46 protein-coding genes (2 of these 46 cut by a window edge) are annotated in these 57671 nt (G+C 44.6%); 15 read left to right on the top strand and 31 right to left on the bottom strand.

Going from position 1 to position 57671, the window contains the following annotated elements:
* The 4 genes from ACPEGP_RS11160 to ACPEGP_RS11145 form a co-directional block, all read right to left on the bottom strand.
* Positions 1-41, bottom strand: the start of a protein-coding gene (locus ACPEGP_RS11160) for a hypothetical protein (protein WP_423813463.1). The gene continues 1495 nt to the left of window position 1, outside the view; only the first 41 of its 1536 coding nucleotides appear in the window; the start codon lies at positions 39-41; its stop codon lies beyond the left edge, outside the window.
* Positions 41-1537 (bottom strand): restriction endonuclease subunit S, encoded by a 1497-nt coding sequence (locus ACPEGP_RS11155; RefSeq protein ID WP_423813462.1) that lies wholly within the window; start codon positions 1535-1537, stop codon positions 41-43. The genes ACPEGP_RS11160 and ACPEGP_RS11155 overlap by 1 nt, the downstream gene beginning before the upstream one ends.
* A complete protein-coding gene (locus ACPEGP_RS11150) occupies positions 1530-3707 on the bottom strand; it encodes a restriction endonuclease subunit M (protein ID WP_423813461.1) in 2178 nt (725 codons plus the stop codon). The genes ACPEGP_RS11155 and ACPEGP_RS11150 overlap by 8 nt, the downstream gene beginning before the upstream one ends.
* A gap of 104 nt (positions 3708-3811) precedes the next feature.
* Positions 3812-4618, bottom strand: a complete 807-nt coding sequence (locus ACPEGP_RS11145) for a sulfite exporter TauE/SafE family protein (protein WP_423813460.1) — start codon at positions 4616-4618, stop codon at positions 3812-3814.
* A 204-nt stretch (positions 4619-4822) separates the two neighbouring features.
* Here ACPEGP_RS11145 and ACPEGP_RS11140 point away from each other — a divergent pair, with 204 nt between their 5' ends.
* Together ACPEGP_RS11140 and ACPEGP_RS11135 are read left to right on the top strand one after the other, a co-directional pair.
* Positions 4823-5851 (top strand): biotin--[acetyl-CoA-carboxylase] ligase, encoded by a 1029-nt coding sequence (locus ACPEGP_RS11140; protein ID WP_423813459.1) that lies wholly within the window; start codon positions 4823-4825, stop codon positions 5849-5851.
* 59 nt (positions 5852-5910) lie between these two features.
* On the top strand, positions 5911-6639 hold the full coding sequence (locus ACPEGP_RS11135) for a pantothenate kinase (RefSeq protein ID WP_191691494.1): 729 nt from the start codon (positions 5911-5913) through the stop codon (positions 6637-6639).
* Positions 6640-6840: 201 nt separating this feature from the next.
* Here the strand turns inward: ACPEGP_RS11135 and ACPEGP_RS11130 are convergent, their stop codons facing one another.
* The 11 genes from ACPEGP_RS11130 to ACPEGP_RS11080 all read right to left on the bottom strand — a co-directional run bounded on the left by ACPEGP_RS11130 (position 6841) and on the right by ACPEGP_RS11080 (position 20915).
* Positions 6841-8028 carry an isovaleryl-CoA dehydrogenase gene (locus ACPEGP_RS11130; protein ID WP_423813458.1) on the bottom strand — a complete coding sequence of 396 codons (1188 nt, stop codon included), beginning with the start codon at positions 8026-8028 and terminating at the stop codon, positions 6841-6843.
* Between the two features lie 203 nt (positions 8029-8231).
* Positions 8232-9152, bottom strand: coding sequence for a hydroxymethylglutaryl-CoA lyase (locus tag ACPEGP_RS11125; RefSeq protein ID WP_423813457.1), 921 nt, complete (start codon positions 9150-9152; stop codon positions 8232-8234).
* A 194-nt stretch (positions 9153-9346) separates the two neighbouring features.
* Entirely contained in the window at positions 9347-11461 is a 2115-nt protein-coding gene (locus ACPEGP_RS11120) for an acetyl/propionyl/methylcrotonyl-CoA carboxylase subunit alpha (protein ID WP_423813456.1), read from the bottom strand.
* Between the two features lie 56 nt (positions 11462-11517).
* Positions 11518-12324: an enoyl-CoA hydratase/isomerase family protein gene (locus ACPEGP_RS11115; RefSeq protein ID WP_423813455.1), complete on the bottom strand. Its 807-nt coding sequence runs from the start codon at positions 12322-12324 to the stop codon at positions 11518-11520.
* A 53-nt stretch (positions 12325-12377) separates the two neighbouring features.
* Positions 12378-13988, bottom strand: a complete 1611-nt coding sequence (locus tag ACPEGP_RS11110; RefSeq protein ID WP_423813454.1) for a carboxyl transferase domain-containing protein — start codon at positions 13986-13988, stop codon at positions 12378-12380.
* Positions 13989-14053: 65 nt separating this feature from the next.
* Entirely contained in the window at positions 14054-15811 is a 1758-nt protein-coding gene (locus ACPEGP_RS11105; RefSeq protein WP_423813453.1) for an AMP-binding protein, read from the bottom strand.
* Between the two features lie 321 nt (positions 15812-16132).
* Positions 16133-17341, bottom strand: a complete 1209-nt coding sequence (locus ACPEGP_RS11100) for an FAD-dependent oxidoreductase (RefSeq protein WP_423813452.1) — start codon at positions 17339-17341, stop codon at positions 16133-16135.
* Between the two features lie 186 nt (positions 17342-17527).
* A complete protein-coding gene (locus ACPEGP_RS11095; protein WP_190295528.1) occupies positions 17528-18247 on the bottom strand; it encodes an amino acid ABC transporter ATP-binding protein in 720 nt (239 codons plus the stop codon).
* 173 nt (positions 18248-18420) lie between these two features.
* On the bottom strand, positions 18421-19092 hold the full coding sequence (locus tag ACPEGP_RS11090) for an ABC transporter permease subunit (RefSeq protein ID WP_068405974.1): 672 nt from the start codon (positions 19090-19092) through the stop codon (positions 18421-18423).
* Positions 19089-19835: an amino acid ABC transporter permease gene (locus tag ACPEGP_RS11085; RefSeq protein ID WP_193031106.1), complete on the bottom strand. Its 747-nt coding sequence runs from the start codon at positions 19833-19835 to the stop codon at positions 19089-19091. The genes ACPEGP_RS11090 and ACPEGP_RS11085 overlap by 4 nt, the downstream gene beginning before the upstream one ends.
* 93 nt (positions 19836-19928) lie before the next feature.
* Positions 19929-20915: a glutamate/aspartate ABC transporter substrate-binding protein gene (locus tag ACPEGP_RS11080; protein ID WP_423813451.1), complete on the bottom strand. Its 987-nt coding sequence runs from the start codon at positions 20913-20915 to the stop codon at positions 19929-19931.
* A 316-nt stretch (positions 20916-21231) separates the two neighbouring features.
* On the opposite strand from ACPEGP_RS11080, the gene ACPEGP_RS11075 reads away from it, so the two are divergent.
* Entirely contained in the window at positions 21232-22209 is a 978-nt protein-coding gene (locus ACPEGP_RS11075; protein ID WP_423813450.1) for an Hsp33 family molecular chaperone HslO, read from the top strand.
* Between the two features lie 120 nt (positions 22210-22329).
* Here the strand turns inward: ACPEGP_RS11075 and ACPEGP_RS11070 are convergent, their stop codons facing one another.
* The 10 genes from ACPEGP_RS11070 to ACPEGP_RS11025 all read right to left on the bottom strand — a co-directional run bounded on the left by ACPEGP_RS11070 (position 22330) and on the right by ACPEGP_RS11025 (position 34151).
* Positions 22330-23799, bottom strand: a complete 1470-nt coding sequence (locus ACPEGP_RS11070) for an esterase/lipase family protein (RefSeq protein ID WP_423813449.1) — start codon at positions 23797-23799, stop codon at positions 22330-22332.
* Between the two features lie 230 nt (positions 23800-24029).
* Positions 24030-26231: a PhoX family protein gene (locus tag ACPEGP_RS11065; RefSeq protein WP_423813448.1), complete on the bottom strand. Its 2202-nt coding sequence runs from the start codon at positions 26229-26231 to the stop codon at positions 24030-24032.
* Between the two features lie 280 nt (positions 26232-26511).
* Complete coding sequence (locus ACPEGP_RS11060) at positions 26512-27141, bottom strand: fumarylacetoacetate hydrolase family protein (protein WP_369811286.1); 630 nt, start codon at positions 27139-27141, stop codon at positions 26512-26514.
* Between the two features lie 179 nt (positions 27142-27320).
* The gene (locus ACPEGP_RS11055) at positions 27321-28046 is read right to left on the bottom strand and encodes an ABC transporter permease (protein WP_193031118.1); all 726 of its coding nucleotides are present in this window, start codon (positions 28044-28046) and stop codon (positions 27321-27323) included.
* 12 nt (positions 28047-28058) lie between these two features.
* Entirely contained in the window at positions 28059-28805 is a 747-nt protein-coding gene (locus tag ACPEGP_RS11050) for an ABC transporter permease (RefSeq protein WP_068405995.1), read from the bottom strand.
* Between the two features lie 603 nt (positions 28806-29408).
* Positions 29409-30368 (bottom strand): ABC transporter substrate-binding protein, encoded by a 960-nt coding sequence (locus ACPEGP_RS11045; protein WP_423813447.1) that lies wholly within the window; start codon positions 30366-30368, stop codon positions 29409-29411.
* Between the two features lie 143 nt (positions 30369-30511).
* On the bottom strand, positions 30512-31450 hold the full coding sequence (locus tag ACPEGP_RS11040; protein WP_423813446.1) for a transporter substrate-binding domain-containing protein: 939 nt from the start codon (positions 31448-31450) through the stop codon (positions 30512-30514).
* Between the two features lie 137 nt (positions 31451-31587).
* Positions 31588-32388, bottom strand: coding sequence for a transporter substrate-binding domain-containing protein (locus ACPEGP_RS11035; RefSeq protein WP_180952506.1), 801 nt, complete (start codon positions 32386-32388; stop codon positions 31588-31590).
* 306 nt (positions 32389-32694) lie between these two features.
* On the bottom strand, positions 32695-33492 hold the full coding sequence (locus tag ACPEGP_RS11030; protein ID WP_313205858.1) for an ABC transporter ATP-binding protein: 798 nt from the start codon (positions 33490-33492) through the stop codon (positions 32695-32697).
* A 344-nt stretch (positions 33493-33836) separates the two neighbouring features.
* Positions 33837-34151, bottom strand: coding sequence for a hypothetical protein (locus tag ACPEGP_RS11025; protein WP_423813445.1), 315 nt, complete (start codon positions 34149-34151; stop codon positions 33837-33839).
* A 416-nt stretch (positions 34152-34567) separates the two neighbouring features.
* Between ACPEGP_RS11025 and ACPEGP_RS11020 the strand changes: the two genes are divergently transcribed.
* From ACPEGP_RS11020 to ACPEGP_RS11000, 5 genes are all read left to right on the top strand, one after another.
* Positions 34568-35869, top strand: coding sequence for a glutamate-5-semialdehyde dehydrogenase (locus ACPEGP_RS11020; protein ID WP_423813444.1), 1302 nt, complete (start codon positions 34568-34570; stop codon positions 35867-35869).
* A gap of 152 nt (positions 35870-36021) precedes the next feature.
* Positions 36022-36801, top strand: a complete 780-nt coding sequence (locus ACPEGP_RS11015) for a ribonuclease domain-containing protein (protein ID WP_423813443.1) — start codon at positions 36022-36024, stop codon at positions 36799-36801.
* Between the two features lies 1 nt (position 36802).
* Positions 36803-37180 (top strand): barstar family protein, encoded by a 378-nt coding sequence (locus tag ACPEGP_RS11010; protein ID WP_423813442.1) that lies wholly within the window; start codon positions 36803-36805, stop codon positions 37178-37180.
* Between the two features lie 84 nt (positions 37181-37264).
* Positions 37265-38536 carry a sodium/glutamate symporter gene (gene gltS / locus ACPEGP_RS11005; RefSeq protein ID WP_191691449.1) on the top strand — a complete coding sequence of 424 codons (1272 nt, stop codon included), beginning with the start codon at positions 37265-37267 and terminating at the stop codon, positions 38534-38536.
* A 200-nt stretch (positions 38537-38736) separates the two neighbouring features.
* Positions 38737-39435, top strand: a complete 699-nt coding sequence (locus ACPEGP_RS11000) for a ZIP family metal transporter (protein ID WP_423813441.1) — start codon at positions 38737-38739, stop codon at positions 39433-39435.
* A 207-nt stretch (positions 39436-39642) separates the two neighbouring features.
* Here the strand turns inward: ACPEGP_RS11000 and glyA are convergent, their stop codons facing one another.
* The 3 genes from glyA to ACPEGP_RS10985 all read right to left on the bottom strand — a co-directional run bounded on the left by glyA (position 39643) and on the right by ACPEGP_RS10985 (position 43140).
* Complete coding sequence (gene glyA, locus ACPEGP_RS10995; RefSeq protein ID WP_423813440.1) at positions 39643-40899, bottom strand: serine hydroxymethyltransferase; 1257 nt, start codon at positions 40897-40899, stop codon at positions 39643-39645.
* Between the two features lie 310 nt (positions 40900-41209).
* The gene (locus ACPEGP_RS10990) at positions 41210-41710 is read right to left on the bottom strand and encodes a chorismate--pyruvate lyase family protein (RefSeq protein ID WP_423813439.1); all 501 of its coding nucleotides are present in this window, start codon (positions 41708-41710) and stop codon (positions 41210-41212) included.
* A gap of 71 nt (positions 41711-41781) precedes the next feature.
* Positions 41782-43140, bottom strand: coding sequence for a GNAT family N-acetyltransferase (locus tag ACPEGP_RS10985; protein WP_423814280.1), 1359 nt, complete (start codon positions 43138-43140; stop codon positions 41782-41784).
* An 863-nt stretch (positions 43141-44003) separates the two neighbouring features.
* Here ACPEGP_RS10985 and ACPEGP_RS10980 point away from each other — a divergent pair.
* Positions 44004-46226: an NADP-dependent isocitrate dehydrogenase gene (locus tag ACPEGP_RS10980; protein WP_423813438.1), complete on the top strand. Its 2223-nt coding sequence runs from the start codon at positions 44004-44006 to the stop codon at positions 46224-46226.
* Between the two features lie 414 nt (positions 46227-46640).
* Positions 46641-47021: a potassium channel family protein gene (locus ACPEGP_RS10975; protein ID WP_219621713.1), complete on the top strand. Its 381-nt coding sequence runs from the start codon at positions 46641-46643 to the stop codon at positions 47019-47021.
* Positions 47022-47134: 113 nt separating this feature from the next.
* Here the strand turns inward: ACPEGP_RS10975 and icd are convergent, their stop codons facing one another.
* The gene (gene icd, locus ACPEGP_RS10970; protein ID WP_289048493.1) at positions 47135-48394 is read right to left on the bottom strand and encodes an NADP-dependent isocitrate dehydrogenase; all 1260 of its coding nucleotides are present in this window, start codon (positions 48392-48394) and stop codon (positions 47135-47137) included.
* Positions 48395-48865: 471 nt separating this feature from the next.
* Between icd and ACPEGP_RS10965 the strand changes: the two genes are divergently transcribed.
* Positions 48866-49492 (top strand): pseudouridine synthase, encoded by a 627-nt coding sequence (locus tag ACPEGP_RS10965; RefSeq protein ID WP_423813437.1) that lies wholly within the window; start codon positions 48866-48868, stop codon positions 49490-49492.
* A gap of 251 nt (positions 49493-49743) precedes the next feature.
* Positions 49744-50586, top strand: coding sequence for a CopM family metallochaperone (gene copM, locus ACPEGP_RS10960; RefSeq protein ID WP_423813436.1), 843 nt, complete (start codon positions 49744-49746; stop codon positions 50584-50586).
* A gap of 114 nt (positions 50587-50700) precedes the next feature.
* On the opposite strand, the gene ACPEGP_RS10955 is transcribed toward copM, so the two are convergent.
* Complete coding sequence (locus ACPEGP_RS10955) at positions 50701-52671, bottom strand: M61 family metallopeptidase (RefSeq protein WP_423813435.1); 1971 nt, start codon at positions 52669-52671, stop codon at positions 50701-50703.
* 33 nt (positions 52672-52704) lie between these two features.
* Between ACPEGP_RS10955 and ACPEGP_RS10950 the strand changes: the two genes are divergently transcribed.
* Positions 52705-52860 carry a hypothetical protein gene (locus tag ACPEGP_RS10950; RefSeq protein ID WP_201590376.1) on the top strand — a complete coding sequence of 52 codons (156 nt, stop codon included), beginning with the start codon at positions 52705-52707 and terminating at the stop codon, positions 52858-52860.
* Positions 52861-52997: 137 nt separating this feature from the next.
* Positions 52998-53483 (top strand): FKBP-type peptidyl-prolyl cis-trans isomerase, encoded by a 486-nt coding sequence (locus tag ACPEGP_RS10945; protein ID WP_068407618.1) that lies wholly within the window; start codon positions 52998-53000, stop codon positions 53481-53483.
* A gap of 483 nt (positions 53484-53966) precedes the next feature.
* Here ACPEGP_RS10945 and ACPEGP_RS10940 read toward each other — a convergent pair whose 3' ends face one another.
* Positions 53967-56177, bottom strand: a complete 2211-nt coding sequence (locus tag ACPEGP_RS10940; RefSeq protein WP_423813434.1) for a carboxy terminal-processing peptidase — start codon at positions 56175-56177, stop codon at positions 53967-53969.
* Positions 56178-56732: 555 nt separating this feature from the next.
* Here ACPEGP_RS10940 and nagZ point away from each other — a divergent pair.
* A protein-coding gene (gene nagZ, locus ACPEGP_RS10935; protein ID WP_423813433.1) for a beta-N-acetylhexosaminidase crosses the window boundary here: on the top strand, positions 56733-57671 show its 5' portion. 132 nt of this gene lie beyond the right edge of the window; 939 of the gene's 1071 nt are visible here — the first part of the coding sequence; it begins with the start codon at positions 56733-56735; its stop codon lies off the right edge, out of view.

Raw genomic sequence — 57671 nt, 5'->3', positions numbered from 1 at the left:
TTTCCTAATACGTTTTCTAATAATCCTCGCAAAACTATCATTAATTTTCCTCCCCCAAAATCATACGTTCTATCTTTTGTTTCGCTTGAGCCAATATCTCATTGGCTTCTTGCTGTAACTGAGCAGCAGTAGCTCTAATTTGATCAATATGCTGTACTATCTCATGTTGCTTTTGACAATCGACATTTATGATTGGAGTATCAAGATATTCCGAAGTTATTAAGTTTCTAATGCCGTTAGTTTGACTCTGCATTTTTTCCGTGAATTTAATATTGTGAAGAGTTTTTAGATAATAAAACAAGAATACAGGACTGATAGCAGTTGAATTTACTGTAATCTTTTGAACAAAGTTTGAATAAGCAATATTGCCATAGTCATTTAAAATATTTTTCGTAAGGATTGCAATACGACCAACAGGTTGATTTTCACTACCTCCTGATTTTTCAATCAGCAAATCATGTTCTAAAATATTCATCTTTTTGAATTTATTGTTCTCTATCAGACGATACTTAATTCTGTTTTCGTCAAACGATAAATTACCATTGTTATCAAATTCAGTAGCACGAATCACTAGACACTTGGTATAGATATCACGATCGTATCCGTCTTCCTCATCTACTCCCCATTGTCCTGACGCCATATTTTTCGTATATTTTTTTAAAGGTACAGAACCATTGGTATGATTTTCTAAAACTTTTTGCAATTCTTGAAAATACACCTTATTTCTATAAGCATCAAACCGCCCGCCAGATAGTTCACTCGCTTGAACGGTAAACATACGATTAGATAGACTGTTGTCAATATCGGGAACTTTGATATCCAGCTCGGTTAATAGATAATCGTCAATACTATTCAACAGATTCTGTGCTTCAGTTTTTTTCTCAATTGATAGTTGTTTAGCTTTTTCCAAATCTTCAAAATCAATGTTTTCTATAATTGGAATTGAACGCAAAGCTGAATAGTCTAGTGCAGGTCTCGTACCACCAGTTGCACGTCTACTTGCTAATTTTTCAACTACATCTAAATTAAGATAATTTGCTAAATAACGACTTTTTTCTCTATCGTTTGTACGAAGTACGACCATATGCTGGTTAGTGTTGCCGATAAAGCCTTTTGGTGGTACAGAAGCTACTGCCATTCTTCCTACACCAGTTATTTTTATCAATAGATCGCTGTCTGATACTTGGCTACGTTTTATTTGATTCTCATGAACATGATGAGAAATAAACTTTACGTTTTCCAAATTTAATGTACCGTTGATTGTTAGGTTTTGAACTCTTAAAAACGGAATACCTGTTTCTTTATCAGCATAATAACTCGATTCAGAAACACTAGGAGTGGCACCGCTTGCCATGGTATTAGCGAAATCCTGTAACTTTTTAGTAGCTTTTGCACTTACTCTCTTTTCTATAGTTAATAACTCAGGACGATAATAATCTGTATCTAAACGCTTATCTATATCACTTAAATTTATCAAGAATACTTTATCTTGATCGATATTATCCGCAAGCTGAAACGATGCTTGAAAGTTACTCATAATGTTCGCCCTCCACCACATCACGAATAAAACGCTCAAGCTCTTTGGTTATCACTTCCAGCTCATTATTACCTGTGGGCTTACCCGTAGCGTCATAGCCGATATCCTCTGCTATCGCCATAAAGATAGGATAGTCTGGCATAGCGACTTGCTTTTGCTCAATATATAGATATTCCATATCCTGCTTGAGCTGGCTTAAATGCTCAGAATATTCAGCCGTTTTATCAGTCTTCCAAGCCTTATAGTCATCAGTCTTTTTAAATTCCTTTATATCGCCTGTATAGGGGATATCAGGATTATCTAGAGTGCGTTTTTTATTTGTATCGATTGCTTTTAATTGAGCTTTATAACGTTGCTCTTGAATCAGTTTGGTTTGTAATGCCAGCTTATTATCCGTAAGCTTTTGCGTATAAGCATCAGGATATTTGCGCAAAAACAATACACTGCTTTTGACTCCTGCTCCCGTAGCGGTAAATGCTGTCTGCGGCAAGCTCACCACTGCCACAATGCGATACCAGTCTTCTATCTGATCGCGCACATACTGTAATGAGCTATTCGTTAACACGCCATCAGGCAATACCACAGCCAGATAACCATACGGCTTTAGAAACTGGTAGCACTGCTCAATAAATAATACTTCTGTACTTTGTGAACCTCTATCCTTAACACCGCTGTTTTTTAAATCTAACCAAGAAGTGTCTTTTTGACCAAAGCTATACGTGTCAAGGTATGCTTTTTCAGTTTGCTTGACGCTACTACCAAATGGTGGATTGGTCAGAATAAAGTCAAAACTGTTATATTTGAAATCTTTATTACCCGAAACCCTTTGTAGTTCGGTGTCTCTAAGTAGACCGTCAGCGGTAATGACATTAGTGTGACCATCATCATGGATAATCATATTCATCTTAGCTGCGCGACTGATTTGCTCATTGATTTCAATGCCGAATAGACGCTTTTCAGCAAAGTCATGCCAGTATCGCCAATGTTTTGGGCTACCTATCTCATGTTCGAAGTCGATATCTGCCTGACGACGAATTTTTTCTAAAGCGTGCAATAAAAAGCCACCACTACCACATGAAGTGTCTAGTACATAATCTGTCTGTTTGATAGGGAGTACATCAGTAATGAATTGAACAATAGGTCTAGGCGTAAAGTATTGACCAAAATTACCACGGAAAAACGATCCCATAAAGGTTTCAAAAGCGCGACCTTTACTATCTAGGTCAGTTTCATTTAAATTAATATCTTGTAAATATTCTACGACAGTTCTTACACGGCTGGGGCTAAGTCGAATATCATCTTTAAATACCTCAGAATCTACTTTGCGACCTTCTTCATACAGCGCTTTTATTCGCTCATAAAGTGCATTATTAGTCTTTTGCGTGGCGTCTCTTTCTTTCTCTTTTTTGGTCTCACCAATGCCCTGCTCCGTAATAATTTGAAAATCGTATGGCTCGCCAGCTTTGCGGGCTTTTCTCTCATCCCAAATCTTACAAAAGATAAGTTTATCCAATTCATCAAATGCTTCTGATGGGTTTAATTGTCCACCCGCCCAAAGTGCATTATGTGCTTGTTTAAATCGATGAGTTAATTCAGATTCTAAAACCGTAGATAAGTCAAAAAAGCGTTGATTTTGATGAGTTTTGTTATATATCTCAGCGTATTTTACAAATTTATAAGGGGCAACGGTACTAATACCAAAAGCAGGAATATCTGGACTTTCTTCACGAGTTTGCTGGCTCTTATCCACTTTTAGATAAATATTTTTGATCTTTGAAGTGACCCAAATCCACTTGGTATTATTTGGTAGAGAGTAGGCATAAGAGTATGCTTGTTCGACCGCTTGTCTGAACTCAGCTTCTGATACCTCCTCTCTTTTACACTCCACTAAAATATGAGGTTGCAAGCAAGCATCGTCATTGTAGACCACAATATCAGCTTCTTTTTGACTTGATCCCATAGTGACAGGCACGAAGCATCTAACACGATTCACTGGATATCCATATTTAAGGACTAACTGACAAAATATCTTCGCTTGTACTTGCTCCTCTGGATTCAGCGCACGGCTTTTATTATGTCCAGAATAAGTAATACGACTCTTATCTTCATTAAGCTCGATAATACCTTGTTGAAGTCCTTGCTCAAGATAATTAATAGGTTCATCCGACATCGTTATACCTTAAATTTTTAGAATTAGGTTAGCTGACTATAGTAGCTAGTGTTTGAATATTAGTACATGCTTACATAGGTTATTTGAATAAATTTTCTGTATCTCTACAACACCCCAATCCCACTTAACAACAACTGACTGCCTGCGAATAACAGCAGCACGCCGAAAGCGCGTTTCAGCATCAGCGCGGGCAATACATGGGCAAGCTTGGCGCCGACCTTTGCCATCGCAAAACTAGCGACAGATATGCATAAAAAGCCCGTGATATGCACAAATCCTATCGTACCCTCAGGCAGGTTGACCACGTCTTTACCAAACCAGGCAAAGCCTATCGCACCAGCGACGGCAATGGGCAAACCGCAAGCAGCAGACGTACCGACCGATTGTTTCATCGGCAGTCCTGCCCAGTTTAAAAACGGTACGGTCAAGCTACCACCGCCAATCCCAAAGATAGAGGACGCCATACCAATCCCTGTGCCCGCGCCAAACTGCACGCCAGCAGGCGGCAAAGGCTTGCCGAGCTGCTCTTTGTTAGACAAAAACAGCATCTTTAGCGCGACCAATAACGCACCAACACCGATGATAGCTTGCAATACTTTTCCATCGATCATATCGGCGATACCGGCACCGACAAGGCTTCCGATGACCAAGCCCAGCGCCATCTTGCGCCAGACTTCCCAGCGCACACCGCCGCGCTTATTATGTGCTGTCAATGAGCTAATAGAGGTGACAATGATGGTCGCAAGCGAGGTACCGATCGCTAGATGGGTGATGACATCAGGCGAAAAGTCATAGGCGGTAAATATCCACACCAAGGCGGGCACAATAATCATACCGCCGCCTACCCCAAACAAGCCTGCACTGACCCCAGCAAACGCCCCTGCAATCACAAACCACACATATAAGATCATTAAATCGGCCTTTTATCCTGCGTCTTTTTTATTAAAATCGTATAATCATCTAATTGTATAGTCACTCGAACATTACCTGCTCAATCGCATTTGCTAAATCATAATCCGACCTTTATGCTGTTTGCTTTGTATTGGTAATGAGCAACAATCGCTCAGTATATCAAAGTTTATCCACGCCAATTTATCCCATCGACGAAACTTATTATGCCGCCATTTAATCCATCATCTGACGCTTTGTCTGCCCAACCTTTTGAGTCATTTGATTCATTAGAGCTTGAGCATTTACCTAAGCTTAACCATCGCCATCTTATTAATAGCCCCTCGACCAATAGTGAGCTGATAACAGCGCTGCAAAATGGCAGCTTAAATGCAGCCGAGATGCATCTACTAACAGCAGAAACCCAAAGCGCTGGACGCGGACAACACGGGCGCTCATGGCAGTCACCGCGCGGCAATGTTTATTTGTCGTTATATCATCCCGTGCATCTACCGATTAGCGGTTTATTGTCGCTGATTATCGGCGTTGAATTGGCAAAAATGCCCGTTATTCAAGTGCTAAACGAGCAATTGCGCAAGCAAGGCTTGGCAACAATCGGGGTAAAATGGGCCAATGATTTGGGCTTTTATTCACACCAATATTCAAAGCAATATTCTCATCAAAATCATACTGAATTGAATGACGCTACTTTAAAGCCGCTTGAATCTACCAAACAAACCCTACCCTTTCATAAACTCGCTGGCATTTTAATAGAGCCCGTAACGAAGTCAGGAAAATTGGTCGGCGTGGTGATGGGCGTGGGTCTAAATGTGCAAGCTACGCCTAAGCTTACGGCGCAAACTTGCGAGGGCATGAGTTATCAAGCGATTAGCTTACGAGATATTTGTGCCATGCTTGAGCCAAAAGCGCCGCCTATTTCACTTCCAGACCTAAAAACGCTTTATCAGCAAATGAGTGAGGCTTTAATGGCAGCGATGACCCGCTTTGAGTATTTAGGATTGGAGAAGCCAACCGGCCAGCGTTATTATTTGGACAGTTTTTTGGCGCAGTTTGACGCGATGGATGCATTGGCAGGGCTGCGTTTGCGCGTCACCCAAGACTACAACGGCAATATCGAGACGCTGACCGGTTATGCATGCGGTCTTGATACACATGGATGTTTGCAATTACGTGAATATAACGGTAAGATTTCTGCGCTTTTTACCGGTCGCATTGATGTAATTGGTGATGCTTAAACCTTTCAGCCTCACCCTTAAAAAACCATACTGAACGAGCACCATATAAAGGGATTTTTATGCTCTGGTTAGATCTTGGCAATACCCGTCTTAAATACTGGCTCACCGATGATATCGGGCAGATAGTTGCGCACGATGCCAAGCAGCATTTGCAAGCGCCTGCCGAACTGCTCATGGGTCTGACCGATCGTTTTGCGCGTTATGCGCCGGATTTTATTGGTATCTCGTCGGTATTGGGCGATGACTTAAATGTAAAAGTATCTGAAACCTTGAGCCGCCTAAATATTCCGTTTGAATTTGTCCACGTCGATGCTGAGCATGCCTTGATGAAAAGCGCCTATGATGACGAACAGCTCGGCTGCGATCGCTGGCTACAGATGCTAGGCGCGGTGGATAAGAAAAAACGCCAGTGTGTGATTGGTTGCGGTACAGCGGTGACGATTGATTTAATTGATCACGCTGAGCATTTAGGCGGTTATATTTTCCCCAGCATCTATCTGCAACGTGAGTCGTTATTTTCTGGTACCAAGCAAATTACGATTTCTAATGGCACTTTTGATAGCGTGAGCCCCGGCATCAACACAAAAGACGCCGTCCATCGCGGCATTATGTTGTCCATCGTTGGCGCGATTAATGAAATCAGTAACCGTTATCCAAACTTTGAGCTCATCATGACCGGCGGTGATGCGCATATCATTGCGCAACATATCAATCGTTCGGTGCGTATGCGCGATGATTTATTATTAAATGGTCTGGCCCGTTATTTTGACCATAGCAAACAGACATAGTGTTTTGAGCGTTTGTATAAATAAAAAAAGCAGGCCGTTTTAAGCGACCTGCTTTTTTATTTTTAGTTTATTCGATTTAAAAGCGATGCTAGATGCTTATGGGATGATTTTTTTGCATCGTCTGTCACGCCTGCGAACAGCAAGCAAGAAAAAATTAGCCCATGAGCAAGAGTTTAGTATATAAAGAACATTCTATAATTTCTACTTAGTCTCGTTAAATAGCTCACGGCCGATTAGCATCCGGCGAATCTCGCTAGTACCTGCGCCGATTTCATACAACTTGGCATCACGCCAGTAGCGACCAAGTGGATATTCATTGGTATAGCCGTTACCGCCAAAGATTTGAATGCCCTCACCTGCCATCCACGTGGCTTTTTCGGCACACCATAAAATCACGCTGGCGCAATCTTTACGTACTTCGCGGCTGTGACTGGCGCCGCGTTGATCGAGCATATCGAGGTTTTTACCGACCGTATATAAGAAGCTGCGTCCCGCTTGCAAGATGGTATACATATCGGCGACTTTACCTTGGATCAGCTGAAACTCACCAATCGCTTGCCCAAACTGCTTACGATCATGAATATAAGGCACGACGTTATCCATCACCGCTTGCATGATACCGATAGGACCTGCGGCGAGTACCGCGCGCTCATAATCAAGCCCGCTCATCAGCACCTTAACGCCTTCGTTTAAGCCGCCTAAAATATTCTCTTTAGGGACTTCAACATTGTTAAAGGTCATCTCACCAGTATGACTACCGCGCATGCCAAGCTTATCGAGCTTTTGCGCCGTGCCAAAGCCCTTCATGCCTTTTTCAACGATAAAGGCGGTCATACCTTTTGCGCCTAGCTCTGGATTGGTTTTGGCGTAAACCACCATTACGTCAGCATCTGGGCCATTGGTAATCCACATTTTGCTACCGTTTAGCACATAATGTCCGTCTTTTTCTTCGGCTTTAAGCTTCATACTCACTACGTCTGAACCAGCGCCTGGCTCACTCATCGCTAATGCGCCAATGAATTCACCACTAATCAGCTTGGGCAGATATTTTTGCTTTTGTTCCTCTGAGCCATTACGTTTGATTTGGTTGATACACAGGTTAGAATGCGCCCCGTAGCTGAGCGCCACAGAAGCAGAGGCTCGGCTGATTTCTTCCATCGCCACCATATGCGCGACATAACCCATATCAGAACCGCCGTACTCTTCTGGAACGGTAATGCCATGCAGACCGAGCTCGCCCATTTTTTGCCATAAATCCATTGGGAACTCATCGCTGCTGTCGATTTCGGCTGCACGCGGGGCAATTTCTTTTGCCGCAAACTGCTGCACCACATCACGTAATGCATCAATATCTTCGCCAAGCTGAAAATTTAATCCAGGTAAACTCATAGTCATTCCTTGTATGTAAAAGTTTTAAATCTTAAAAATTTAGATCCATTTAAAAAGAGACCATATAGCGGGTACAAATTTTTATCGCTTGCTGTGCGACTGCATCACTCCAGAGGCTTCAAAAATTTATACCAGCTATCTATTTATTTATTTCTGTTCATTTATTTCTATTCATTTAGCTTATGACTGGCTTGATTTTTTAGTTAAGACTGACGTTTATTAATCAATGCACGCGCCACGCTTGAACCATTGCGGCGACCCAAGAATTCACTGATACGCTCGCCAGCCACGACCAATTTATCCAAATCAATGCCCGTGTGGATGCCCATACCGTGCAGCATATAGACGACATCTTCGGTGGCGACATTGCCCGTTGCGCCTTTGGCATACGGACAGCCGCCAAGCCCAGCCACTGAGGTATCAAATTCGCTAACGCCCATCTGTAAAGCAGCCAAGGTATTACTCACGGCTTGACCATAAGTATCATGAAAATGTCCTGATAGCATGCTGATATCAGCGTATTCTAAAGCGGCTTGCAGGGCGCGCTGTACTTTTAATGGCGTACCAACCCCAATCGTATCGGCAATACCAATCTGCTCAGCACCAATCTCAACCAAACGCTTGGTCACATAAGCCACTTCGCTAGGAGCAATCTCGCCTTCATAAGGGCAACCGACTGTGCAAGAGATGACGCCGCGTACTTTGATACCCTGCGCTTTTGCCGCAGCGGCAACGGGCGCAAAACGCTCAATGCTTTCGTCAATACTGCAATTGATGTTTTTTTGGCTAAAGGTTTCACTGGCTGAACCAAAAATAACGATTTCATCGGGGCGATGCACAATAGCATTTTCAAAACCGCGCATATTTGGCACCAGTACCGAGTAACAAACATCGGCATGGCGCGCGGGCGCTAATGCTTCGAGTAGCGCGCTATTATCACCCATTTGCGGCACCCATTTTGGCGAAACAAAACTGGTCGCCTCGAGCTTTTTGACGCCTGCTGTAATTAAATCGTTGATCAGCGTTTGCTTAACCGAAGTCGGCACCGTCATGGACTCATTTTGCAGGCCATCACGTGGACTAACATCAACGATTCTGACGTGGTCTGGGTACGAGAGTTTCATGCTTATCGTCCTTTTTTATGCGCCTTTTCATAGTAGATTTCATTTAGAAATATCACAGGACTGCTGGGATAAATTTTGCGAAGCCTCTGGAGTGCGAAGCGCACAGCAAGCGAGGAAATTTATACCAGCAGAGCGCTATTTTAAACGAACCACTTTTATATTGAATTGGCTATGTTACGTTATCAGTACCTCAGTTACTCGTCTTCAGTCGTCTCAGTATCGATACGCAGTAACTCATCACCATCAGCAACCAAATCACCCGCGGCAAATAATAATTCTGCTACCACCCCATCCGTCGGTGCAGTAATGGTATGTTCGATTTTCATCGCTTCGATAACGGCAAGTGGCTCGCCCTTTTTCACACTATCGCCAACCGCGACTTTAAAGGCAACGACTTGTCCTGGCATTGGTGATTTCAAGCTACCGACTGCCGCAGACTCTTCGCCGACGTGCGCCATGATATCAATCAGCGTAATCTCGTCACGGCCGCTATCGGTGAATACATAAACGGTTTCATTATTTGTCCAGCTTTGGGCGCTGATACGTACGCCATCTAGCCATAAGGTATGATTGTGCGCGTCAGTACTGGCATAGTTAATTTCACTTTCATAGACTTTTTCTGTCTGGGCGGCGACATTGGCATTGGTTTTCTCTTCGGTACTTGCGATTTCTTTTTCAATCACTAAGGTAAAGCTACTGCTATTTTCAGCCCCTTTTTTGCTTTCCGAACTATTTACATTATGCCAGTTGCTAATACGTGCCTGGTAGGCCTGCTCATCATAAACCAAGCCAAACGAGCGCGTATAATCACTATAAGCACGGAAACCAGTCGGCTTACTAAATGGATCGATGTCTGAGCCTTGTGCTGCGCTTTCACTAGCAAGCTGCTGCGTAATGGCAGTCACCACGAGTGTCGATAAATCAAGCGGATGCTGATTAAACAGCTCGTCCGCCTCACGCTCGATAAGCGCCGTATCCAGATTGGCTTGGCTAAACGACTCAGTATTTAAGATATAGCGCAAAAACGCCACGTTATTTGGCAAACCAACGATGCGCGTTTGAGCGAGTGCGCGGTCGAGTTTCGCCAATGCTTGCTCGCGAGTAGGCGCATGGACGATAAGCTTCGCAATCATCGAATCGTAAAACGGGCTAATCACATCGCCCTCGCGCACGCCATCGTCGATACGCACATCGGCAACGTTAAAGGTACTGTGCTCAGGCTTTTGATAGGTAAATAAAGTACCCGTCGCTGGCAAAAAGCCATTGTCAGGATTTTCAGCGCAGATACGCGCTTCGATAGCATGACCATTTATGGTTAACTCGTCTTGCTTTTTCGGTAACGTCTTACCTGCTGCGACCAACAATTGCCATTCGACCAAATCGACACCCGAAATCGCTTCACTAACTGGATGCTCCACTTGCAGGCGGGTATTCATCTCCATAAAATAGAAATTCATCGCCCCTTCGCGCTGCTCAACGATAAATTCAACCGTACCTGCACCAAAATAATTGACCGCACGCGCCGCTTCGATTGCCGCTGTTCCCATCGCTTCACGCATGGCAGCGTCAACACCGGGTGCTGGCGCTTCCTCTAATACCTTTTGGTGGCGGCGCTGTACCGAGCAATCTCGCTCAAACAAATGCACATAATTGCCATGCATATCGCCAAATACTTGAATTTCGATATGGCGAGGTTTTAGGGCATATTTTTCAATCAGTACTTGGTCGTCACCAAAACTGGTAATCGCTTCACGGCGACAGGAATCTAGTAAGTCAATAAAATCGCTGCTATTTTCTACAATACGCATGCCTTTACCGCCGCCGCCAGCGCTGGCTTTAATTAAGACGGGATAACCGATACTGTCTGCTTGCTGTTGTAAGAATCCTGCATCTTGATTGTCGCCATGGTAACCCGGTATCAAGGGCACGCCAGCCGCTTCCATCAAACGCTTGGACTCAGACTTGCCGCCCATCGCCCGAATCGCGTCGGCAGATGGGCCAATAAACATCAAACCTGCATCCTGACAAGCCTGAGCAAAGTCCGCATTTTCACTTAAAAAACCATAGCCTGGATGGATTGCTTGGGCGCCAACATCGAGGGCAATCGCAATAATCGCATCGCCTTTCAGATAGCTGTCTTTTGGTGCAGAACCACCTAAATAAACCGCTTCATCACAGACAGCAACGTGTTTGGCGCCGCGGTCGGCATCAGAATAAACAGCGACGGTACGAACACCCATACGCTTGGCAGTCGCAGCAACACGGCAAGCAATTTCACCACGGTTGGCGATTAGAATTTTAGAAAACATAACTATCCCTGTAACTTATCGTTTTTATTTATCGGCTTGACTATCGTTTTTTGCTACTAGTCTGTCGTTAACCAATCAGGTTTACGCTTTTGCAAAAAGGCCTGCACGCCTTCTTTTCCTTGCGCTGAGGAGCGAATATCAGCGATACCTTTAACGGTATCAGCAATCAGCTCATCGGTAATCGGTGCACCTGCGACTTTGTGCAATAAACGCTTGCAAGTCTTGACCGCATTGGGGCTATTATTAACCATCTTGGCGCATAAGGCTGCGACTGTGTCGTTAAGCGATTCTTCACTAACGCGCTCATGGATAAAGCTAAGCTGCCGTGCCTTTTTGGCATCAAACACTTCCGCACTTAAGAAATAACGCTGCGATGCTCGTGCGCCCAGTGCTCGTATCACATACGGGCTTATTGTTGCTGGGGCCAATCCTAAGCGCACTTCGCTTAAGCAAAAATTGGCAATCTTAACCGCGATGGCTATATCACAGACGGCGACTAAGCCCATACCGCCTGCATAGACATCGCCTTGAATGGCAGCAACGGTTGGTTTTGGACATTCATAGATAGTTTTGAGCATTTGCGCCAGTTTATCAGCATCGGCAAGGTTTTCCTCATAGCTATAATCTGCCATCGCCCGCATCCAGTTCAAATCAGCACCAGCGCAAAACGCTTTGCCCGCCGCCGCTAGCACAATCACACGGACATTATCATCAGCGCCAAGCGTGGTAAAAACCTCAGTCAGTTCGGCAATCATTTCATCGTTAAAGGCGTTACGTATTTCAGGACGATTTAACGTCACCGTCGCGATATGCTGCTCAATATCGACCAATAGGCTTTTATAATTATTCAGATTTTTTTCCATAACCTTCTCTATTTTTTATATACGTGAAATGCTTGCCCATATTCCATTTAATGCTACATTCTAAACACACCAAATGTTGTCTCTTCAATCGGTGCGTTATAGGCAGCGCTAAGTCCAAGCGCCAATACGTTACGCGTATCGGCGGGGTCAATCACCCCATCATCCCAAAGACGTGCAGTCGCATAGTAAGGGTGACCTTGCTCTTCGTACATCTCAAGAATCGGCGCTTTAAATACTGCTTCGTCCTCGCTACTCCACTCTTCACCTTTACGATCAAAATTATCACGCTTGACGGTTGCCAGTACCGAGGCTGCTTGCTCGCCGCCCATCACCGAGATACGCGCGTTTGGCCACATCCATAAAAAGCGCGGACTATAAGCGCGGCCACACATGCCGTAGTTACCAGCACCAAATGAGCCACCGACGATGACGGTAAATTTTGGTACTTTAGCGTTGGCAACCGCCATGACCATTTTGGCGCCATGACGCGCAATACCTTCGTTTTCGTATTTGCGACCAACCATAAATCCAGTGATATTTTGCAAAAACACCAAAGGAATTTTACGCTTACAGCACAGCTCGATAAAATGTGTGCCTTTTTGTGCTGATTCACTAAATAAGATGCCGTTGTTGGCGATAATACCTACTGGTATACCTTCGATATGGGCAAAACCGCAAACCAACGTCGTGCCAAAGCGCGCTTTAAATTCATCAAACTCGCTATCATCGACGATACGAGCGATGATTTCTTTAATATCAAAAGGTTTGCGCTTATCGGTTGGAATGATGCCGTATAACTCTTTGGCATCATAGCGTGGTGGACGCGGTTTGATTTGATTTGGGATTTGCTTAGCAGGACGGTTTAAGTGGCTAACGATATTACGCGCAATCGATAACGCATGGGTATCGTTCTGCGCCAAATGATCGACCACCCCTGACAGACGCGTATGTACATCACCGCCGCCTAAGTCTTCAGCGGTGACCTCTTCACCCGTCGCTGCTTTAACGAGTGGCGGACCACCCAAAAAGATAGTGCCCTGATCTTTGACAATGATAGACTCATCGCTCATCGCGGGCACATAAGCGCCGCCTGCGGTACAGCTGCCCATAACCACGGCGATTTGCGGAATACCGGCCGCGCTCAGATTTGCTTGATTAAAAAAGATACGACCAAAGTCATCTTTATCAGGGAATACTTCATCTTGATTGGGTAAGTTTGCACCGCCTGAATCGACCAAATACACGCAAGGTAAGTTATTTTCTTGGGCGATTTCTTGTGCACGTAAATGCTTTTTGACCGTCATCGGATAGTAAGTGCCGCCTTTTACGGTGGCATCATTACAGACAATCATACACTCGGTACCGTTGATGCGGCCGATACCCGCAATCACGCCCGCCGCTGGTATCTCTTCGCCATACATATCATGCGCTGCCATCGGCGCGACTTCTAAAAATGGCGTACCGACATCGAGCAGGCGCTCAACACGCTCACGAGGTAGCAGTTTGCCACGCGCTAAATGCTTGGCACGCGCGCGCTCTGAACCACCTTGAGCGACTTTACGCAGGTGCACATATAAGTCATCGACTATCTCTTGCATGGCGGCACGGTTTTGCTGAAAATCGGCAGCGTTCGGACTCAGTTTACTGGTTATGATAGCGCTCATGATATCCCTTTTTATACTTGTGTTTATTATTCAATAACTACTTAAAATCTTGACCGATTTTTTGACTACTCTATTCCCAACTCCGCCTTCATCTGCTCGATAATTTTATACTTTTGAATTTTACCGGTGATGGTCATCGGATATTCAGTCACAAAGCGATAATAAGTCGGCACTTTATAATGGGCGATATGCTCGCTACAGAATTGGCGCACTTCATCTTCGGTTAAGCAGCCCGGCTCTTTTGATATGATCAAAGCGGCAAGCACTTCTCCATAACGCTTATCTGGGATACCGACGACTTGAACGTCACGAATTTTTGGATGGCGATACAGATAGTTTTCAATCTCAACTGGGTAAATATTTTCACCGCCGCGAATGACCATATCTTTACTACGCCCAACGATTTTGACATAGCCGTCTTCATCCATCGTCGCCAAATCACCGGTATGCATCCAGCCGTCTTGTATCGCTTCACGGGTTTTAAAGCGGCTGCCCCAATAGCCTTTCATCACCGAATAACCACGCGTTAGCAGCTCGCCGGTTTCCCCTAACGGCACGATCTCGCCCGTTTCGGTATCGACGACTTTGACTTCAAGCGCAGGCTGCACAAGCCCAACCGTTGATACTTGTTTCTCTAATGGCGTATGCTCATTGGTCTGGCAAGAAACCGGACTGGTCTCGGTCATGCCGTAAGCAATGGTGACCTCTTTCATATGCATCTTATCAATGACGCGGCGCATGACTTCAATCGGACAGCTAGAGCCGGCCATAATGCCAGTGCGCAAGGTCGACAAATCAAATTTATCAAATTCAGGATGGTCAAGCTCGGCGATAAACATCGTCGGTACGCCATGCAAAGCCGTACATTTCTCTTCTTCAACCGCCTGCAAGACGCTCAAAGGATCAAAACCATCATTGGGATAAATGATACAACCGCCATGGGTCAAAATCGCTAAGTTTCCAAGCACCATACCAAAGCAATGATATAAAGGTACAGGAATACACAGTCTATCTTCCTCAGTGAGATTCATGGCCTCACCGATAAAATAGCCGTTATTTAAAATATTACGGTGGCTTAGGGTCGCGCCTTTTGGCGTGCCAGTCGTACCACTGGTAAACTGCACGTTAATCGCGTCGGTGTTTTTAAGCTGCGCTTGACGCTCGGCGACGCGTGGATCATTGGCATCGCCTTCCGCCATCCAAGCAGAGAACTTCTGCATAAATTTAAACTCTTCATCAGAGTCTGGCTCATCAATCCAAATAATGCGCTCAATGGTTGGAATCTCGACCAAATCCAGCTGGGTATAGTCTTTATGATAAATTTCAGGACAAAGCTCACGAATCAGCTGCGCATAATCGCTGCTTTTAAAGTGGCGCATCAATACCAAGGCTGAGCAGCCAAGTTTATTTAACGCATATTGCAGCTCAAAGGTACGGTAGGCAGGGTTGATATTAACGAGGATAACGCCGACTTTTGCGGTCGCTAATTGCATCAGCAGCCACTCAGCATTGTTGTGCGACCAGATACCGATGCGATCGCCAATCTCAAGCCCCATTTCAATCATGCTGCTGGCTAATTGATTGACCTGCTGTTGTAGCTCGCGATATGTCCAGCGGATATTTTGATGACGGACGACCAGCGCTTCACGCTCCGGATATTTGGAGACAATCGCATCAAAAAAATCGCCGATAGTCGCCTCAATCAGCGGTACATCGGGGCCTTTATCATAGCTTTGAATAAGCGGCGCATTTGCCGAGCGCGCGCCCATATTTACGGTGGGAATATTATTTAGAATGCTATCGAAGTCAGAAACTTGAGTCATAACGAGTCCTTTCGTTTTACTTTTTACAGCACGCCTGAATGGTGCTAATTTTTCGCTTGTTCCTACTCTTTTTTCCTTGAGCAGGTCTTAACAAGCATGAGCTACTATACCGCCTTAAATCGAAGGCTGTCAATCATAGTAATACATTATGTATCATTTAAATTAATTAATAAAAAGCATTACCCAGTAAAAGATAGCATAAAATCACGCGGTTATTATATGCAAAAAAGCCAGTTATGTATTGCTACACAGCTGGCTTTTAATAAGTATTAAGACTAGAATTTAAAGCTAAAAGTTAAATCTGCAATGGTTAAGCATTGATTAAGATTTCACCATTGGCGGTGCTTTAATCGTTACCGTCGCAGTGACGGCATTGCTATTATCAAGCAAATCCATAACCAGCTCGTCATCCGTTTCAGTAGTCACTTGCCAATTACCAGCAGCCTGCGGTACGCCAGTGACCATCACCGAAATGGCTTTATTTTTTAAGCGAATCATCGGCGGTTTATGATCATAACCGCTGTGCTCGTGACCCAAGATATCGTCAGCAATCGTCGCTGCCTGTGCACGTAGCGGCGCGACATAGCGGCAGGCGACGCCGTTGATCGACATACAATCGCCAATCGCATACACATTGGACGCATGGGTACGTAATGTGGTGGCATTGACCACGATACCAGTGCGTCGATTGAACTCAACCCCAGCAGCGGTTGGTAATTTATCATCGACCGTCAAGCCCGTACTGGCAATCACATGGTCAACCACTAACTTCTCTGGCTGCTGCGCCGTATCGCTGTCGGTAGCGGCAACTGGTGCATAGCTGACTTGCAATGTGCCATCATCATGACGCGTGACATTGGATACTTGATAACCGCCTAAAAAGTGAATCCCTTGCGATTTTATTGCTTTAGCAATACGCGCGGTCGCTTGTGCCGGTAGCATTTGCGAGAGCGGCGCGTCATTTAAGTCAATCAACGTCACTTCATGACCCGCTTTTAATAAATCCTCGGCGATTTCCGTCCCGACCATACCAGCGCCAACGATAGCGACGCGCTGACTGCCCGCTGCCAGCTTTTCTTGCAGCTGCCCAAAACGCTCGATATGATTGACATGCCAAACCAAATCTTCAGGCAGACTTTTTGGAAAAATAGGATGGGCGCCCATTGCCAGCACCAGTTTGTCATAGCTAATAGTGGCGTAATTGGTATACACGGGGTCCGAGCGCAGTGCTGAGATAAGCTGTACCGTTTGGCTAGCAGGGTCGATATCGGTCACTTGCGTATTGGCAAGCAAATTGATATTTGCCGCCTTTGCCGCATCGCTACCGGTCGCCCGTACCAAATCCGCGGCGTTTTTCTGCTGGCTAATTGCCATCGTTAGCATGGGTTTATGATAACGGTCGCCATTATCAGCTGTGATTAAGGTGATGGGAATGTTTTTATCTTTTGCGCGAATGGCATCAATCACGTGCCAGCCTGCTAAGCCTGCGCCAATAATCACAATACCTGCCGATTGATTTTCTACACTCATAATGACTCCGAAACACTATTTATTATTTGTTATGAATTTGGAATAGGATTAAAAACTGATGGCGTCTATTGTAGCAGCAAACAGGGAACACTTGTAAGCTGAGAGTAATGAACAAAAAGTAAAAGACATAAAAAAGCGCCTTTATTAAAGACGCTTTGATAGATACTTAAAACACCGTACTTAGTTTCAATGATTGAGAATTTTTGATAAAAACAGCTGCGCGCGCTCACTTTTTGCGCCTTCAAAAAACTCATCCTTACTACAGTTTTCGACAATATGCCCTTCATCCATAAAAATAATCCGATTGGCCACCTGACTGGCAAAGCCCATTTCATGGGTCACGCACATCATGGTCATGCCATCGCGGGTCAACTCGACCATTACATCGAGCACTTCTTGAATCATCTCTGGGTCAAGTGCGGAAGTTGGCTCGTCAAATAGCATCGCTACCGGATCCATCGCCAAAGCACGCGCAATCGCTACCCGCTGCTGCTGTCCGCCTGATAGCTCGGCGGGGTATTTTGGCGCTTGCGCACTTAAGCCCACACGGTCGAGATAGGCCATGCCTTTTTTCTTAGCCTCATCTTCTTTACGGCCCAACACTTTGATTTGCGCGACCGTTAAGTTATCGATAATAGTCAGATGCGGAAACAACTCAAAATGCTGAAACACCATGCCTACGCTACTACGCAGCTTAGGCAAGTTGGTTTTTGCCGCGCCAACTGAGATACCATTGACCATGATATCGCCCTTTTGAAATGGCTCAAGCCCATTTACGGTTTTAATAAGGGTCGATTTACCACTACCCGATGGCCCGCAAACCACCACCACATCGCCTTTATGCACATGCGCGGTACAGTCAGTTAGCACCTGAAAGTCGCCGTACCATTTGCTAACGTCAGTCATTTTGATGACTATCTCGGCGCTTGCATGGCCATTGTCAGTGACCAGTCCGCCAAATTCATTTATATAGGTATCAGCATTGTTTATCCCTGACTCATTCATCGCTGGCTCCTAACCACTTTTTCCATCATTATTAAATGAAAATCTTAATAGTAAAATACTGCGCCAAATTTAAATTAAAACCTCAAGCGTTTTTGCAATTGCTGCACGCCGATAGAGGCACTTAGGCTGATGATAAAATAAACAGCTCCCGCACCTAAAATGTAAGGCGTCAGTAAGCCCATCAGCTCACCACGGACGTAAGCGGCGCGGAAAAAATCCGTCAACCCAATAGCAAAAACCAATGTCGTATCTTGGAATAAAATAATACATTGCTGCAAAATTAGCGGTAGCATTTTGCGAAAGGCTTGCGGCAAAATCACCAAACGCATGGTTTGACCATAAGTCATGCCCAATGCCTTTGCGGCATTCACTTGCCCGCTACCGATAGATTGGATACCTGCGCGCACCACCTCTGAGAAGTATGCCGCTTCAAACATCATAAAGGCGACGACACACGAGGTAAACGCGGTATCAAGCTGTAGGTATTTACCGGCTATCCAAAAGTACATCATCGGTACGGCAAAATAAAACCACAGCAATACCAGTAGTAATGGCACAGAACGAAAGTAATTGACGTATAATTTGGCAGGAATTTCTAGCGCTTTGATGCCGGACAAGCGCATCAAAGCCAATACCGTCCCTAAACTAATACCGCCTAAGATAGCGAGAAACAGCACCTTTAAAGTGGTCAGCATACCTCCCATTAAGCCCGGATACGCCGTTGCAAGTTCGGTCATCATATTCATTTTTGACTCCCTGCAATCAGCCCAGGTACTCGTAATTTACGCTCAATCAGTCCCATAATGGCAATTAACGACAGATTAAAAACCAGATAAATAATGGTCGCATAAGTGTAAATCTCGAGGCTGTTTTGGGTATATTCACTGATGGTTTTGGTTTGGCTAATCAGCTCCATCACCCCGACCAGCGACGCTACCGACGCGTTTTTAAAGCAGTTGGTGAGCTCCGAGCTTAGCGGTGGCAAAATAACACGAAATGCCTGCGGTAGTAGCACTTCTTTATACGCCTGCGGAATCGTAAAGCCGAGCGCGTAAGCAGCATTGATTTGCCCTTCAGGTAAGGATTCGATACCGGTACGCACCTGCTCAACGATACGCGCGGCGGTAAATAATCCCAAACCAATACTGGCGGACAGCATGGCTGAGGTATTAGGCGATAAGTCTTTATACCACCACTCTTGTAGTGCAGGCGTCAGCCAACCGGGGGCGATATAAAACCAAAAGAATAATTGTACAAGAAGAGGAATATTACGAAAAAATGTCACATAAGCGGTACCAATACTACGCGCCGCTTTATTTGGCAAGGTACGCATGATGCCCAAAATAGTACCAATCACCATGGCAATTGCCCAAGCGATACTGCCAATCAATAACAGCCAGCCAAGACCGGTCACCATCCAATGCAGGTAAAGCTCATTACCGATACCGGTTTGCTCAAAGAGCACACCCCAGTTCCAGCTATAATTCATGATGGTCTCTCCAAGCCATGAGTAAAAAGCCAACGCCCCAGACTGATAAACAGCAGTCTGGGCGCGTCAGCAAGCTATGTTGAGGGACAAAAATTACTGAGCGGTTGCTTCTTTTGGCTGTGCGCTATCGTGTGGATTGGCAATCAAAGCTTTTAGATTGTCTGACATCTCAAAGTTTAGATTGACGTTTTTTGGCGGAATGGGGTTGGTAAACCACTTATCATAAATGCTATTAATCTCGCCTGAGCTAAAGACATTGGCAAGCGCTTCATCGACCACCGCTTTAAATTCAGGATCGTCTTTACGCATCATACAACCATAAATCTCAAACGATTGCGGCGTACCAACAATCACCCATTCATCTGGATTTTTGGCTTTGGCTTTTTCACCGGCAAGTAGTACATCATCCATCATAAAGGCATCGGCACGGCCATTTTCTAACATAAGGAAAGCTTCGCCATGGTCTTTTGCCGAGATGACATTGGTGTCCATTTTATTTTTATCATTGTATTCACGAATATAACGCTCTGAGGTCGTACCAGCAGTCGTGACCAAAGTTTTACCTTTTAGGTCTTCAAAATCTTGAATACCTGAGTCTTTTTTGGTCAATAAACGCGTACCAATTTCAAAGAAACCGTTTGAGAAAGCCACTTGTTTTTGGCGCTCTTCGTTATTGGTGGTTGAGCCACATTCAAAATCAACCGTGCCGTTTTGCACCAGCGGAATACGCGTTTGCGAAGTAATCAAGTTATAACGAATTTTTAAATCCGGCATATTAAGCTTTTCTTTTACCGCATCGACCACTTTCATTTCTAAATCGTGCGCATAGCCAATCGGCTGATTTGGGTCATCAGCGATGTAAGAAAAGGGAATAGAAGAGTCTCGGTGACCGACCACGATAGTGCCCGATTCTTTGATCTTTTGTAGCGTACCGTTGGTATTTTCTGCCGCTTCTGTCGTTGTCGCTGTGCCATCTGCTGGCGGCGCTTCGGTGTTGGTTTGATTGCTATTGTTACAGCCTGCTAGGCCAAGTGCCATAAAGGCAACCAACGTTAGAGGTTTTGAGATTAAGTAGGTCATGAGATACATCCTTTTATCACATTTATACAAACTAGGGGGGACTTTGACGGTATTTGCGCCATTATTTGACTTTATATAAGCCCTTGGTTGACTTTTCCGTCATGCATCCATGCTGTTGCTTTAAGTTATCACTATGCAACTTAATGTTACTGTACAACAATTTGCACGATGCGGGTAAACTTTTTTTAATGCGACTGATATTTTACAGATTTCGTTTAACAAACATTTAAATTACGCCCATAACCAAGCCGCTATGATTGATAAATAATCATTAATCCCCATAAAGCTAACAACTTCTTAATACTAGTTATGACCTATGACCCAAAATACTCAAGTCCCAAATATTGATCAACAAGCGAGCAGCCACCGCGATAATGACGTACGCCAACGCTTTTTTATCGAAGACTCACCGGTGCGCGGCGATGTGGTACGCCTATCGCGCAGCTATGCGACGACAATTGCCCAAAAAGCTTATCCTGAAGCCATTAAGCGCTTATTAGGCGAGATGCTGACGGCGGCAAGCTTGCTGATCAGTACCGTTAAAATAAACGGGCGCTTATCGATTCAATTGCAATCATCAGATAGCGACAGTTTGCTCAATTGGGCAATGGCAGAATGCGACCAAGACGGTATCATTCGCGCCCTTGCCAGCTGGAAAAATGACACCGACGAGCAAGTGCAAGCGTGGGAAAATATGATCCATGCCAAAGACGCCTTTGCTGAGCTCGGCGCTGCTGGTCAAGGCGTGTTATTTATCAATATCCAGCCTGATGGCGGCGAGCCGTATCAAGGTATCGTTGAGCGTAGCCATGACAACTTAGCGGATTGCTTAGCGCATTATCAAAAACAATCGGCGCAGATTCCAACGCTGATCAATCTGGCATCCGATGGTTTGCAAGCTGGTGGTATCTTGGTGCAAATGCTACCTCGTACCGCAGCCGAAACCTATGAAGTCGAGCAAAACCAAGATGCTGGTATCGATGATGACTTGTGGACACGCTTAAGTGTGCTCACGCGCACGCTAAAAGCAGAAGAGCTGACCACGCTTGATGCCAATGAAATTCTGTACCGTTTGTATAATGAAGAAAAAGTCGTTGCCCCTGAGCCTGTAGCGTTATCGTTTGGCTGCACCTGCTCACGCGAGAAGTGTGAGATGGCCATCGAGCAAATCGGCGAAACCGAAGCGTTAGATATCGTGGACGAACAAGGCGGTACGTTTGAGATGGACTGCGGATTTTGCGGTGCAGTCTACAAATTTGATAAAGACGATGTAGCGGCTATTTTCGCTGAGTAATCTTTAATTTTACTTCTGTTAATTAAAAACCCTCAAGTATGATGCTTGAGGGTTTTTTAGTTTTTACAACTAGCGATTTTTTATAGATTTATTAATGATAATATTCATAGTATTAACACCTTAAATCTCGACCTCGTAATCTATCGGATACGAATAAATTCGACTATCAAGCCCATATTTTGCGTCATGCGCGTCGCCTAATCTATTGGCTGATAACCAAGAAATCACTTGCGCAAGCACCCGATCGTTATAAGTTAAATTCATATGATTGACGCCATAAAATATCGCCTTATGACCCTCAGGTACGCTCAATGTGTGCTCTTCAGTATATTCGCCAAGCGCCGACTCTACTGACACCAGCCCATCACCCAATAAGCTGGTGGTTTTATTTTCATAATGGGTTTCAATCAACGCCGCTGCGACCAGATAAGTATTGACGTGCAGCGGTAGGCGCGTCGGATGACGAAACTCTGCCGGTAGCACGCTGCGCTCCTCTAAAGATTTCCAATCGGCATCGCGAATACTGCCATAACGCAAATCGATAATACCAGCGCTACGTAAGTCGCCCAGTTTCGCCAATGACCCAGCAAAAGGCAGCTTAGCGATTTTATATTGCACAAAATTGCCAATCTGCTCCAAACTTGCGCCATGATGCGGTGTACCTAAAGTCACCAAATTACCCACACGCTCAACCCAGCTGAATCCCTGCTCTTTACCATAAAACAGTGCGCTACGGCTCAGCAGGCCGCCCATACTATGGCCGATTAAATCAAGCTGGGTAATGTCTGGATTGCTTTCGACCAAATCTTGCAAGACTTTAGCAAAGCTACGCCCATTACTGGAGATACGCCGACCGGTATTATAGTTCAAATATAAAACTGTACTGTCTGGCAACTTGTGGGTCAGCATAGCACCGAGATTATTTTCGCCCGCAACTTGCCAGCTTAAATGACTCAAACAAAGCCCATGACACAAAACAATTACTCGCCCCGATAGTGCGCCACTTTGCACATAATTGTCTTTATCGTATAGCATCATCGACACGGCCAACGGATTGTCATGGGTGACAAGGTGGTCGCCCATCACGCCATTTAGGATATTGACCATACGCCGTAAGTTTAAAGGCAGTGGTTGTATTTTTTTGGGTTTTAAAACCGTGTTATACAAACGTAGCCCTATGGCAATATTGTTGCCGACCAATTGCATCGCTTGACGCACCGTACCATAAATGCGTCCGGTGATACCGCGCTGCCAGCGCTCAAGATTACCATTATTAAACCGCCCCAAAGGACGCAGCAAAATCTCACGGTGGATAGCTTCGACAATATCCGTTACTTCCACGACACCCATAGTAGCAAGCTGCGCCAAGCCTTCAAAAAAATCCACCAAAGAGATTGGTTGATGCGGTTTTATCACACTGTTATCGACATTTTTGGCGATCAGCTCATCGACATAAATATAGTCAAGTTCTGCTAGCGCTTCATAGACATCGTCTTGAAAGTCTGCTTTTGCGCTCAATTCACCATCAGAGGGACGCCGAGTGGTCGCAAATAAATCGTGTATGGTTTCTATAGGTCTTGGATTGGGCATAGTGTTGCTACAGCAAGCGATTAAGGGTAATTGCCATACTAGCCTGTAAATGCCATAAACAGAAGAAAATGATTTAACTATCAGGTATTTTTATGGTTAAAAAAACAGGGAACTATAAAATATCGAAACTTACCCATTAGTAGCTATCGCCTACAACACAAAAATCCTAAAGCCATGACTTAGGATTTTTATGTTTGTTCAGACGTATCATTACTAATGCAAATAGTTAACTAGACAAAGGATTCTGCCAGTATGACGTCACCATCTTCGCGTGTAATCATAACTGTCGCTGAGCGCGGGGTACTACCGCCAGCCACTGCTCCCCATGTATTACCCGGATGCTGAATATTAATAAACAAGGTTTTAAAGTCTGGCGTCATCGTGATACCTGTGACTTCACATCCCTCCGGACCGACAAAAAATCGTTTGATGTTATCATTGCTGGCAGGCATACCGACTCGGGTTTGTTGCCCTACTGACGTGGTTTGAATGGCGCCATCGCTTACATTACCCGGTAGCGCTGCCAGTAACATACAGCTACTGGTATCGGTATAAGCGCCGTCGTCTGTTTGAATCCATAAAACGCCGCGTGGATCGAAGTATAAGCCATCGGGAGAAGAAAAATCATTACTGTCATTTAATTGCGATAAATTTTCTGCTACTAAATCATTCGGTGCAGCAAATAAATAAATGTCCCAGTCAAAACTGGTTGCCGCATGATCACCGCCCGCTTCTGCCCAGCGAATGATATGGCCGTTGTCATTGCCACGCGCTTTGCCGCCAGTATTATAGCTGCGCGGATTGGACGCCGACACTGGCTGATCATCTCGTACACCACGATATTTATTATTGGTCAAAGTCACATACACTTCACCCGTTATCGGGCTGACCGATACCCATTCTGGTCGATCCATTTTGGTTGCACCGACTGCATCTGCTGCCGCGCGAGCAAAGACCAATACCTCATCTTGTCCATGAAAAGGCAACTCGCTGTTCAAAGCATCCAGTCCATTTTGACCATGAATCAACGCTTTCCATTCCCCGCGACCATTTTCATTAAAAATGGCAACATAGAGCGTGCCCTCATTCAAATACTTGTCACCCGCTTTTAATCCACCACCGATATCAGCATTTGACCATGTGGCTTTAGAGACGAATTTATAAATATATTCACCGCGAGCATCATCGCCCATATAAAACACCACCGGTTTGCCTTGTTCAACGGGAGCATAAGCACAGTTTTCATGAGCAAAACGTCCCAGTGCCGTGCGCTTTTTAGGCATGGAATTTTGATCAAAAGGATCAATTTCGGTGATATAACCAAAGGTATTAAAACCATTTCGATAATCGTCAGTAGCGCTAGCACTAGTAGCAGTCATATCCCAGCGTGAAAACTCGTCTACGATCTTGGCATCTTTGGCATCAGGGGTGTGCCAAAGATATTCAAAGCCAGAGAAATTCTCCGTTGCGCCATAGCGCTCGCGACCATAATTTTGTCCTGCGCTCAGCTGACTGGCATCTTGCCCACGGGCAAACACCCCTAAAAAATTCTCTTCGGTGGTCAGATAGGTGCCCCATGGCGATAAGCCTGCGCCGCAATTGTTATTGATACCGCGAGTTTGAAAGCCTGTTGGGTCAAACTTGGTCTTGACCAAATCAGAGCCCGCAACAGGACCTGCTAATTGCGTGGTTGTACTGCTGGTGATACGGCGATTGTATTTTGAATTGGGGACCATCTCATAGCCCATGCCATCGGCGCGGCGCTTCATCTCGACCACTGCTACCCCATGACAATTGACCTCACGACGTACGTCGCTTGCAAGTCGACGATTTTGAAAGATTGGCGCAGCATTTTTATCTTGGATCACATGGTAACCAAATGGGCTCAGCTCGCTGCTATTGACGTATTCATGATTCATGACCAGTAGTCCATTCTCTGATGCTTTGGCATCATAGGCAGTGCCCTTTTTGCCAAAGAACCACATGCCATCATGGTTATCACCCATACGCCATTCGAATGACTCAGCTGACTGCTCGCGATTGTCTTTCCAATCATCAATGCCAGATATCAGCGGCGTGCCTAAAGGCAGTATCATCTCAGCCTTATAGCCTGCCGCCACGCTCATGGTTTCGGCAGTCGAATGCGCCACTGCGGTAAACTTCAAAGTTTCGGGACGCTTGAGATCACCTTGTGCAGGGATAGCAGCATCATTGCCATTATTTTTGGTAGGAATACTATCGTTATCGTCGCTACAGCCAACTAAAGGTAGCGCTCCAAAAAACGCCGCCGCTGTCAATCCTGTGCCACCTTTTAGGATACTACGCCGATTTAAACGGCGACTAATAATGGTTTGAAAATCAATATTGTTGCTCGGATTAGAATCTTCAACGACTTCATGGGCAAGCGGTTGTTTGTTATTCAATAATGTCATTATCAGTCACCTTGCTGTTAGGCTTGATTGGCATGAGAGAGTTGATTGCAGTCTTGTAATTGCAATCACCAAAATACGAATTATGCCTAATTCTACTGAGTGTTTATGACAGTACGTTGAAAACCAAATGCCGATTTGATAGTTATTTAATGATAAGCTTAGGATAAATGACTATCACCACTGATAAACCAAAAAAATCCCAAGCGTTCACTTGGGATTTTTTGATAGCGTTAAGCATTAATGCCTTCACAGATTAATAGGTGATAGCTGTGATAAAAACTTATTTAACCTCTGTCTGCCACTGATGAGCGCCTAGTTTTAAAGTCAACACATCGCCCGCATGTAAAGCGCCAACGCCGCTTGGCGTCCCGGTCATAATGACGTCGCCCGCTTGCAAACTAAAAGCATGACTGATATTGACCAATAACTCATAAACGGGAAATAGCATCAAGGCACTATCGCCGTCTTGCTTAAGTTCGTTATTAATATTCAGCTGATAATGGACGTTTCTGAAGTCACCAAAGGCATTTGCATCGAGCCAGTCAGCAAGCACACAAGCGCCATCAAAGCACTTGGCGCGCTCCCAAGGATGACCTTTTTCTTTCAGCTCAGTTTGTAGCTCACGCAAGGTCAAATCAAGCCCTAATGTCACGCCACCAATAGCTTGTTTCGCCTCTGCAAGCGTGGCTTTTGATAAGTCTGTTGCTAGCTGAATACAAAGCTCAGCTTCATAGTGGGTTTCGCCAAAGATGGCAGGGTTTGGGCGCTCAACGCACTGATGGATAGATACCACCGAAGAGGCAGGTTTTATAAATAGCATCGGCGCGCTAGGCACTTCATTGCCCAACTCCTCTGCATGCGCCGCATAGTTGCGCCCGACACAGACGACTTTACCGATAGAAGTACGCAGACGTTCGCTATTATCAATGCTGGTATCACTATTGGTATCAGTGGTGCCAGCAGTATCTTTCACATTACCAATAATAGCGTTGGCGATGGACATATGGGGCGATGAGCTCATACAGTTTCCTTCCGACCGATTTTTTAATTTATGACCACTATAGCTTTTTTATTTTGCCGTGCCTACTTTTAAGGAATGGTATTGGTAACCACGTCTGGCGGCACATAGCTGGCGTGACGATTCATACGTTTTTCAAACAATCTAAAGCTAAATAAAATCACCCACGACAGCAGCAGATAAACGACACCGGCCGCAAAGAACAATTCCATCAAGGTATAAGTACGCGCACTAATCGTACGCGCAACGCCCGTGATATCCATCAACGCAATGGTGGATGCCAGCGCGCTTCCCTTTAGCATAAAGATAACTTCGTTACTGTAGGCAGGAATCACAATACCAAAAGCGCGCGGTAAGGTAATACGCGTCAGCTTCTGCCATTTTGACATGCCAATAGCATCGGCGGCTTCAAGCTCGCCCACAGGAATATTTTGGATTGCACCGCGAATAATCTCTGCCAAATAGGCGCTAGTATTGAGGGTAAAGGCGATGATGGCACACCAATAAGCTTGGCTAAGTACCGGCTCCCATAAGAACGAGTTACGTACCGCTTCGAACTGCCCAAGCCCGTAATAAATCAAAAATATTTGTACTAGTAGCGGCGTGCCACGGAAAAAGAAGATATATAAAAATGGTAAAACTTGCACCAGCCAATTTTTGGACAGGCGCAATAATGCCAAAATCAAACCAAAAAACAACCCAATAATACCCGAGAATACAACGAGCTGGACGGTCAATACCGCGCCACCCATTAAATCAGGGATATGGTCAAAAATGACCTGCCAATTCCAATCCATAGTATCTCTCCTCTACCCTATGGTCGATTGACTTTGAGTGGTTTGATGGTGGGTTTGACGGCTGAGCTTTTTAGCATAACGCGCCGCCGGATTGGCACGCCACTCAAGCCACATCATAAAACCGGTAATCAACATGGTCAGACCCAAATAAATAATCGCCGCGGCCATATAAAAGGTAAACGGCTGCTGTGTCGACTGTGCCGCGCGCGACGATTGATACATGATATCTTTTAGACCGACGACCGACACCAAGGCGGTATCTTTGAGCAATACCAAAAACAAATTGCCGAGACCTGGCAGCGCAATCTGCCAAACTTGCGGCAAGGTAATACGATAAAAAGTCTGAAAAGGTCGCATGCCAATCGCTTGCGCCGCTTCTCTTTGCCCTACCGGAATCTCTTGAATGGACATACGAAAAATTTCGGTCGCGTAAGCACCAAAGGCAATCGATAACGCCATCACCCCGCCCCAAAACGCGCTAATCTCGATATAATCGTTATAGCCGAACTTTTTGAGGATGCTCATAAGCAAGATTGAGCCGCCGTAATAAATAAACAGCACTAATAACAGCTCAGGGATGCCGCGCATCGTGGCAGTATAGACCGTCGCAAGCTTACGCAGCAGCCAGACATTGGACATCTTGGCGGTCGCGCCAAGCAAGCCTAACGCCATACCGATGACCAAACTGGTCAGCGCCAGCTTTATAGTGACGGTAGCGCCGCTTAGTAATAGCGCGCCAAATCCTTGTAAATCAAACACAATTATCCACTCAGTCTCTTTATATTAGCAAGTTGCAAAATATGAGTTAAAAGAATCAGCATCAATAGCTGAGCGCTGCGCATAGTCGTATGACCAACCGCATAGATGGCGGTTTTTTGCGTCATAGAGTGACGTCAGATACATACGATTTTGGCGGCGGAAATTGACACAGTAGAAATGAGCGCTGATTTTATCATATTCGCTGCCAGCTATGTTAATACTCACGCATAAAAGCGCTGCCTAAATAGATACTTATCAGGATAAATAGCCTATAAATCAGTGATATCTGATAAAAGTTGACCCTTCATAATGCATAAAATTGTGGTGATTCTTTGAGTAAGGAATCATGATAATCATTTTTAAACAAAATCGATAGAATAATAACCAGATGCGAGTAGGATAAATTTTTCTTGCTTGCTGTGCGCTTTGCACTCCAGAGGCTTCGAAAAATTTATCCTACTCGCCCTGTATTGGTTGTAAAGTAACCCTATTATTAAAGCAAAAAAGACATCACCCTGATGGTAATGTCTTTTTGCTTTTATGACTTCACGTTTACCGCTAAATAGGGAAAACCGTGATTAATATAATAATGATAATAAGCGCTTATTGCGCTGCATTTTCTACCGTTGGTTCGGTTGATACTGTCTCAGTGTTTGCCACCTTCGCTGGTACGGCAAAATATTTTTGATTGATTTTATCGTACGTACCATTGGATTTTAGATTGGCTAAAGACTTATTGATTTTGGCTTGCAAGGCTTCATCGTTAGGACGCACGGCAATTGCAAAATTATCATTGATATCTATCTCATCGCCTTTGATTGCATAATTGCTGCCTGACGGTGAGCCAAGCCACTCTAGCGCTGGGAGTTTGTCAGATATCATGGCATCAACGCGACCTGAACCCAAATCCAAAAAGGCATTACTCAAGGTATCATAAAGCTTCATATCAGCTTTTGGATAGGCATTTTCTAACCACTGCGAAGAGATGGTCGAGCGCTGGGCGGCAATAGAATGCGCATCGATATCGCTGCTATTGGTAGGATCAAAGTTGCTGTCTTTTTTGGCTAAAAACACCAAGGCATTGCTAAAGTACGGATCGGTAAAAGCCACTTGCTTTGCACGCTCTGGCGTGACCGACATCGCCGCGACGATGGCATCATATTTACCGGCTTTAAGTCCCGGAATAATACCGTCCCAATCTTGCGCTATGATTTCACAGGTCATCTGCAATTCGTCACAAATAGCATTGGCGATTTCAACATCGAAGCCGCCAAGCGTGCCATCGGCATTGGTGTAATTAAAAGGGGCATAAGCGCCTTCGGTGCCGATACGTAGTACATTATCATCGTCGCTCGCCGCACCATTATTATCAGCCGCTTCTGACGTTTTAGTCGTATCCGAGCTTGCGCTTTCGTTAGTCTCATTTTGACCATTACTACAGCCCGCTAAGGCCAATAGTGCCGCTAAGGCTAGCATCGATTTTGTCTTTAACAAGTGCTTACTGGCGGATGAGGTAACAGAGGACGTACTAGGCACAGGTGCTAAAAGAAGATGGTTGCTCATAATCATCCTTGATGTTGTTATTTGACATTATTAATTGGCATTGGTACTTAGGAAAGTATTGTAGAGGGCATAAAGCACGCTTTAATTAAAACGTGCTTTATTAAAATCAGCGCTTATCTAATAGATTATGAGAGACAACTCTATTAATTAGACGCCGTTTCTGCTTGCTCTTCTTTGGCAATTACTGCATTGGCATCGACATTACCATCATCAACGACCACCACTTCTTTGACGCCGTCAGTCGCTACTGCTTTTTGCGCCGCCGCTGTTGAGCTGGTGCCAAAATAACTGCCGGTGATTTGATCATAAGTGCCGTTTTCTTTTAGTTCAGCCAAAGCTTTATTAAACTTGGCAACCAATGGATCGCCTTTACGAAAGGCAATACCCATCGCATCATCGCTGGTGCTGATTTCTTGACCTTTGACTTCGTAGTCTTTACCGGCGTCGGTTTTTAACCAGTCGATACCGGTGACTTTATCAGACATCATGGCGCGCACGCGACCTGAGGTTAGGTCTAGATAAGCGTTGTCTTGAGTATCATAAAGCTTGATGTCAGAGTCGGCATGTTTTTCTTGTAGATATTGTGACGCAACCGTCGAGCGCTGTGAGGCAACTGGCTGACCTTTTAGGCCATCGACGGTAATATCATCGCCTTTTTTACCAATGAGGATAATGCCAGTATGAAAGTACGGGTCGCTAAATTCTACGACTTCTTTACGCTCAGGGGTGATTGACATACCAGCAATGGCGGCATCAAATTTCTGCGCATTTAGCCCTGGAATGAGGCCGTCCCAATCTTGCGAGATAACTTCACATTCAGCTTTCATTTGCGCACATAAGGCGTCTACCAGCTCAATCTCGTAGCCGATTAATTTACCATCGGCGTCGGTATAGCTAAAAGGCTTATAGCTCGATTCTGTAGCGATTTTTATATGTAAAGGGGCATCGCTTGTAGCAGCGGCGTCCGTATTTTCTGTAGGCGTTGAGCTGTTGTTACAAGCAGCAAGCATCAGCATCGCTGCACTAAGCGGCGCAAGCCATAGCGCTTTTTTGCTCATTGATGAGGTCATTGAAGTGATCATAGAGGTTATTCCTTAATATATTTACCAGCCGTTATTCATCCGCAATGGGTCAGACATTGGTTAATCAGCGCTTATCGAAACCGTCTGTTGACTAATAGCTATCAGTTAAAGACTTCTCGCAAAGCGCATCAAGCAAATTACTGACCGAAGTTTTCTTGCTCAAGACGGGCAAGCTCACCGTTGCTACGGATTTCGCTCAGCGCTTTATTAAAGTCGTCTTTGATTGAGTCACCTTTACGGACAGCAATGGCAATATTATCGTCGTTATCAATCTCATCACCCACGATACCGAACCCTTCTGGATTATCCGCTAACCATGATTTGGCAGAGACTTTTTCAGCAAGTACCGCATCGCTACGACCAGATTTTAGGTCTAAGTAGGCATTGTCATAATTATCATAAAGCTTGACGGTGTTGCCGTCTTTACCTTCATAATTATCTTGTAAATACGCGCCAGGTGTCGTTGAACGCTGGCCACCAAGGGTTAGGTTTTTAATGGATTTGGGGTCAAAGCCGCCTTTGGTATCGGTAAGCCAAACCATGGTATTGGCAAAGTACGGCTCGCTAAAATCAACCTTTTCTTGGCGCTCTTCAGTGATTGACATACCAGCGATGACGGCGTCGTATTTTTGCGCCAATAGACCTGGAATAATACCGTCCCAATCTTGAGCAACGATTTCACATTTGGCTTGCATTTGCGCGCATAAGGCATTGGCGACGTCGATATCGAATCCTGCCAAGCTGCCATCGGCATTGGTATAGTTAAAAGGAGGGTATGCGCCCTCAGTGGCGATACGAATGGTCTTGCCAGCCGTTTCTGTAGCAGAGGCATCAGCGCTGCTATCAGTAGCGTCATTAGCAGACTGACTACAAGCGCCAAGCATAAGCGCGGCGGTGACGGTCATCGATGACCACAAGAGGCGAGAATTCGACATCATACATTCCTTAAATTCTGATGAGGTTTTTGATATAGGGTTCTGATATTTTGTTCTCTGGCGTCCCTGCCAGATAAGCAAGTCAATGAACATAAAGACATAAGCAGGCGCGATTTGCGACTGCCTATAAACCTTTTGATAATACCTGACTCAAATATCAAAAACAAACGTTTTGCATACCAACTGTGATTATTCGGTAATAAATAGGCTAAGAAAATTTAGGCCAAGAAGGTTACTAAGGGCAACTTTTGCATTGTAAGCGTTTTAGGTTTTTTGACATTCAACCAATAACCTGTCAAACACTCGCTTCTAGTTTTGACGATGAGATGCCATAAAATCTTTGACGCGTTCAGACTTTGGATTATCAAATACCTGTTCAGGTGTACCAATTTCTTCGATGATACCTTGATGCAGGAACACCACTTTGCTTGATACCTCACGGGCAAAGCGCATTTCGTGGGTAACAATCAGCATGGTACGCCCTTCCTCTGCCAGCTCGCGCATCACCGCCAGCACCTCATTGACCAGCTCAGGGTCAAGGGCCGAGGTTGGTTCATCAAATAATAACACCTGTGGCTGCATGGCAAGGGCGCGTGCTATCGCTACCCGCTGACGCTGACCGCCCGATAAATTCGCCGGATAAGCATCTTTTTTATCGAGCAGACCCACTTTATCGAGCAGTTTTTCTGCATCGCTAATCGCTTGGTCTTTTTTGATTTTTAAGACCTGCGTTGGTCCTTCGATGATATTTTGCAAAATGGTCTTGTGTGGCCACAAATTAAAGTTTTGAAAGACAAAACCGACGCGCGCACGTAAGCTCTCTAGCTGCTTGATATCTGCCGCTTGCAATTCGCCTGATTTGGCAGGTTTTAGCATCAGCTCATCATTGCCGATGATGATACGCCCCTGATTGGGTTTTTCAAGCAAGTTAATACAGCGCAGCAAGGTTGACTTACCGGAGCCAGACGAGCCTAAAATAGAGATAACGTCGCCATCATAAGCGGTGAGAGATACCCCTTTTAGCACCGCCAACGAGCCGTAGCTTTTATGGACGTCTTGTAAATCTAAGGCGATAGGCCGAGTCGGATTCTTTGCAGTATCAAGCATGGTTTAGCAGACTTCCAATAAATATGAGTGAAAACATGAATAAAAAAATGCGCCATTGTCGCCTATAATGCGATAAAAAGGCAAACCCTGCCCCTTCAGTTATTAAAGGTCATTAGAGTTTGACAGGATAATTCATTGCCTATAAAGAAATACTCAAAACGGCGCTCGGCTTAGATAATTCTAACTAAGTAGCGCGGTATTCTTTTTAAAAGGAATCAACGACAAAATAAGGCCCATAACGCATAGTCCGTTATGGGCCTTATTTTATCATCTTAACGCCGCTAGCGCTGTTTTATCTGCTAAATAGTCAGTCGACGCTTGCAAGCGGCATTTAACAAGCTCAACTAGTAAGTCGAAATGTGCTCTTCGCTTTCAGTTCCATCAAGGACTTCTGCATCATCAGCAGTTGCTACCGCGACATCATCATTTTCGCTAACCGCCATACCCTCATTAGCATCGGCACTTGCAACCGCGACATCATCCGTACTGTTTGCCGTTGCCACGCCGGTAGCGTTATTTTCTACTGGCGTCTGCGCGTCAGCGGTTGGTTCAACGTCCATTGGCGCTTCGTCTTTTTTGCCGCAGGCGCTGACACTTAGTGCTGCTGCTACCAAGCCTACCGTGAGCCAGTTTTTATAGGTTTTATTTTTAATAGCCATTTTTTTCTCCATCATGAGTCTTTAATTTATTAATCTTTATAAAATCCATCACTTTATTGCATCAGCCAATTGCTATGTCTTTCATTGATAGCGTATGAGATAGCGTATGAATTGACCGTCTTAGCGCCCACTATACTCACGATTGACCACGACTACCTTAGCAGTTGCAGCGCAGTTCTGTTAAAAATACGTAACTGACAGCATACTTTTTTATCTCCCATTACTTATAGACGCTATAAAAAGTTAAAACCTTAAAATACAATATAAGAAAACTCCGCAGTGCTTGCTAAACGGTCGTTGTTCACAAAATCGACTTTACTATCGTCCTCATCTCCTCTATGTTAAATAGCAGAGCGCTAAACGTAGAGCGCTAAATGATATTTTTTAGATTATTGATGATAAAAGGACGTTAATTTATGACGCAATCAAATACCACAGATGTAACCGCCTATATGCAGACGGTCGGCCAGCAAGCGCGCGCGGCATCACGAGCGTTAGCTGCGGCCAATACTGGCGATAAAAATTCGGCGCTGATGGCAATCTATGATGCGTTAAAAAGCGCCAAAGCTGATATTTTAGCGGCCAATAAAATCGATATGGATAAGGGGCAAAAAAACGACTTGGACGCTGCCTTACTCGATCGTCTAGAGCTAAACGATGCACGCTTCGATGGTATGCTGCAAGGGTTAAAAGACGTGGCGGCATTGCCTGACCCTATCGGTGAAGTGACCGACATGACTTATCGTCCATCAGGTATTCATTTAGGCAAAATGCGTGTGCCACTCGGGGTGGTCGGGATGATTTATGAGTCGCGTCCCAATGTCACCTTAGAAGCGGCTTCGCTGGCGCTAAAATCTGGTAATGCTATTATCTTACGCGGTGGTTCTGAAGCCTTTGAATCCAATCAAGCGATTGCCAAATGCATTTTACAGGGTTTAAAAAAGGTCGGTCTCTCTGAGCATAGCGTACAAGTGCTAGAAACCACTGACCGCGCTGCTGTTGGCGAGCTGATTACCATGACGGACTATGTCGATGTGATCGTACCACGCGGCGGTAAAGGTTTGATTGAACGTATCAGCCGCGATGCCCGCGTCCCTGTGATTAAGCATTTAGATGGTAATTGTCATACCTTTATCGATAGCGATGCCGATGCAGACACGGCGATTAAAGTCAGTGTTAATGCCAAGACCCACCGCTACGGTACCTGTAATACCATGGAGACGCTATTGGTCGATGAATCAATCGCAGCCGAACTATTACCAAAAATTGCAGAAGCCATCGTAACAGCCGATGACGCCATGCAACTGCGCCTCGATGAGAAGTCACAGGCGATTTTAAATGACAATGTTACCCTGCAAGGTCATTTATCGGCAGCCACCAGCGAGGACTGGGACACCGAATATCTTGCGCCTATCTTGGCAGTCAAGGTGGTAACGGGTATCGATGAAGCGATTGAACATATCAACACTCACGGCAGCCACCATACCGACGTCATCATTACCGACAATTACACCAAGTCACAGCGCTTTATCCGCGAAGTCGATTCGGCAAGCGTGATGATTAACGCCTCGAGCCGTTTTGCCGATGGCTTTGAGTACGGACTTGGAGCAGAAATCGGTATCTCAACCGATAAAATCCATGCCCGTGGACCGGTTGGGCTTGAGGGTTTAACCTCGCAAAAATGGATTGTTTACGGTCACGGCGAAACACGCGCCTAGGGCATCATTGCTGCACTATAATTTATTGCCTAATTCGAGTATAATCTTAAATAACGTCAGCTTAATTGCTGGCGTTTTTTTATTATTGATAAATATGCTATATATGGCATATAAAAATTATTTTGCTGAATAGAACCACGCTATAGGAAGCCGTGCCCATGCAAAGTGGCAAAATTAAACACTGGAATGCTGACAAAGGCTATGGCTTTATCGAAGTAGACAATCAAGATGAAGATGTCTTCTTTCATATCAGCAGCGTGCGCTTATTGCAGCCAATAAGCGAGGGTCAACGTGTCTATTTTAACAGTCAGCGTAATGATAAAAACCAATTACGCGCCACCGAAGTCACCGCTAACGAATTAAGTATTTTAGAAACGGCAGACTCAAAAACACCGCTAGCAAATTCAACCAAACAACACGCAAAAAATACGCATAAAAATAACGCTAGCTATCATCGAAAAAACCAGTCAAAAAACAATCAAAGCAGTCAACATAAAAAAAGCGGTTTTTCTACCCTATTGAGTTTTATCGCGCTGTTTGCCATGGCGGTCTACTTCTTTGGCGATTTAACCTCCAGTTTTTTTGCAGATAGTACGCCAGCAACGTCTATAACGCAGACAGCGCCTAAGACCTCTAGCCCTGATACAGCAGCCACAGCAGCTATCACGGGTGATGCGCAAATAGACCAAACACTGGCGCTGATTCAGCAAGGCGGCCCATTTCCTTACCCTGATAAAGATGGCACCCCCTTTTATAATCGCGAAGGCAAATTGCCTGCCCAGTCGCAAGGCTATTATCGCGAATACACTGTGCCGACACCGGGCGTTTCGCATCGCGGCGCACGGCGTATTGTCACCGGCGGCCATCCGCCAACCGTCTATTATTTGACCGTCGACCATTACGACAGCTTTCGACCATTGCAGGTGAGATGATATGAGCCAAGCGATTTATTATATTAAAAAAAATGACGTTAACCAAAACGCCATTGCCCAAAAAAACGAAGCGCTTATTCATCGCATTCCTAAGCATGCGATTAACATTCCCATTGACGATGTTTTGAATAAAGAAACGCTGCTAAATAGTTTAGCGACAGCTGCCAATTTTCCCAGCTATTTCGCCCATAATTGGGACAGCGCTTGGGACTGTTTGACCGATAGTGATATCACTGATTTAACGCTTTACTTAAATGCGGTAGAAAAAATCAACAGCGAGGACTTTAATGTCTTTAAGCGCCTGATCGAAGACGCTTATAAAGATTTTGGCAAACCCCAATTATGGATTATTGAGACGTCAGACGATACCTACGAATAGCAAAACGAGCAGAACCTAAATTCGAGATAAAGCCAGTTTTATCTCGAATTTAGGTGAATTCATATTTAGAGAAAGGATGAACTTATGGAAGTAACATTAAACGGATATTACACCCTAATTTTTGCCACATTGGTGCTGCTATTAGGGCGCTTTTTGGTGAAGAAAATTAAGTTTTTGGAAGACTTTAATATCCCAGAACCCGTGGCTGGTGGCTTGATTGCTGCTGTAATTGTTTATGCCCTTAATTTGATTTGGGGTTATAGCTTTAACTTCCACCAAGGACTACAAACAGCAACCATGCTGATGTTTTTTGCCTCTATCGGACTTAGTGCCGATTTTGGACGGCTGAAAGCAGGTGGTACACCTTTATTAATTTTCACTATCGTCGTCTCGGTCTTTATTATTTTACAAGACGTGGTTGGGGTAGCGATGGCCAGCGTATTGGGTCTTGATCCACTGCTTGGCTTGGTGACTGGCTCTATCGCCCTAACAGGCGGCCATGGTACCGCAGGCGCGTGGGGCGTTGTATTAGAAGAACAGTACAATGTGGTGGGTGCTACTACCCTTGGCATTGCCGTTGCTACCTATGGTTTGGTTGCAGGTGGTCTGGTTGGTGGTCCTGTTGCACGCCGATTGATCAATAAAATGGGGCTTAAACCCACCCCTGTTAATCCCAATCAAAGCGACGTTGAAAAGCTTGCTGGCAAGCAGTCGTTATATAGTACCAAACATAGCGAAGATGGCGATCATCGCCATGAAGAGATGTTCGAAAAACCTGATAACATTCGCCTAATTACCGCCTCTTCTACGATTGAGTCATTGGCTTTGTTTGCAGGGGCGTTGGCGTTTGCAGATATCATGACGCTGGTTGCAGCAGATACTGCGTTTGAGCTGCCTACCTTCGTTTGGGCATTAGCAGGCGGCGTTATCATTCGTAATGCCTTAACCATGGTGTTTAATTTTGATATGTTCGACCGTGCTATCGATGTGATTGGTAATGCGTCATTAAGTCTATTTTTAGCCATGGCGCTGCTATCGCTAAAACTATGGGAGCTGACAGATTTGGCGGGTCCTGTATTGATTATCTTGGTCGTGCAGACTTTAGTCATGATTGGTTATGCTTATTTTGTTACCTTTAGAGTCATGGGTAAAGACTATGATGCCGCTGTTTTGGCAGCTGGACACTCTGGTTTTGGTATGGGCGCCACGCCAACGGCTATTGCCAATATGCAGGCAGTGACTGATCGCTACCTGCCATCACCTAAGGCGTTTTTGATTGTACCAATGGTTGGTGCCTTCTTTGTCGATATCGTTAACGCAACTATCTTGCAGATATTTACCAAGTTACCGTTTTGATAAAGAAGATATAAATCAGAAATTTTGATTAAATAAATTTAGATAAACCCCGATTATAAAAATATAATCGGGTTTTTTTTGGGTTTTTTATATGAGCAAAATGGGCCGTTAACAGCGTCTAACACAACAATTACGCAATTTATAATGACACCACAACCATTAGCCGTTATCAATAACCTATAAAAATATTGAGGCCTATTATGTTAATGGTTGCAGTGATTCTTGTGGTATCAGGCGCTCTAATTATTGGGGCGCTTTGGGGGCTTTACGGCCGCTTACCTAGCTGGCTTGAAGGTAATTTACTGGCGCTCGCTGGCGGCGCGCTGATGATATCGGTCGTCATCGAACTGATACAGCCAGCGGTGACTGACAGCGGCGTTTGGGTAACAGCCGCCTTTGCCATGCTAGGCGCAGTGGTATTTGCGAGTGTCGATTATCTACTCGATGAAAAGCTCAACGCCGATGGCGGCTCAGGACTACTGGCAGCCATCACCCTCGATGGCATACCAGAAAACCTAGCGCTGGGTGTAGCATTGATCAGCGGCAACGTCATGCAAGTGGCGGCGCTGGCGGGCTCTATCCTGTTATCCAACTTACCAGAGGCAGCAGGTGGTGCCAAAGAAATGCGCCGCAACGGTGCCAGCAATAAAAAAGTGCTCATGCTTTGGATTGGGGCTGCAATTTTATTATCGCTGGCGGCTATCCTAGGCAAGGTGCTGCTAAAAAATGTCGATGACGCCATCATCAGCGCCATCAACTGTTTTGCGGCAGGAGCGGTTATTGCTTCTTTAGCGACCGAGGTCTTCCCGACCGCCTTTAAACGTAGCAACCATTGGGCAGGTATTAGTACCACCGTTGGCCTCATCTTAGCACTGGCATTAAATCAGCTTGGTGGTTAAAAGACAGGTTAAATATTTATGCGTTAGTAAGCTATATTGTGCAATAGATTTATCACAATGATGAATTTTACAGTTTAGTACTGTATAGACGGTTTAGTTCGTATAAACTGACTTCCTAATAAATAAACGTCAGCGCAACAAAAAACCGCCTAGCCATTAAGCTAAGCGGTTTTTTATATCTAACTGTTAAAACCAAGCATTTAAAAACTACTGGTTCTTTTCATAAACAGGAAGCTCTTTACAGATAGATTCTACTTTGCTGCGTACTTCAGCAGCAACTTTTTCATCACCGCGGCTATCTAGCACGTCACAAATCCAACCAGCCAATTCGCCCGCTTGTGCTTCATTAAAGCCGCGCGTAGTAATCGCTGGCGTACCGATACGGATACCTGAAGTAACAAATGGCGATTTTGGATCGTTTGGTACGGCGTTTTTATTCACGGTAATGTGCGCATCACCAAGCCATTTATCGGCTTCTTTACCCGTCATTTCTTGCTTGACTAGGCTGATAAGCATCAAGTGATTTTCAGTACCGCCAGAGATGATTTCATAGCCGCGGTCTTGAATCACTTTTGCCATTGCTTTGGCGTTTTTAACCACTTGCTGCTGATAAGTTTTGAAGTTATCTTCTAAGGCTTCTTTAAAGCAAACCGCTTTTGCCGCAATAACGTGCATGAGCGGGCCACCTTGGTTACCAGGGAATACGGCAGAATTTAGCTTTTTCGCCAATTCTTCATCACGTGCTAAAATCATACCTGAACGTGGGCCACGCAAGGTTTTGTGCGTGGTAGTCGTGACCACATCGGCAAATGGTACTGGGTTTGGGTAAACACCGCCCGCGACCAAACCAGCAACGTGTGCCATATCTACTAAAAGGTACGCGCCAACTTCATCGGCGATATCACGGAAACGCTGCCAATCGACCACTTGCGAATAGGCTGAGAAGCCAGCAATAATCATCTTAGGCTTGTGCTCTTTTGCCAAACGCTCAACTTCGTCATAATCGATCAGACCAGTTTCTTCAACCAAACCATACTGTACGGCGTTGTAGTTTAGACCTGAGAAGTTGATATGCGCGCCATGTGTCAAGTGACCACCAGCGTCTAGGCTCATGCCAAGCACGGTGTCATTAGCGTCTAATAATGCTAAGAAAACAGCCGAGTTTGCTTGGCTACCAGAATGCGGCTGGACGTTGACGTATTCTGCACCAAACAACTCTTTTGCACGGTCGATGGCCAATTGCTCAACCACATCGACGTGCTCACAGCCACCATAATAACGCTTACCAGGATAGCCTTCAGCGTATTTATTGGTCAGGTCAGTGCCTTGGGCTTCCATCACTGCTTGTGAGCAGTAGTTTTCTGAAGCGATAAGCTCGATGTGGTTTTCTTGACGCACGCTTTCAGCGGCCATGGCTTCAGCAAGTACTGGATCAAACTCTTTGATAGAAATATCTTTAAACATAGTGATGTCCTAGGTAGTGGCTATCGTTAATGGTGATGCTCATTGAAAAGAGGCGAGTAATAAAAGAAGGTAAAATTGGCAAGCGCAGGCAATTGGCCTGTTAAAAACTTGTCCAAATCAGCAATAAAATCGGTGCGCAGAAGGGCATCGACATCATCGCTATAGCTTAAGTGTAGCATGAAACTTTGTGCGATGAGCGCAAAAAAACCTCACGGAAAGCTGAGAGATTTAAATGGCGTTATTAGAGAAATAAATGCGTAATAAAATAAATGACTTACTGATTTTGTATATCAGCTTTTATTGTAATTATTTAATCACTCTTGGACAAAAACGCTGCTAAAAAAGTCTCACTAATCAGGATTTTACGCCCGTACCAGTCATATAGCGTCTGCCGTTGCCAGCCGTCTGCCGTCTTTTCGATAGAACGTTGATTGGGTAAAGTACGGCGGCGCTTAAACAACACATAGCCAATCGGCGTACTTTTTAGCTGCTGTAAACGGCGAGCGCGCCCCTTCAAACTTACTAGCGGGAAAATGCTTTGTGCTTGTACCCATGGCTGCTCATTAACGCCATATAGCTGCGACTCGCGTACCCACGCCAATAACGGACGGTTTAACGCCGCGCCTTGCAAACCCAATTGCTTTTTTTGTGCTAAGGATAATAACCGATAGCCTTCAAAACTGCGCTCGACGCGTAACGGCTGCCCTGCTTTTACTTCGAGCATGGCCGTCAGCGACCCTTCGGTATTGAGAAAATCTACTAGCTCAGTGGGAGCGGATGATGGAGCAGAATGAGAAAAATGAGGAGTCATAGTTTACAGCTGATAGAAAAGTATTAGGTAGGAAGTCATTGGGCAAAGATTAGCAAAAAAATGATCGAGGATTAATCAGTACTATCAAACGTCGGCATATTATCAATATTAAAGGGCAATGCTGCAAAGGCTTGCTTGCGATATTGCGCCATATGCATGCGGTCTTTTAGGCAAAAATTACTAATCGCTGGGACAAAACGCCCATCGTAAATACGGTGCAACGAGTGAGTTTTGGTCGGAACAAAACCTCGGACTAATTTGTGCTCACCTTGGGTGCCGGGGTCAAAATACGTCAAACCTTGCTCAATCGCAAACTCGATACCTTGATAATAACACAGCTCAAAGTGTAGGCTATCATACTCAGCAAGCGCGCCCCAATAACGACCATAAAGCGTGGCGTTTTGGCTATTGGGTTTATCATAAAAAAACAAACTGCTGGCGATAATTTCACCATTGGCATCAAGTGCTTGTGCCAGCATCAAATGCTTAGGCATGCTAGCAGCCAGTCTTTTAAAAAAATCTAGCGTGAGATAAGGCTGCTGCCCACGTACCGCGTAGGTCATCACATAACAACGATAAAACGTCTGCCAATCCTCTGCAGTGATAGCAACCCCGCATTTACGCTGGCAAGAGATGCCTTGCTCGGCAACTTTACGCCGCTCAGCACGCACGGTTTTGCGTTTTTTGGCTCTAAAGGTTGCCAAAAATGCCTCGAAGTCGGCAAATTGTTTATTGTTTTGACTGACATTTTTATTTTGCCATAAAAACTGGCAGCCCTGCCGCTCAAGTATCGGTAGCTCAATCGGTTCTACTGTACCGCTATTTTTTTGATTATTAAGCGCCATTTCTATATCGATATCAGTCGGCATTGCTGTATTGGCAATAGCTACCATCTCAGACGTTGCAAACAAACCATGCCAGCTAGAGGCCTCTACTTGCTGGGCGATATCATCAACGCCTGCGATAGCTGTCTTTAAAATATCCGCATTTAGCGCCTCACCTTCTGCTAGCCACAGACGCTGGCCAGTCACGGGTGTATAAGGCGCGCTAGTCACCAAACGCGGATAATAATCAAGACCATACTGCGCATAAGCTTGTGCCCACGCATGGTCAAAGACGAACTCGCCTTGATGATGCCCTTTAATAAAAACAGGCATAACGGCAATAGGCTGCCCTATTGGTTCTGAAGAAAGTACTGGCTGCGCAGCATTATTTTTATCATCATTCGCATTATTATCAATAACGCCATCTGTCTCATTTGGCCGATGGATTAAGACATAAATCGGCAACCAACCTGCTTGCTCACCAATTGCGCCTGTATCACTAAGTGCTTGCCAAAACTCAAATGTCATAAAAGGCGTATCTGGCGTTTGCCAACGCGCCATATCCTGCCAGCTATTATCACTGAGTAACGCATATTGTAAATTCATCATCACCACACTATTTTTAGAATTTATTATTAAGCTCATTGGTTTTATCGTTTAGCCTAGCAAATATCAGCGCTTTTGCTGTCACAATTTGCAAAAAACCAGAAGTTATCTAGCGCTAAAATACTTTTATGAAGAAGAGTTATCAACAAAGGCGCATAAAAATGCCCTACGGACAGATTACTAAGTCTTTTATTGATGGAGCGCAGGATTGGGTTTTGCTAGCGTTAGTGTGTTAAAAACAGATAATTTGAAGTATGTAGACTATTTCAACATTGATAAGCTCATCATTTCACAAACAAGCTTACAAAGTGAAAAAAGGCACTAAAAGCGCGCTAATTACACGCAAAAGATGATATTGAAGGCGAGGACTGGTAGAATAAGGCTATTATTAGCTTAATATAATTCAGATACATAGGGTATGAGCGAAAATAGTATACTTAGTTCAATATACAACATTGACATCATATCAGATTTATAGTGGATCAACTATAATATAGCGTCAGCCATTCGCGCTCAGATCATTGTAAATCATGAGTATTGAGTCGCTGGTTTGCATAAATTTTTAGCAACGGTCTTTTGAGTGTGACCTTTTATAATGTTTCATAATCACTCTTTAATAAAGCTGGTACTTGATCGAACGCCTGCTTTATAAAGACGAATAAACATAAATGGCTGGCGACGAAACTTTTCTCGCCGTCATACTCGCTCAAGAATGGCACTAAAAGACGACTGATGTATTTGGACCTCGACTGAACCTCGAACCAACCCCGTAGACCATTATGGTATAAGGGCTGTATAAAGCTATTAAATGATACCGCAGCCTTATTAACCTCATTAATGACAACAAGGAATAATCTACTAACATGTCAAAAATTATTTATACAAAAACTGACGAAGCCCCAGCGCTTGCCACCTTATCATTTTTGCCGATTGTAAAAGCATTTGCCCAGACAGCAGGCGTTGACGTTGAAACCAGTGATATCTCGGTCGCGGCGCGTGTGTTGGCTGAATTTCCAGAATACTTAACCGAAGAGCAGCGCGTTCCAAATAACTTAGAAGCGCTTGGCAAATTGACTCAAGATCCAAACGCCAATATCATCAAACTACCAAATATCAGTGCTTCTGTACAGCAGCTAAAAGCGGCTATCAAAGAGCTACAAGCTAAAGGCTACGCGATTCCTGACTTTCCAGACGAGCCAAAAAACGCAGAGGAAGAAGAAATCCGTCGCCGTTATGGCAAAAGCTTAGGTAGCTCGGTCAACCCTGTATTACGTGAAGGTAACTCAGACCGCCGCGCGCCAAAAGCAGTCAAAAACTACGCACGTAAACATCCGCACTCGATGGGCGAATGGAAGCAGTGGTCACAGACTCACGTTTCGCACATGCATAGCGGCGACTTTTATGACGGCGAGCAATCGATGACCTTGGATAAAGCGCGTACCGTGCGTATGGAGCTGTTGCTCGAAGACGGTACGACCAAGGTATTAAAACCAAAAATTGCCTTGCTTGATAAAGAAGTCATCGACTTGATGTTTATGAGCAAAAAAGCGCTGCTTGATTTCTATGAGCGTGAAATGGAAGATTGCCGCGAAGCCGGTATTTTATTCTCATTACACGTAAAAGCCACGATGATGAAGGTATCACACCCTATCGTCTTCGGTCACGCGGTGCGCATTTATTATAAAGACGCCTTCCAAAAACATGGCGCGTTATTTGATGAGCTAGGTATTAACGTCAATAACGGTATGGCAAGCTTGTACGAAAAAATCACCGAATTGCCAGCCAGCTTACGTGAAGAGATTGAGCGCGACCTCCATGCCTGCCAAGTACATCGTCCGCGTCTAGCGATGGTTGATTCTTCAAAAGGTATCACCAACTTCCATTCTCCAAGTGACGTGATTGTCGATGCGTCAATGCCCGCGATGATTCGTAACGGCGGTAAAATGTGGGGCGCTGATGGTAAATTATATGACTGTAAAGCGGTCATGCCTGAATCGACCTTTGCGCGTATTTACCAAGAAATGATTAATTTCTGTAAATGGCATGGTAACTTTGACCCAACCACCATGGGTACAGTACCAAACGTTGGTTTGATGGCGCAAAAAGCGGAAGAATACGGCTCGCACGACAAAACCTTTGAATCTAGCGACAATGGTATCGCGCGTATTGTCGATATCGACTCAGGCGAAGTTTTACTTGAGCAGCGTGTTGAAAAAGGTGATATCTGGCGCATGTGTCAGACCAAAGATGCCCCTATCCAAGACTGGGTGAAGCTTGCTGTTCGCCGTGCGCGCGAATCAGATACGCCGGTTATTTTCTGGCTCGACCCATACCGTCCGCACGAAAACGAGCTGATTAAAAAGGTAAAAACCTACCTAAAAGATCATGACACCAACGGTCTGCACATCGAAATCATGTCACAAGTTCGCGCCATGCGTTATACCTTAGAGCGTGTTGCTCGCGGTTTAGATACGATTTCTGCCACTGGCAATATCTTGCGTGATTATCTGACTGATTTGTTCCCGATTTTAGAATTGGGCACCAGTGCGAAAATGCTGTCAGTTGTGCCACTAATGAAAGGCGGCGGTTTGTTCGAGACTGGCGCAGGCGGTTCAGCACCGAAGCACGTACAGCAGCTCCTCGAAGAAAACCATCTACGTTGGGATTCTCTCGGTGAGTTCCTAGCCTTGACCGAATCTTTAGAGCATTTGGCTAAAAATGATGACAATGCCAAAGCGAAAGTATTGGCAGATGCCCTTGATAGAGCCACCGAAACACTACTGTTAAATGACAAATCGCCATCACGTAAAACAGGCGAGCTTGATAACCGTGGTAGTCATTTCTATCTGGCAAAATACTGGGCAGAAGAGCTTGCAGCACAAGATGAAAATAGCGAGCTAAAAGCACAGTTTGCGCCGCTGGCCCAAAAACTTGAAGACAATGAAGTCGCTATCGTTGAGCAGCTAAATGAAGTTCAAGGTAAGTCGATGGATCTAAAAGGCTACTATTTAGCAGATGAAGCATTGGCTGAAGAAGCCATGCGCCCAAGTCCGTTATTCAACGAAGCTATTGCTTCATTGTCATAAATACTTGGTTGCAAATAGAACTAAGCTGGCTGAACAAGCTTTATTAAAGTCAGTTTAAAACAAACGCCCCAATAGTCCTAGGCTATTGGGGCGTTTTTATGGATTCTGTGCTGCTTAAAACGTTCAAAGCAAACACCTATACCAATGTTTTATATAAAGCGCCCTACTGCTATGGTTAGATGACGCTCAATGTTAAAATTATTTTTGAGCATTTACTGAGCCTAAGACTAAGCATAATACTGAGCGTATGGATGGCATCTTATGATACTAGAAAAAATAACAACCGCCAGAGGGACTCTTTTTATTTATATTCTGACCGGCAGTTTATGGTATTTACTGACGCATTTTTTACCGGACAATAGGTGGCGCGATATATTTACTATCGGCCTTGCCTTCTTGTTTTGCGGCATTTTTATGTGGTCGCTTTTTAGCACCTTGCAGCGCATCTATGGCGATGATGGCAATTTATGGAAAGAGCTTGCGATGACAACGCTTAATGTCTTTTTATTTTTGCTTACCTTTTCGGCACTTTATTACGAAGTCGGCATCGTCGACACCACGCTCGATGGTAATCCCATTTCGCAAGATTTTTGGGCGTGCTGCTACTATGCTGTCGTCACTTTCACTTCAACAGGCTATGGTGATTTTCGGCCACAAGGCATGACTCGGGTTTTTGCAAGTTTACAGGCGTTGATTGGCTACTTAGTGCTCGGTTTAATGGCTTCAACCAGCTTATCGGTGGTTAAATGGACAGCGAATGGTAGCGGTAAAAGTCGTGGTAAAAATGACAGCTAAACTTATTCTTCAATAATCAGTATAAAAACCATAAGCACAAAAAAACCATCTATAAAAATATAGATGGTTTATTGTTTACGCTATAAATTATAAAATCACATGCTATAAAGCCCTTACACATCCATATGCTTAATAATGGCTTTGCCAAACTCCGAGCTACTGAGCAAAATGGCATCTGGCATCAAGCGCTCAAAGTCATAAGTGACGGTTTTATTTTTAATCGCGCCTTTGATACCTGCGATAACAAGGTCAGCCGCTTCTATCCAGCCCATATCACGCAGCATCATCTCTGCCGATAGAATCAACGAACCTGGATTGACCTTATCTTGACCAGCATATTTAGGCGCTGTGCCGTGGGTAGCTTCATAAACAGCGATTGAGCCGCCCTTATTGGCACCCGGCGCGATACCGATACCGCCAACTTCAGCAGCAAGCGCATCAGAGATATAATCACCGTTTAAGTTCAAGGTTGCAACGACTGAGTACTCAGCAGGGCGCATCAGGATTTGCTGCAGAAAAGCATCAGCTATGACGTCTTTGATAATAATGTCATTACCAGTTTTTGGATTTTTCATCGTCATCCAAGGTCCACCATCGAGCAGCTCCGCACCAAAACGTTCAGCGGCAAGCTCATAGCCCCATTCTTTAAACGCGCCTTCGGTAAACTTCATGATATTACCTTTGTGCACGAGAGTGACGCTCGGTAAGTCATTATCAATTGCATGCTGGATAGCTTTACGTACCAAACGCTGCGAGCCTTCTTTTGATACAGGCTTGATGCCGATACCGCAGTCATCTGAAAAACGGATTTTGGTTACCCCCATCTCTTCCTTTAGGAATTTAATGACTTTTTTGGCGTCATCACTGCCCGCTTTCCACTCGATACCGGCATAAATATCTTCTGAGTTTTCGCGGAAAATCACCATATCGGTCAGCTCTGGGCTATGTACAGGACTTGGCACACCTTCAAACCAACGTACGGGACGCTGACAGACGTACAGGTCAAGCTCTTGCCGTAGCGCGACGTTTAATGAGCGCATACCGCCGCCAACTGGTGTGGTGAGAGGCCCTTTAATGCTTATGACATACTCGCGCAAAATCTCTAGCGTTTCGGTCGGCATGTATTCGCCATCATAGATTTTAGATGCCTTTTCGCCGCAATAAACTTCCATCCAAACGATCGATTTTTTGCCTTTGTAGGCTTTTGATACGGCGGCATCGACCACTTTAATCATCACCGGCGTGATATCAACACCAATGCCATCACCTTCGATAAAGGGAATAATCGGATGATTAGGGACGTTTAGGGACAAATCAGCGTTGACGGTTATTTTTGCGCCGTCTCTTGGGACGATAACTTTATCATAGGGCATGGGGTCAAACTCCTTTTATACTTATATATTGGTTGCGCCAGTTTCCTTGGCGTTCTGTTATGCTAGCTAAAATATTTTGGCTTTAAGATAGCATTATGCTAGCGAGTTACGTATTAATAATTTACGTAAAATGCCGATATGCCAATAGGTTTAAAAGTATGTTAGATAATCATTTTCATGATTTCTACCAGATGAATGATATAAAAATATCATCATTTACCTTCAATAGTGTACTAACATAAAAACATGACTGATAATTTTTCTTTTGCATACGTCAGTTTTACCAATCAATATTATAAATACCACAATATGAACAGGGTTATTTAATATCTCGTTTATTGTTATTGTTACGTTTGCTTATCTGAGTTATTTTTTAGCAACAGTCCGCTTTTTACTTTTGCGTAAAATCGACTTAGACTGCCATGCGTGCCACCGGTTAGCAATCAATTTATTTTTAGGAAATGCCATTTTATGTCGACCTCTAGCTTAGTTTTATTCAACAAACCTTACGGCGTCCAAAGTCAATTTCGTGATGACAGCAATAATGACCACACCACTCTATCGCAATATTTCACTGACAAATCGCTGCGCGTTGCTGGTCGACTTGATGCCACCTCAGAAGGCTTATTGATTTTGACCAGTGACGGACGAGTAAATAAAGCCATTACTCAGCCGCCGTCAGCCAAGAACTTTGCCCAAAATAAAAAAAAACAAGGGAAGACCTATTTGGTACAAGTCGAAGGTTTGGTAAGCACTGCTCAATTAGAGCAATTGGCGGCGGGAGTACATTTAAAAGACGGCAAAACCTTGCCAGCAGTTGCACGACTGGTCGAGGAAGGCGATTTGCCGATTGACTTATGGCAACGTAATCCGCCCATTCGCGAGCGTAAAAACGTGCCAACGTCATGGCTAATGCTAACTATTTATGAGGGCAAAAATCGCCAAGTAAGACGCATGACCGCCCATGTTGGACTGCCTTGCTTGCGTCTGATTCGTTGGTCGGTGGCAGGATTTGAGCTTGGTTCGCTTGGTGTTGGTGAGTTTGTGCGTATTTACCTAAATAGTGAGCGCTGTCGGCAGTTAGGAATTGTCGATTAGATTAGCGTGGCAAATTAAACCTTATCCGCTTATATGAGCCAATTTTGTTCTGATTTAAATATTACGACTTTTTAAACGGCGTGTCTCGAACGCGTAAGGTTTATTTGTTAAGATGCAAAACTGCGCTGACTTGCCAACCGTGCCCTATTTTCGCGTTTTATATCGGTTTAAATTTGGCCATTATTTATCTTGCTTTCTGTCTTATTCTTCGTTGAGCCTGTTTTCTGTTTTTTTGATAGTAAGGATATATCATGATTGCCTCTCGTCATTTTGCTTTGTTTGCTACCAGTGTGGCTACTACCCTGCTGCTAATCGCCTGCCAGCCAGCAACTGAGGATAATGAGGTAATGCCAATAGAAGAGGCCACTCAAGCCACTAATGAACCATCTGAAACAGCTCCCGAGGATGCTCACGCTGGGCACGACGTCGCTGCCAATGATGTTACAGTAAACGCTGAAAAAATGTCAGATATGCTGAAAGACTATACAAAGTCAATGATCAGTATGCATAATGAAATGATGGTTGGTATGGGTTATAACGATCCTGATACCGCCTTTGCTAAAGGCATGCTCGGCCATCATCGCGGCGCGGTAGATATGGCAAAAATCGAGCTAAAGTACGGCACTGATGAAACCATGCGTAAACTTGCACAAGACATCATCGACTCGCAGAAGCTTGAGATTGATATTCTTAATAAATGGCTCGCAAGCCATCCTGATGCGCCCAAACCAAAACCCAATACCGAAGCCATGCAAGAAGCGTATGTAAAGGGAACGAATACCATGCATAGCGATATGATGCTCGGTATTGCTGAGCCTGTCGCTGATATGGCATTTGCGCGCGGTATGCTGCCGCATCATATTGGCGCAGTAGACATGGCAAAAGTGCAACTCCAATACGGTACCGATGAAGAAATGCGCAAATTGGCACAAGACATTATCGATGCTCAGCAGCCTGAGATTGAGTTGATACAAAACTGGATTGCGGCAAATAAAGTGCCTGATACCGCGACTATCAATAGTGATGACACCGTTATCAATGATGAAGCAATTGATAAAGAAGCAATCAAAGAAACCACTAAAGCGACAAGTTAAACAGCTATAACGTCTTAACTGTTATTTATAGTACTTTGAATATTAAAAATATAAACCCTTGCTAAGTACGCAGCTTAGCAAGGGTTTTTAATGTCTTCATGCTTTATTATTTATCTATTCACTTTGATGGCGTGCTAGCGCATTTAGCCATGTATTTTCAGTATTGGCGTACCCGACAGAATCCACTTCGTCTTCGCAGTCAATACTCGCCCTTGCTAAGCGTAAGCTGATGTTATGCGGGAAAACTTTCTGATTATCGTCATACGTATTATTATCAACCAAATCAGCTCTAGGCACAACCTCAACTACCATTAGCTCATCACGGCGAAATAAATGACATTGTACAGGGCGCGTTGCCGTATTAAGCGTTGCTAATTGTTTGGCATCCGCTTTAATCCCGTCGATAGCGACAATGATATCATACGCTGAGATACCCGCTTTGGCGGCAGCACTGTCACGGTTGACGCGATTAACCTTAAGTCCAAGCGGCGTCTCACAACAACGCATGCCCCACGGTATGTTTTTATCGGCAGTTTCTTTAGTGTTGGTATGAATCTTAATACCATTTTCCGCAAGCAGCGTCTCTAGTGGCAGCTCCTCAACGCCATTAACATAACGGCGCTCAAACTCTTCCCAATCTGCTAACGGCATAAACTGCCCGATAACTGCACCCATATCGGCGCTACTGATGCCAATACGTTTATTATCCTTTTGCTTTGCTTGGCTATAAAATTCTTTAACCACATCAAACAAACGATAACGCCCAGCACTTTTTGTAAGCAGGGTTAAATCCAAGCATAACGCCACCAACGCGCCTTTGTTGTAATAACTGATACCTGCATTGCCGGTATTTTCATCGTTGCGATACAGCTTAATCCAAGCATCAAAGCTCGACTCGGCGACACTCTGATGCGTGCGCCCCGGTGTTTGATAGTAGCGATTGATTTGCTCAGCCAGTAATTTAAGGTAACTTGCTTTATCAATGACACCTGACGCCTGCAACATAAAATCATCGATATAAGAGGTAAAACCTTCAAACACCCAAAGCAGCGGCGTAAAAGCTTCGCGGCGTAAATCCACCTCTAGCATCACATCTGGACGGACAGTTTTGACCCACCACGCATGAAAATACTCGTGACTGCATAAGCCCAAAAAGCGTTGATAGTCGCTACTTGGTACTTTTGGCTCATCAGCATTGGGCAAATCGCGGCGCGGGGTAATCAAACTTGTCGAATTGATATGCTCAAGCCCGCCATAATCCTGCCCACTGGCAAAGGTCATAAAGGTGTAATCATTAAATGGCGCATCACCAAGCCAATCTAGATAAGTCTGACAGATTTGGGTGACGTCTTGCTGCAAGCGTCCCATGTTAGCGCTATGCTTACCTGAAAGATAAAAATGATGGCTAAGCGTCTGATGGCTATTATCTTGAATAATAAAATCAAAGCTATCTTGTTCGGCTATCTCAAACGGATGATCGATAAGTTCGTGATAGCTGTCTGCTTGTAGAGTATATATTTGCAGCTTATCAATTTGCGCCTGTACTGCCTCAAGTCCACATGCCAAGCGCACAAGACTAGCGTCTTTATCAGCTAAAAATGCAGCTGGCACGATTAAATCAACTTCTACCTCTTGTTGTTCTTGCCCACCAATCGCTAATGCAAGCGAGGTAAAATTGCCATACAAACGCTGCTGATCGACATACGCCGTACGCACCGATAAATCATAACAATACACTTCATAAAGGACGCATATGCGTTGCCCTGCCTGCGCCTCTGGCAACTGCCATGTATTTTTATCGGTTTTTTGCGCGCGGTACGTGTTGATTTGTTTATCGTTAGAAACGACTTGACTGTCTAAAATTTCATAATGTACCGCAGTGATATTACGGGCAAATTCACGCATTAAATAGCTACCCGGAATCCATGTTGGCAACCATAGACTTGGCGCGTCGGTATCAGCGGTAAAGGTCAGCGCGACATCGACCAAATGCTCTAAAAACCGGGCAAAGTCAAATTGATAAGAGATACCTGCACTCTGCTGATTCGAATTATTAATCGGTGAGGCTTGAGAAGATAAATTCATAATCGTTATTATCCTTATGTTTATGACTATGGTATGAGCCATCCTGTAAAAACGCAACTGGCAAACTTTAGCCTCTTACCTTTACCAACCACCAAAACTGAAAAATCATATTTATTTACATTAATTCGCCCAATAATTGCTATTTTTTCGGATTTTAACCTTGAAACCAATGGCAGGCATCGCAATTAAAGATGCTAACTGCTAAAGTTACCCTAATAAACTGATGATAATTAACTAATGACGTGGCTATTTGGCTGGCTGATTGGCTTTTTTAGGTTTATTGCAACCGTATTTAAATTTCAATAACGACATATTTAGGATAATTTATGACTACTATCGCAAAAGACACTGCCGTCAAGTTTAACTACACGCTAAAAGACGACGAAGGCAATATCCTTGACCAGTCTCCAGAAGGTCAACCGCTTGCGTATTTACATGGCCATAGCAACATCATCCCAGGTCTTGAGCAACAACTAGAAGGCAAATCTGCTGGCGAAAGAGTCAATGCCGTTGTAGAGCCTGCTGATGGTTACGGTGAATACCAAGAACAAGCGGTACAACATGTACCACGCGAAAACTTCCAAGGCGTTGATGATATCCAACCTGGTATGCAGTTTCAGTCAGAAGCTGGCGGTCAAGTGATGCTAGTAACTGTGACTGACGTCAACGATAAAGAAGTGACGGTTGATGCAAACCATCCGTTAGCTGGTAAGCGTTTGACCTTTGATGTAGAAATTCAAGAAGTACGCGCAGCCACTGAAGATGAGCTAAACCATGGCCATATCCATGGCGCTGGTGGCGTTGAACACTAATCTCTTCTTGAGTTTGGCGTAAAATTTTCAGACGATAAGATGCTTAGACGAATAGTTAATTATTAATGAATAGTTATTGGTAATGCTAGGGTCGTCTAGCTATGAAGGTCAGTAGAGCAATCTACTGACCTTTTTTTTGAATAAATTTTAAAGATTACAGACGTAACAAAGCCGCATAACAACAAGTATTATGCGGCTTTTATCACCAACCATCCATGTTAATGTTATCAGATACTTAATCCCGGAGCATCTTATAACGTTCAGGCATCCAGCCTTATCTTCCCTAATCAGCAAACCACCTATCCCTGATGCGACCTTTGCGATACCAATCCCTAGTATCTATGAACCTTTTCGTTCAATCGTGCCGTACAGTTATAATCGCAGATTGGCATGAGGTTAGTAAGAGGTCTAAACGTCAATGCGTGTAAGCATATGCTTACACGCATTGACGTTGCCGATAATGACTGTTCAAGAGTTGCTTTTTTATAGCTTCTCTTCTGGGCTAGCCTGCATCTTTGGATCAGCGCTAAGCATGATATAAGCCGCTTCTTTAATGAACGCTTCATCCTCAGGTAGTTCAGGACGCTCACTTTCTTTCATCTGACTGCGCTCTTCAAACTTTGCGTCCATAGCGGCTTGGTAAGTATTCCAATTGGCATAAGGACGCTCGCCCGTTGCAATCAGACGTTTATTTTCCGCTTCCAATGAGCGTTTTTCTATCAGCTGCATTTTTGCACGGCGACTATTGATATCAAGAGGAATCGGTTTTTTCTCATCTTCCATATTACGAATATCATTCAGCGTTGACAGATACACAAAATGCGGGTTTTGCTGCTGACGGATCTTTGATTGCTGATTTAACGTTGCTAAAGTATTGGCAGAGAATTTACCTTCAGGCTTATAAGGGGCAGTTTTAATCGTATCCCATGGTAAGGCTTTTTTCTGCGCGCGCTCGCCAAAGGTCGCATCATCGTAGATATTGACCAATTCAATATCAGGGACCACGCCTTTATTTTGCGTACTACCGCCAGTGACGCGGTAGAACTTACGCTGCGTGAGCGTCGCTGTACCCAAAGCCAAGCTGTCTAGCTGGATTTGCGCCGAACCTTTACCAGTCGTAGTACTACCGACCACCAGCCCGCGACCGTAATCCTGAATCGCGGCAGCAAAGATTTCACTGGCAGAGGCAGAGGCTAAATTGGTCAAAACAACCACTTTGCCGTCATAAAGCTGCTCGCCGCCATCGTCATCGCGGTAGACTTGAATATTGCCGCGATTGTCGCGAATTTGCACCAATGGGCCGCTTTTAATAAAGAAGCCGAGCATTTTGGCGACCTCATCGAGCGAGCCGCCTGGGTTATTACGTAAATCAACCACTAGACCGTCGATATTTTCTTTATTAAGCGCTTTAAGGGCTTTTTCGGTATCGTCACTGACACTACGGTACTCTTCACCATTGCGGCGCGCGCGATAGTTGAGATAAAAACTTGGTATCTCAAGCACACCGATACGTTTTGGCGTTTTATCGATATTGGGACGCTGTACTTCAACGACACGCTGTTTTACGCCCGACTCTTCTTGCTGAATAATATCGCGGACCACGGTTACATTACGGGCGCTGGTATCGGGCGTATTTGGTTGACGCACCTTAATGGTCACCGAGGTGCCACGTTTACCGCGAATCAGACCGACAATTTCACGTGTTGACCAGCCAACCACATCAACCATATTCTCGCCGTCTTTGGCAATACCAATAATCAAATCATTGGGCTTAATCTGCCCAGATTTGGCTGCTGGGCCACCATCTACCAAAGTGACAATGCGGGTATAATCTGGGTTTTTACGGTCAGGACGGATAGAAACCCCGATGCCTTCTAATTGCAGACTCGATTGAATTTGCAGCTCATTGGCCTGAATTGGCGCATAATAATTACTGTGCGGGTCATAAGTGAGCATCGCCGTATTTAAGATGGTTTCCATGATTTCATCATCTTTTAGACGCGCAAGCTGCTCTTGCTGACGCGATAAGCGGTTGAGCAAAATCTCACTTGGCGTGCGCTCATCATTACGCAGCAAGTCTTGGCCGCGCGTAATATCAGGATTACTTAAAAAGACTTTCTCTTTCGCCTTTTCATCTTCTTGGCCTAAAGTAATACTCATCAACTGAAACTTCAGCTGACGCGTCCAATAGTCGCGCTGTTCTTTTTTGGTTTTAAAATGACTGAGCTTTTCGCGGTCAAGGACGATGCTATCTTTACTGGTTAAATCTATCTTGGTTTTCAGCAGTTGTTTTGATAGAGTAAAATATTCATTAGAGCGCTGACGGTAACGCTCAAAAATCGCCACTCCAGCCGATAGGTCGCCACGTTTTAGGCGCGCGGCAAATTCGTCGGCATATTTCTTCTTAAATTCATCGACATCAGATTGCAAAAACAAGGTATGGTTTGGATCGAGACTGTCAATATACATAGACAAAATCTCGCTACCCATGGCGCTATCGAGCGGCTGATTGAGATAATGGCTGCGATCCAGCAAGGCCGCTACTTGGCGAGTGGTAACCTGTTGCTCAGGGGTGGCTTTAAAGCCTGCTGTATTGCTATCAGCCATTGCGGTGCTGTAGCTTTGAGTGAGGATAAGACCAGCGACGCCCACTGACGCTGCACTGAGTAACCACTGTGCTGGTTGTTTTTTCATCGTATATACCTAATTATTTTAAGTTAAAAGTATGCTGAGTTGTTATTACCAATAGAGGGTAGTTATTAGACTATGAGCCAAAAAATGTCGTGATTTTTTCACCCTATTATATTTACCATTAAACCATAGGTTACGCTAGCATTAAAAGCAGGCAAATACAGGATAATGATCTTAGGATAGATCCTTATTTTCATGGTTAAAAATCAATCAATACTAGCACAGCTATAAATACACCACTGTCTCAATCTGTATAAACAATCTTACACGCGGTCTGGCTATTTTGTAGCGCATCCATTGGTGCATTTGGTTATAAGCGTGAATCATCTTATTTAAACTTATCATTTAAACCTAACTTATTTAAGCCAAGCAAACCGCTATTATGCGTCCCTTGCAATCACTGGCTTAATATAAGGTAAAAGTGAGTAGCGACAAACCATCCGTAACAGAAAGATTATCTATAAGAAAAAACCCTCTCATCTCTAAGCTCTGTCTCGATTTGACTTATAATATAGTGCAAATGGGAAAACAACCTTCTAGCCTGATAAGGATTACGCAATGTACGGCGTTTTAATGATTGATATCGATAGTACCGCACTGACTGCTGAAGATGTCAGTTTAATCAAACAAGCACAAGTAGGCGGGGTGATATTATTTGCCCGCAATGTGGCAGATGCGGCGCAAGTGCGCGCTTTGTGTGACGATATCCGCCAACACAATGCCGATTTATTGATTGGCGTCGATCAAGAAGGCGGCCGCGTTGCCAGATTACGTCAGGGTTTTACGCCATTACCGGCGATGGGCAGGCTCGGCGAATTATTTGACCAAGACCCTAGTCGCGCCTTGAGCCTTGCTTACGATTGTGGTTATTTGATGGCAGCAGAAGTATTGGCGGTCGGCATTGATTTGAGCTTTGCGCCGGTGCTCGATAGAGGCGGTATCAGCCAAGTGATCGGCGATCGCAGTTTTCATCAAACACCGCAGGCCATCATCGCTTTAGCAGGCCAGTTTATGCGCGGTATGAAAGCGGCGGGAATGGCAACCACGGGTAAACACTTTCCCGGTCATGGAGCCGTCGCGCCTGACTCGCATGTGGCAGAAGCAATCGATACACGTAGTTTAGATGAGATTATCAATAGCGATATGCAGCCGTTTACGCAGACGCTGCCTTGGCTTGATGCCTTAATGCCGGCGCATGTGATTTTCTCACAAGTCGATAATAAACCCGCTGGATTTTCAAAAATTTGGCTCAAAGACATCATTCGCAAACAGCTGAATTTTGATGGGGTTTTATTTTCTGACGATTTATCAATGGCTGGTGCGCAAACAGCAGGTGATGTCAGCGCCCGCGTCAAAGCAGCAATTGAAGCAGGCTGCGATATTGCTTTGGTTTGTAATGACCGCGTTGCTGCTTACGAAGCGGCCAGAGCTGCCCAAGAGCTGCCCTATCCTAACCAAAAACGTGTTAAAACTATGCGCGGACAAATACCTGTTTGG

The organism is Psychrobacter sp. 219-2-C, from assembly GCF_049560815.1.
In the GTDB taxonomy this organism is placed as follows: domain Bacteria; phylum Pseudomonadota; class Gammaproteobacteria; order Pseudomonadales; family Moraxellaceae; genus Psychrobacter; species Psychrobacter faecalis.
Note: the sequence above shows the minus strand (reverse complement) of the source record. Positions and strands in the feature narration are given on the sequence as shown.

Bases quoted from the DNA above. Each gene is read 5' to 3' on its own strand.
- ACPEGP_RS11000 (WP_423813441.1), top strand. From the start codon at position 38,737: ATGTTAATGGTTGCAGTGATTCTTGTGGTATCAGGCGCTCTAATTATT.
- ACPEGP_RS11080 (WP_423813451.1), bottom strand. From the start codon at position 20,915: ATGACCTACTTAATCTCAAAACCTCTAACGTTGGTTGCCTTTATGGCA.
- ACPEGP_RS10975 (WP_219621713.1), top strand. From the start codon at position 46,641: ATGTGGTCGCTTTTTAGCACCTTGCAGCGCATCTATGGCGATGATGGC.
- ACPEGP_RS11095 (WP_190295528.1), bottom strand. From the start codon at position 18,247: ATGACTGACGTTAGCAAATGGTACGGCGACTTTCAGGTGCTAACTGAC.
- icd (WP_289048493.1), bottom strand. From the start codon at position 48,394: ATGCCCTATGATAAAGTTATCGTCCCAAGAGACGGCGCAAAAATAACC.
- ACPEGP_RS11070 (WP_423813449.1), bottom strand. From the start codon at position 23,799: ATGCCCAATCCAAGACCTATAGAAACCATACACGATTTATTTGCGACC.
- ACPEGP_RS11150 (WP_423813461.1), bottom strand. From the start codon at position 3,707: ATGTCGGATGAACCTATTAATTATCTTGAGCAAGGACTTCAACAAGGT.
- ACPEGP_RS11025 (WP_423813445.1), bottom strand. From the start codon at position 34,151: ATGGCTATTAAAAATAAAACCTATAAAAACTGGCTCACGGTAGGCTTG.
- ACPEGP_RS10990 (WP_423813439.1), bottom strand. From the start codon at position 41,710: ATGACTCCTCATTTTTCTCATTCTGCTCCATCATCCGCTCCCACTGAG.
- ACPEGP_RS11130 (WP_423813458.1), bottom strand. From the start codon at position 8,028: ATGAGTTTACCTGGATTAAATTTTCAGCTTGGCGAAGATATTGATGCA.
- ACPEGP_RS11135 (WP_191691494.1), top strand. From the start codon at position 5,911: ATGCTCTGGTTAGATCTTGGCAATACCCGTCTTAAATACTGGCTCACC.
- ACPEGP_RS11115 (WP_423813455.1), bottom strand. From the start codon at position 12,324: ATGGAAAAAAATCTGAATAATTATAAAAGCCTATTGGTCGATATTGAG.
- copM (WP_423813436.1), top strand. From the start codon at position 49,744: ATGATTGCCTCTCGTCATTTTGCTTTGTTTGCTACCAGTGTGGCTACT.
- ACPEGP_RS11125 (WP_423813457.1), bottom strand. From the start codon at position 9,152: ATGAAACTCTCGTACCCAGACCACGTCAGAATCGTTGATGTTAGTCCA.
- ACPEGP_RS11140 (WP_423813459.1), top strand. From the start codon at position 4,823: ATGCCGCCATTTAATCCATCATCTGACGCTTTGTCTGCCCAACCTTTT.
- ACPEGP_RS10955 (WP_423813435.1), bottom strand. From the start codon at position 52,671: ATGAATTTATCTTCTCAAGCCTCACCGATTAATAATTCGAATCAGCAG.
- ACPEGP_RS10985 (WP_423814280.1), bottom strand. From the start codon at position 43,140: ATGAATTTACAATATGCGTTACTCAGTGATAATAGCTGGCAGGATATG.
- glyA (WP_423813440.1), bottom strand. From the start codon at position 40,899: ATGTTTAAAGATATTTCTATCAAAGAGTTTGATCCAGTACTTGCTGAA.
- ACPEGP_RS11155 (WP_423813462.1), bottom strand. From the start codon at position 1,537: ATGAGTAACTTTCAAGCATCGTTTCAGCTTGCGGATAATATCGATCAA.
- ACPEGP_RS11100 (WP_423813452.1), bottom strand. From the start codon at position 17,341: ATGAGTGTAGAAAATCAATCGGCAGGTATTGTGATTATTGGCGCAGGC.
- ACPEGP_RS10945 (WP_068407618.1), top strand. From the start codon at position 52,998: ATGACTACTATCGCAAAAGACACTGCCGTCAAGTTTAACTACACGCTA.
- ACPEGP_RS11120 (WP_423813456.1), bottom strand. From the start codon at position 11,461: ATGTTTTCTAAAATTCTAATCGCCAACCGTGGTGAAATTGCTTGCCGT.
- ACPEGP_RS11040 (WP_423813446.1), bottom strand. From the start codon at position 31,450: ATGATCACTTCAATGACCTCATCAATGAGCAAAAAAGCGCTATGGCTT.
- ACPEGP_RS11030 (WP_313205858.1), bottom strand. From the start codon at position 33,492: ATGCTTGATACTGCAAAGAATCCGACTCGGCCTATCGCCTTAGATTTA.
- ACPEGP_RS10940 (WP_423813434.1), bottom strand. From the start codon at position 56,177: ATGAAAAAACAACCAGCACAGTGGTTACTCAGTGCAGCGTCAGTGGGC.
- ACPEGP_RS11145 (WP_423813460.1), bottom strand. From the start codon at position 4,618: ATGATCTTATATGTGTGGTTTGTGATTGCAGGGGCGTTTGCTGGGGTC.
- ACPEGP_RS11035 (WP_180952506.1), bottom strand. From the start codon at position 32,388: ATGATGTCGAATTCTCGCCTCTTGTGGTCATCGATGACCGTCACCGCC.
- ACPEGP_RS11085 (WP_193031106.1), bottom strand. From the start codon at position 19,835: ATGAATTATAGCTGGAACTGGGGTGTGCTCTTTGAGCAAACCGGTATC.
- ACPEGP_RS11020 (WP_423813444.1), top strand. From the start codon at position 34,568: ATGACGCAATCAAATACCACAGATGTAACCGCCTATATGCAGACGGTC.
- ACPEGP_RS10980 (WP_423813438.1), top strand. From the start codon at position 44,004: ATGTCAAAAATTATTTATACAAAAACTGACGAAGCCCCAGCGCTTGCC.
- ACPEGP_RS11055 (WP_193031118.1), bottom strand. From the start codon at position 28,046: ATGGATTGGAATTGGCAGGTCATTTTTGACCATATCCCTGATTTAATG.
- gltS (WP_191691449.1), top strand. From the start codon at position 37,265: ATGGAAGTAACATTAAACGGATATTACACCCTAATTTTTGCCACATTG.
- ACPEGP_RS11010 (WP_423813442.1), top strand. From the start codon at position 36,803: ATGAGCCAAGCGATTTATTATATTAAAAAAAATGACGTTAACCAAAAC.
- ACPEGP_RS11045 (WP_423813447.1), bottom strand. From the start codon at position 30,368: ATGAGCAACCATCTTCTTTTAGCACCTGTGCCTAGTACGTCCTCTGTT.
- ACPEGP_RS11065 (WP_423813448.1), bottom strand. From the start codon at position 26,231: ATGACATTATTGAATAACAAACAACCGCTTGCCCATGAAGTCGTTGAA.
- ACPEGP_RS11090 (WP_068405974.1), bottom strand. From the start codon at position 19,092: ATGAATATGATGACCGAACTTGCAACGGCGTATCCGGGCTTAATGGGA.
- ACPEGP_RS11110 (WP_423813454.1), bottom strand. From the start codon at position 13,988: ATGAGCGCTATCATAACCAGTAAACTGAGTCCGAACGCTGCCGATTTT.
- ACPEGP_RS11075 (WP_423813450.1), top strand. From the start codon at position 21,232: ATGACCCAAAATACTCAAGTCCCAAATATTGATCAACAAGCGAGCAGC.
- ACPEGP_RS10965 (WP_423813437.1), top strand. From the start codon at position 48,866: ATGTCGACCTCTAGCTTAGTTTTATTCAACAAACCTTACGGCGTCCAA.
- ACPEGP_RS10950 (WP_201590376.1), top strand. From the start codon at position 52,705: ATGAGCCATCCTGTAAAAACGCAACTGGCAAACTTTAGCCTCTTACCT.
- ACPEGP_RS11105 (WP_423813453.1), bottom strand. From the start codon at position 15,811: ATGACTCAAGTTTCTGACTTCGATAGCATTCTAAATAATATTCCCACC.